General features: G+C 50.7%; 41 protein-coding genes and 1 pseudogene. 15 read left to right on the plus strand and 27 right to left on the minus strand.

Going from position 1 to position 44,080, the window contains the following annotated elements; genetic code table 11:
* Positions 1-117 precede the first annotated feature (117 nt).
* From ptsG to yceD, 14 genes are all read right to left on the minus strand, one after another.
* Positions 118-1,551, minus strand: a complete 1,434-nt coding sequence (gene ptsG, locus HGO41_RS22560) for a PTS glucose transporter subunit IIBC (RefSeq protein ID WP_013576238.1) — start codon at positions 1,549-1,551, stop codon at positions 118-120.
* A 332-nt stretch (positions 1,552-1,883) separates the two neighbouring features.
* Positions 1,884-2,684, minus strand: coding sequence for a metal-dependent hydrolase (locus HGO41_RS22565; RefSeq protein ID WP_015690189.1), 801 nt, complete (start codon positions 2,682-2,684; stop codon positions 1,884-1,886).
* A gap of 41 nt (positions 2,685-2,725) precedes the next feature.
* Complete coding sequence (gene holB / locus HGO41_RS22570) at positions 2,726-3,745, minus strand: DNA polymerase III subunit delta' (protein ID WP_119261811.1); 1,020 nt, start codon at positions 3,743-3,745, stop codon at positions 2,726-2,728.
* Complete coding sequence (gene tmk, locus HGO41_RS22575; RefSeq protein WP_013576241.1) at positions 3,742-4,392, minus strand: dTMP kinase; 651 nt, start codon at positions 4,390-4,392, stop codon at positions 3,742-3,744. The genes holB and tmk overlap by 4 nt, the downstream gene beginning before the upstream one ends.
* A complete protein-coding gene (gene mltG, locus HGO41_RS22580; protein WP_013576242.1) occupies positions 4,382-5,407 on the minus strand; it encodes an endolytic transglycosylase MltG in 1,026 nt (341 codons plus the stop codon). Before mltG ends, tmk begins: the two co-directional genes overlap by 11 nt.
* A gap of 17 nt (positions 5,408-5,424) precedes the next feature.
* Complete coding sequence (pabC, locus tag HGO41_RS22585) at positions 5,425-6,222, minus strand: aminodeoxychorismate lyase (protein ID WP_112151609.1); 798 nt, start codon at positions 6,220-6,222, stop codon at positions 5,425-5,427.
* Between the two features lie 226 nt (positions 6,223-6,448).
* Positions 6,449-7,690 carry a beta-ketoacyl-ACP synthase II gene (gene fabF / locus HGO41_RS22590; protein ID WP_013576244.1) on the minus strand — a complete coding sequence of 414 codons (1,242 nt, stop codon included), beginning with the start codon at positions 7,688-7,690 and terminating at the stop codon, positions 6,449-6,451.
* A 101-nt stretch (positions 7,691-7,791) separates the two neighbouring features.
* A complete protein-coding gene (gene acpP, locus HGO41_RS22595) occupies positions 7,792-8,028 on the minus strand; it encodes an acyl carrier protein (RefSeq protein ID WP_015690190.1) in 237 nt (78 codons plus the stop codon).
* A gap of 153 nt (positions 8,029-8,181) precedes the next feature.
* Positions 8,182-8,916: a 3-oxoacyl-ACP reductase FabG gene (gene fabG, locus HGO41_RS22600; protein ID WP_013576245.1), complete on the minus strand. Its 735-nt coding sequence runs from the start codon at positions 8,914-8,916 to the stop codon at positions 8,182-8,184.
* A gap of 13 nt (positions 8,917-8,929) precedes the next feature.
* Positions 8,930-9,859, minus strand: coding sequence for an ACP S-malonyltransferase (gene fabD / locus HGO41_RS22605; RefSeq protein ID WP_013576246.1), 930 nt, complete (start codon positions 9,857-9,859; stop codon positions 8,930-8,932).
* Positions 9,860-9,877: 18 nt separating this feature from the next.
* Positions 9,878-10,831 carry a beta-ketoacyl-ACP synthase III gene (locus tag HGO41_RS22610; protein ID WP_013576247.1) on the minus strand — a complete coding sequence of 318 codons (954 nt, stop codon included), beginning with the start codon at positions 10,829-10,831 and terminating at the stop codon, positions 9,878-9,880.
* A gap of 6 nt (positions 10,832-10,837) precedes the next feature.
* A complete protein-coding gene (gene plsX / locus HGO41_RS22615; RefSeq protein WP_013576248.1) occupies positions 10,838-11,872 on the minus strand; it encodes a phosphate acyltransferase PlsX in 1,035 nt (344 codons plus the stop codon).
* A gap of 48 nt (positions 11,873-11,920) precedes the next feature.
* Complete coding sequence (rpmF, locus tag HGO41_RS22620; protein WP_013576249.1) at positions 11,921-12,088, minus strand: 50S ribosomal protein L32; 168 nt, start codon at positions 12,086-12,088, stop codon at positions 11,921-11,923.
* Positions 12,089-12,100: 12 nt separating this feature from the next.
* A complete protein-coding gene (yceD, locus tag HGO41_RS22625; RefSeq protein ID WP_013576250.1) occupies positions 12,101-12,625 on the minus strand; it encodes a 23S rRNA accumulation protein YceD in 525 nt (174 codons plus the stop codon).
* Between the two features lie 142 nt (positions 12,626-12,767).
* On the opposite strand from yceD, the gene HGO41_RS22630 reads away from it, so the two are divergent.
* Positions 12,768-13,361 (plus strand): Maf family protein, encoded by a 594-nt coding sequence (locus HGO41_RS22630; protein WP_013576251.1) that lies wholly within the window; start codon positions 12,768-12,770, stop codon positions 13,359-13,361.
* 49 nt (positions 13,362-13,410) lie between these two features.
* Here the strand turns inward: HGO41_RS22630 and rluC are convergent, their stop codons facing one another.
* The gene (gene rluC / locus HGO41_RS22635; RefSeq protein WP_013576252.1) at positions 13,411-14,373 is read right to left on the minus strand and encodes a 23S rRNA pseudouridine(955/2504/2580) synthase RluC; all 963 of its coding nucleotides are present in this window, start codon (positions 14,371-14,373) and stop codon (positions 13,411-13,413) included.
* Between the two features lie 600 nt (positions 14,374-14,973).
* Here rluC and rne point away from each other — a divergent pair.
* Positions 14,974-18,258 (plus strand): ribonuclease E, encoded by a 3,285-nt coding sequence (rne, locus tag HGO41_RS22640; RefSeq protein WP_250981481.1) that lies wholly within the window; start codon positions 14,974-14,976, stop codon positions 18,256-18,258.
* Positions 18,259-18,331: 73 nt separating this feature from the next.
* Here rne and HGO41_RS22645 read toward each other — a convergent pair whose 3' ends face one another.
* On the minus strand, positions 18,332-18,619 hold the full coding sequence (locus tag HGO41_RS22645) for a putative quinol monooxygenase (RefSeq protein ID WP_013576254.1): 288 nt from the start codon (positions 18,617-18,619) through the stop codon (positions 18,332-18,334).
* 223 nt (positions 18,620-18,842) lie between these two features.
* On the opposite strand from HGO41_RS22645, the gene pyrC reads away from it, so the two are divergent.
* The 5 genes from pyrC (at position 18,843) to HGO41_RS22670 (ending at position 22,958) form a co-directional block, all read left to right on the plus strand.
* Positions 18,843-19,892: a dihydroorotase gene (pyrC, locus tag HGO41_RS22650; RefSeq protein WP_013576256.1), complete on the plus strand. Its 1,050-nt coding sequence runs from the start codon at positions 18,843-18,845 to the stop codon at positions 19,890-19,892.
* Positions 19,893-19,973: 81 nt separating this feature from the next.
* Positions 19,974-20,228 carry a DNA damage-inducible protein I gene (gene dinI, locus HGO41_RS22655; protein WP_013576257.1) on the plus strand — a complete coding sequence of 85 codons (255 nt, stop codon included), beginning with the start codon at positions 19,974-19,976 and terminating at the stop codon, positions 20,226-20,228.
* A gap of 346 nt (positions 20,229-20,574) precedes the next feature.
* Complete coding sequence (gene bssS, locus HGO41_RS22660; RefSeq protein WP_013576258.1) at positions 20,575-20,829, plus strand: biofilm formation regulator BssS; 255 nt, start codon at positions 20,575-20,577, stop codon at positions 20,827-20,829.
* A 144-nt stretch (positions 20,830-20,973) separates the two neighbouring features.
* Positions 20,974-22,089, plus strand: a complete 1,116-nt coding sequence (solA, locus tag HGO41_RS22665; RefSeq protein ID WP_121020066.1) for an N-methyl-L-tryptophan oxidase — start codon at positions 20,974-20,976, stop codon at positions 22,087-22,089.
* Between the two features lie 200 nt (positions 22,090-22,289).
* Positions 22,290-22,958 carry a LuxR C-terminal-related transcriptional regulator gene (locus HGO41_RS22670; RefSeq protein ID WP_013576260.1) on the plus strand — a complete coding sequence of 223 codons (669 nt, stop codon included), beginning with the start codon at positions 22,290-22,292 and terminating at the stop codon, positions 22,956-22,958.
* Here the strand turns inward: HGO41_RS22670 and HGO41_RS22675 are convergent.
* From HGO41_RS22675 to HGO41_RS22690, 4 genes are all read right to left on the minus strand, one after another.
* A complete protein-coding gene (locus HGO41_RS22675; RefSeq protein ID WP_250981482.1) occupies positions 22,955-23,143 on the minus strand; it encodes a hypothetical protein in 189 nt (62 codons plus the stop codon). The two genes, HGO41_RS22670 and HGO41_RS22675, sit on opposite strands and share 4 nt — an antisense overlap.
* A gap of 107 nt (positions 23,144-23,250) precedes the next feature.
* Positions 23,251-24,294: an AI-2E family transporter gene (locus HGO41_RS22680; protein WP_037037317.1), complete on the minus strand. Its 1,044-nt coding sequence runs from the start codon at positions 24,292-24,294 to the stop codon at positions 23,251-23,253.
* A 29-nt stretch (positions 24,295-24,323) separates the two neighbouring features.
* A complete protein-coding gene (locus HGO41_RS22685; protein ID WP_250981483.1) occupies positions 24,324-27,419 on the minus strand; it encodes an efflux RND transporter permease subunit in 3,096 nt (1,031 codons plus the stop codon).
* A 9-nt stretch (positions 27,420-27,428) separates the two neighbouring features.
* The gene (locus HGO41_RS22690) at positions 27,429-28,571 is read right to left on the minus strand and encodes an efflux RND transporter periplasmic adaptor subunit (RefSeq protein ID WP_250981484.1); all 1,143 of its coding nucleotides are present in this window, start codon (positions 28,569-28,571) and stop codon (positions 27,429-27,431) included.
* A gap of 555 nt (positions 28,572-29,126) precedes the next feature.
* On the opposite strand from HGO41_RS22690, the gene HGO41_RS22695 reads away from it, so the two are divergent.
* Both HGO41_RS22695 and HGO41_RS22700 read left to right on the plus strand, forming a co-directional pair.
* Positions 29,127-29,672, plus strand: a complete 546-nt coding sequence (locus tag HGO41_RS22695) for a cytochrome b (protein ID WP_037037309.1) — start codon at positions 29,127-29,129, stop codon at positions 29,670-29,672.
* 64 nt (positions 29,673-29,736) lie between these two features.
* A complete protein-coding gene (locus tag HGO41_RS22700; RefSeq protein WP_015690191.1) occupies positions 29,737-30,312 on the plus strand; it encodes a YceI family protein in 576 nt (191 codons plus the stop codon).
* A gap of 67 nt (positions 30,313-30,379) precedes the next feature.
* On the opposite strand, the gene trhO is transcribed toward HGO41_RS22700, so the two are convergent.
* Positions 30,380-31,435, minus strand: coding sequence for an oxygen-dependent tRNA uridine(34) hydroxylase TrhO (gene trhO / locus HGO41_RS22705; RefSeq protein ID WP_013576267.1), 1,056 nt, complete (start codon positions 31,433-31,435; stop codon positions 30,380-30,382).
* Between the two features lie 228 nt (positions 31,436-31,663).
* On the opposite strand from trhO, the gene HGO41_RS22710 reads away from it, so the two are divergent.
* The 4 genes from HGO41_RS22710 to mdtG all read left to right on the plus strand — a co-directional run bounded on the left by HGO41_RS22710 (position 31,664) and on the right by mdtG (position 36,223).
* Positions 31,664-32,761 carry an NADH:flavin oxidoreductase/NADH oxidase gene (locus HGO41_RS22710; RefSeq protein ID WP_013576268.1) on the plus strand — a complete coding sequence of 366 codons (1,098 nt, stop codon included), beginning with the start codon at positions 31,664-31,666 and terminating at the stop codon, positions 32,759-32,761.
* A 376-nt stretch (positions 32,762-33,137) separates the two neighbouring features.
* Positions 33,138-34,073 (plus strand): Kdo(2)-lipid IV(A) acyltransferase, encoded by a 936-nt coding sequence (locus HGO41_RS22715; protein WP_013576269.1) that lies wholly within the window; start codon positions 33,138-33,140, stop codon positions 34,071-34,073.
* A 211-nt stretch (positions 34,074-34,284) separates the two neighbouring features.
* Positions 34,285-34,719, plus strand: a complete 435-nt coding sequence (locus HGO41_RS22720) for a DoxX family protein (RefSeq protein ID WP_013576270.1) — start codon at positions 34,285-34,287, stop codon at positions 34,717-34,719.
* A 265-nt stretch (positions 34,720-34,984) separates the two neighbouring features.
* Positions 34,985-36,223 (plus strand): multidrug efflux MFS transporter MdtG, encoded by a 1,239-nt coding sequence (mdtG, locus tag HGO41_RS22725; RefSeq protein ID WP_013576271.1) that lies wholly within the window; start codon positions 34,985-34,987, stop codon positions 36,221-36,223.
* 25 nt (positions 36,224-36,248) lie between these two features.
* Here mdtG and HGO41_RS22730 read toward each other — a convergent pair whose 3' ends face one another.
* Both HGO41_RS22730 and HGO41_RS22735 read right to left on the minus strand, forming a co-directional pair.
* A complete protein-coding gene (locus tag HGO41_RS22730) occupies positions 36,249-36,605 on the minus strand; it encodes a hypothetical protein (protein WP_153374691.1) in 357 nt (118 codons plus the stop codon).
* Between the two features lie 130 nt (positions 36,606-36,735).
* Positions 36,736-37,134: a VOC family protein gene (locus HGO41_RS22735; RefSeq protein ID WP_112151615.1), complete on the minus strand. Its 399-nt coding sequence runs from the start codon at positions 37,132-37,134 to the stop codon at positions 36,736-36,738.
* A 214-nt stretch (positions 37,135-37,348) separates the two neighbouring features.
* Here HGO41_RS22735 and HGO41_RS22740 point away from each other — a divergent pair, with 214 nt between their 5' ends.
* Positions 37,349-37,756 (plus strand): MysB family protein, encoded by a 408-nt coding sequence (locus HGO41_RS22740; protein WP_013576274.1) that lies wholly within the window; start codon positions 37,349-37,351, stop codon positions 37,754-37,756.
* A 6-nt stretch (positions 37,757-37,762) separates the two neighbouring features.
* On the opposite strand, the gene HGO41_RS22745 is transcribed toward HGO41_RS22740, so the two are convergent.
* From HGO41_RS22745 to HGO41_RS22755, 3 genes are all read right to left on the minus strand, one after another.
* Positions 37,763-38,008, minus strand: coding sequence for a YceK/YidQ family lipoprotein (locus HGO41_RS22745; protein ID WP_013576275.1), 246 nt, complete (start codon positions 38,006-38,008; stop codon positions 37,763-37,765).
* 207 nt (positions 38,009-38,215) lie between these two features.
* Entirely contained in the window at positions 38,216-40,798 is a 2,583-nt protein-coding gene (mdoH, locus tag HGO41_RS22750) for a glucans biosynthesis glucosyltransferase MdoH (protein ID WP_013576276.1), read from the minus strand.
* Positions 40,791-42,326 (minus strand): glucan biosynthesis protein G, encoded by a 1,536-nt coding sequence (locus HGO41_RS22755; RefSeq protein ID WP_013576277.1) that lies wholly within the window; start codon positions 42,324-42,326, stop codon positions 40,791-40,793. The genes mdoH and HGO41_RS22755 overlap by 8 nt, the downstream gene beginning before the upstream one ends.
* A gap of 332 nt (positions 42,327-42,658) precedes the next feature.
* Here HGO41_RS22755 and mdoC point away from each other — a divergent pair, with 332 nt between their 5' ends.
* Entirely contained in the window at positions 42,659-43,843 is a 1,185-nt protein-coding gene (gene mdoC, locus HGO41_RS22760) for a glucans biosynthesis protein MdoC (RefSeq protein ID WP_013576278.1), read from the plus strand.
* A 66-nt stretch (positions 43,844-43,909) separates the two neighbouring features.
* Here the strand turns inward: mdoC and HGO41_RS22765 are convergent.
* A pseudogene (locus HGO41_RS22765) lies at positions 43,910-44,080 on the minus strand (IS4 family transposase); the annotation flags it as partial.

Raw genomic sequence — 44,080 nt, forward strand, 5'->3', positions numbered from 1 at the left:
AAGGGTCCATGATGAGCATGAACCCTTTTTACACGAGCCACCGGATCGGTCAACTGATCCTTAAACGATCGGCATTAGGCCGAAGCCTCCTTTCTCAGAACCAGACATTGCTCACCATTAATGGCTACGCATGTACTCGTCCATATCGGTTTTCAGGTTGTCAGACTTGGTACCGAAAATGGCCTGAACACCAGAACCTGCAACCACCACACCTGCCGCACCCAGTTTTTTCAGGCCAGCCTGATCGACTTTGGAGACATCCGCTACGCTGACGCGCAGACGGGTAATACAGGCATCAAGGTTAGTGATGTTGTCTTTGCCGCCGAAAGCCTGAACCAGAGAGGCGGACATTTCAGAACCGCCCTGCGCGGTGGTTTCGCTGGTAGAGTCTTCACGACCAGGTGTTTTCAGATCCAGCTTCGCAATCAGGAAACGGAAGATGCTGTAGTAAACAACCGCATACACCGCACCTACGATTGGGAACAGCCAGATTTTGCTGCTGTTACCACTCAGAACGATGAAGTCGATCAGACCGTGCGAGAAGCTGGTGCCGTCACGCATACCCAACAGGATACAGATTGGGAATGCCAGACCGGCCAGAATCGCGTGGATCACGTACAGGATCGGCGCAACGAACATGAAGGAGAATTCGATTGGCTCAGTGATACCGGTCAGGAACGCAGTCAGGGCAGCGGAAATCATGATGCCGCCGACTTTTGCACGATTTTCAGGTTTCGCTGAATGCCAGATAGCAACCGCAGCGGCTGGCAGACCGTACATTTTGAACAGGAAGCCACCTGACAGTTTACCTGCAGTTGGGTCACCGGCCATATAACGTGGGATATCGCCGTGGAACACCTGACCTGCAGAGTTCACGTACTCACCGATTTGCATCTGGAATGGAACGTTCCAGATATGGTGCAGACCAAACGGAACAAGTGCACGTTCTACCACACCGTAGATACCGAATGCCACGACCGGGTTCTGGTAAGCCGCCCATTGTGAGAAGGTCTGGATACCTGTACCGATTGGCGGCCAGATGAAGGACAGAACCACACCCAGGATAATCGCAGCCAGACCAGAGATGATCGGAACAAAACGTTTACCGGCGAAGAAGCCCAGATATTCTGGCAACTTGATACGATAGAAACGGTTGAACATGTAAGCCGCAATCGCACCGGAGATGATACCGCCCAGTACGCCGGTATCGGCCAGATGCTTGGCTGCAATTTCTTCAGCGGGCAAATGCAGAACCAGTGGAGCCACAACCGCCATGGTTTTCACCATGATGCCATATGCCACAACGGACGCCAGTGCAGAAACACCGTCGTTGTTAGTGAAGCCTAAGGCAACACCAATAGCAAAGATCAAAGGCATATTAGCGAAGACTGAACCACCGGCTTCGGCCATAACATGAGAAACGATCAGTGGCAGCCAGCTAAAGTTTGCAGAACCGACACCAAGCAGGATACCTGCGATTGGCAGTACGGATACTGGCAGCATTAGCGATTTACCGACCTTTTGAAGGTTTGCAAACGCGTTCTTAAACATAATTGATTGTGCTCCTGAGTAATGATTCTTTTTGATACTTATTGCGGTTTAGCCTGATAACTAACCGCTTTGCAAAAGTGTTGCGAACCTTTTGCTGTCGGGTGTCTGAGCACCCCTTTTAATTTTTACGCAGGGTAAAATAATTCCCTTTGTTAATGTTTGATGGCAGTCACGTTTTTCTGAAAAATGCAGTAAGAGCGTCTTAAAAGACACCATTTATCAACATAAAATCCGAATAAAAGCCCCCTGACACCGCCTAAAACGGTGCCAAAATACCTCATTCAGAGGATTAATTACGAGGTGAAAAATAAATACAGAGAATATGACCTGGCCTAAAGTGACATCAGGGAAGAAGAATCGATGTGAAATAATCGTGAAAAGTTGGCTGTCGTGGCTTCGGCAAGTTGTTCCACGCTCACGCCTTTGAGCACTGCCATGTAGTCGGCAACGTCACGCACATAAGCAGGCTGGTTTTCCTTTCCGCGATGCGGAACCGGTGCCAGGTATGGCGAATCAGTTTCTACCAGCAGACGATCCAGCGGGACGTAACGTGCCACTTCACGCAGCGCATCGGCATTACGGAAAGTCACAATTCCGGAGAAAGAGATATAAAAACCCAGATCGAGCAGGAATTTTGCGGTCGGCAAATCCTCGGTAAAGCAATGGAGTACACCACCGCACTCCCCTGCTTTCTCTTCTTTGAGAATATCCAGTGTATCCTGGCGGGCATCACGGGTATGGACGATCACCGGTTTGTTCAGCTCGCGGCCAATACGGATGTGCTCGCGGAAAGAGTCCTGCTGCAGTTTCAGCTGATGCGCTTCTTTCTGATAAAAATAATCCAGACCGGTTTCCCCCATCGCCACCACTTTCGGGCTGGCGGCAAGCTCACGCAGCTCGTTGAAATCGTAACCATCGTCGATATTCAGCGGATGAACACCGCAGGAAAATGCCACGTCCGGGCGATCACCAATCAGCTGCGTCATTGCCCGATAGCCCGGCAGGGTTGTTGCGACGGCCAGCATAAATTTCACATCACGTTCGCGGGCTTTTTCCAGCACACTGTCCACGCCTGAATGCAGCTCGTTGTAATCCAGGCTGTCGAGGTGGCAGTGGGAATCGACTAAAAACATAATAATTAACTCGTTGCGGTATGTTGAAGATAAAGAGTATATCAGCGCGATAGCGCGGAACTGAAAACTGACGAGGAAACCGCCCCCTGAAGCATTTGTTCCCATTCCAGCAGCTGTTCTGTCAGCAGCAGTTCGCGGTTTACCCCCACGATGGAAATCAATTGCTGACGGCAGTGCATCCACGCCGTAACCGACTGTTGCAGAGATGCGTTAGACTGCGCGCCTGCCAGCAAAGCAATCAGCGGCTGCTGATCGTGATTAATGATGAACTGCCCGGCATGTTGCTGCCATTTGACAGCATCCAGCAGTAACGTCGCCAGCCAGTACAGGCGTTCAGCGGCATCCTCATGATTAAGCTGAGACAACAGAGAAAGCATATCCTGCTGCTGGCACTGAACGTAAAGCTGCTGGCAAAGCGCCACGCGTTGTTTCCAGCGCTCCGGCTGCAACAGTTCAATGGCCGATAATGGCCCGCCGTTGGCCAAACGCAGGGCGGTTTTAATCGCGACCGGATCCGCGCTGAGCTGGCGGTTTATCCAGTGCACCGCCAGCGTTTCTTCAGGCACCGGCAGATGCCAGTAGAAGCAGCGACTGCGGATCGTCGCCAGTAAAGCCGAAGGCTCCCGGCAACCGAGCAGGAAATAAGTGCCAGCAGGCGGCTCTTCCAGCGTTTTCAGCAAGGCATTGGCCGCTGCTTCGGTCAGCATCTCTGTCTGAGGGATCCATACAACTTTTGCGCCGCCCTGTTGCGAATAGTTGTACAGCGTTTCAATAAGCTGACGCACCGGGTCGATGCCCAGAGAGTTTTTGCCCTTTTCAGGCTGGAGAATATGCCAGTCAGGATGGTTTCCGGCAATCATCAGCTGGCAGCTGTGGCAGGTTCCGCAGCTTTTTTCCCCGTCCTTATGCCGGCACAGCAACCATCGACTCAGACCATACACCAGCGCCTCATCACCCATCCCCGCAGCCGCATGCATCAGCAAAGCGTGGTGGCCACGCCCCGTCAGATATTGCCCGACCAGTTGTCTGTACGGGCCACTGAGCCACGGATACCAGTTCATGATGCGTTGCCTTGTAAAACCTGCTCATCGAACCAGTTTTTCAACGTCAGCTCGATGGAAGCGGTGACCTGCTCAATGGATTGGGAGGCATCGATGGTTTTGATGCGGCTGTCTCCGGCAGCAAGTTCGAGATAACGCGTACGCGTACGCTCAAAGAAAGGCAACGCTTCCTGCTCAATACGATCCAGTTCCCCACGGGCACGGGCGCGTTGCAATCCGATGGCCGGAGGCAGATCAAGATACAGCGTCAAATCAGGACGGAAATCACCCAGGACGGTATCACGCAAGGAGGTCATCAGTTTGGCATCAATCCCGCGACCACCGCCCTGGTAGGCCTGTGAAGAAAGATCATGCCGGTCCCCGACAACCCACGCGCCACGCGCCAGTGCAGGCAAAATTACCGTTTCGACCAGCTGAACACGGGCGGCATAAAGCATCAGTACTTCTGCTTTCACGGTAGGTTTTTCGCCATCGACGCCGCGTTTGAATAAATCGCGTAATTTCTCAGCAAGCGGCGTTCCACCCGGTTCACGGGTGAAGACGATTTCGCCCACGCCGTGCTGACGCAGAGCATTGACGACCACGTCATGAGCAGTAGTTTTCCCTGCCCCTTCAAGGCCTTCAATCACAATGAAGTTACTTTTCATTCTTATTCTTAAGCGCCTCTATGTACACACGAACCGCCTTGTTATGGTTCTCAAGGTTGGTGCTGAAAGTATGCCCGCCTTTGCCGTCTGCGACAAAGTATAGATACGGGGTTTTCGCCGGATGCGCGGCGGCCTGCAGTGAGGCTTCGCTCGGCATCGCAATTGGCGACGGCGGCAGGCCGGTGATCACGTAGGTATTGTACGGAGTCGGCGTTTCCAGATCTTTCTTGGTGATGTTGCCAGTGTATTTATCACCCATCCCGTAAATCACCGTCGGATCGGTTTGCAATCGCATACCAATACGCAGGCGGTTAATAAATACTGAAGCGACTTCAGGGCGCTCATCTTTAACTGCAGTTTCTTTTTCAATGATCGACGCCATGGTGACCATATCAGCAGGTGTTTTATACGGCAGAGAATCCATGCGGCCTTTCCAGATATCCGCCACCGTTTTTTCCATCCTTACGTGAGCACGTTTGAGCAGAGATAAATCGGTCATGCCCGCAGTGTAATGGTAAGTATCCGGATACAGCCAGCCTTCGAGATTTTTGGTGTCCGTTGCGCCCAGCGCGGCGGCAATGTCTTCGCCACTTTTACCACTGAGTTCATGCTTCAGATACTCTGATTTATCCAGAACTTTCATCCAGTCGCTGAGCTTAAAGCCCTCTACAAAACGAACGCTGAATTGGGCCTCTTTACCGCTTTTCAGCAGCTCAAGCATCTGACGTACTGTCATGCCTTTTTCAAAACGGTAAGTACCAGCTTTAAACTCGCTCAGTTCAGGTTCTAAACGTAATAACCACGGAAACCACGGATTGGGCTTCATCAGTTTTTTGTCAATTAGCAGTGTTTCCAGCACCACGCGTCCCGTGCCTGCGGGCAGGGTAAAGATAGTTTCGCTGCTGACATTGATCGGGCGATCCGCAAACTGTTTTACTTTTTGATAGGCAAACGTCGCCAGCCCTAACAGAATCAGGGCAATGAGGGCGAAGATTTTGGTCTTTTTGTTTGTCATTGTTTAATCACTTTTTCTTAACAGCTCTGGAGCAGGAAATCGCACAAACGCCGTGAAATGTAATATTTGTCATCGACCTGATTCACCGGCAGAACGGGCATCAGGGCGTTACAAATCAGGATTTCGTCAGCATCTGATAATGTTTCCGCAGATTCACTGACGATGTTCACAACCCAGGGGGATGTCGCTTCAAGTACGCGGATGACGTGCTGACGCATAAGACCATCAACGCCGGACTGCGATAAATCCGGAGTAAACACCTGATTTCCCTTACGCCAGAATAAATTTGCCGCACAGCATTCCACCAGGCAGCCCGAGGTGTCAACCACCAGCGCTTCATTGGCATCTGTCTGGTCAAGATGCATGCGGATCATTACCTGTTCCAGCCGGTTAAGATGTTTTATTCCGGCCAGCAACGGGTTCTTACTCAGTGTGACCGGGCTCAGCGCGAGTTTCACGCCCTGTTGCCGCCACGCGTGATAATGCACCGGATAATCAGACGCAGAAACAATACGCGTCGGCGCAGAGCAACCTGCGGCGCTGTAACCTCGGCCGCCCTGCCCGCGCGTCACGACGGCTTTAACCACTGCCTCTTTCTGCTGTCCGGCAGCCAGAACCATTTCCTGTTCCAGAGCCGTCCAGTCCACACCTTCAATCCGCAGTACCGACGCAGCACGTTGCAGACGCTGAATATGCCCGGCCAGAAACACAATCACACCGTCTGACACCCTGGCTGTGGTAAAGCAACCGTCGCCAAACTGCACTGAACGGTCACTTGCCGACAACATCGCGGCCGCCACACCATTAATCCACATGGTTACTTCCTCCGGTTCTGGAGCTTATGGTCACGATTCTCTGACAGCAGAGCCTGCGTGAGCCGGTCTGTCGCATCAAGGAGAGCATTCTTACTTTATCGTATTGACACGCGCTGCCAGCAGGAACACGCATCCCGTTTACGCATTGTTGTATTCAGTCTTCGCTTTAATTCAGACAACAAAAAGGCCCGATTAACGGGCCTTCACAAACACAGCTTGTGCGGGATCAGATCTTACGGAATACCAGCGAACCATTGGTACCGCCGAAACCGAACGAGTTGCACAAGGAATACTGCATATCTTTAACCTGGCGCGCTTCGTGAGGGACGAAATCCAGATCACAACCTTCATCCGGATTATCCAGATTGATGGTCGGCGGAACCGCCTGGTCGCGTAATGCCAGCAAGGTGAAAATGGACTCCACCGCACCCGCTGCGCCTAAGAGATGGCCGGTCATCGACTTTGTCGAGCTGACCATAACTTTATGCGCATCAGCACCAAAGACGGATTTAACCGCCTGGGCTTCGGCTTTATCACCCGCCGCAGTCGAGGTGCCGTGTGCGTTGATGTAACCAATCTGAGCCGCAGAAACACCCGCGTCACGCAGTGCGTTCTCCATCGCCAATGCCGCACCCGCGCCATCTTCCGGCGGTGATGTCATATGGTAAGCATCGCTGCTCATGCCAAAACCGACAATTTCAGCATAAATTTTTGCACCGCGTTTACGGGCATGTTCGTACTCTTCCAGCACCATAATACCTGCGCCGTCACCCAGTACGAAACCATCACGATCTTTATCCCACGGACGACTCGCCGCCTGAGGATTGTCATTGCGCGTTGAAAGCGCGCGTGCTGCACCGAATCCACCGACGCCCAACGGGGTACTGGCTTTTTCCGCGCCGCCTGCCAGCATCACGTCGGCATCGTTATAAGCGATGATACGTGCTGCATGACCAATATTATGCACCCCAGAAGTACAGGCTGTTGCAATAGAAATACTCGGCCCACGCAACCCGAACATGATACTCAAATGACCTGCAATCATGTTGACGATAGTGGATGGAACGAAGAAAGGACTAATTTTGCGGGGTCCGCCGTTAACCAATGAGGAATGGTTTTCTTCAATCAGACCAAGCCCACCGATACCGGAACCGATCGCCGCACCAATGCGTGGCGCGTTCTCAGCAGTTACCTCAAGCCCGGAGTCTTGCATCGCCTGAATACCGGCAGTAATACCATACTGAATAAAGGCATCCATCTTGCGGGCATCTTTGCGCGGGATGAAGTCTTCACAGTTAAAATCTTTTACTAAGCCAGCAAAACGCGTTGCGTAGGCACTAGTATCAAAATGGTCGATCAGGCTGATGCCACTCTGACCGGCAAGGAGAGCGTTCCAAGTGGACTCTACAGTATTGCCGACAGGAGACAGCATGCCCAGTCCAGTCACTACAACTCGACGCTTAGACACGTATGTCCTCCAGGGAGGGAAAAAAGTAGTAATACCGTGGGATAAAAAAAACTTAGGCGGTCAAATGACCGCCTAACTATCTAAACTTAAAGCATGTACGCTTACTGTTGGCTAGCGTTGATAAAATCAATTGCTGCCTGAACAGTAGTGATTTTTTCAGCTTCTTCGTCAGGGATCTCGGTATCAAACTCTTCTTCCAGAGCCATAACCAGCTCAACGGTGTCGAGAGAATCAGCGCCAAGGTCGTCTACGAAAGATGCAGCATTCACTACTTCTTCCTGTTTAACACCCAGCTGTTCAACGATGATTTTCTTAACGCGTTCTTCGATAGTGCTCATACTCTTAAATTTCCTATCAAAACTCGCTTTCGCGATGGTTTTCGTAGTGTATAAAATGTTGAAAAAGATGCAACTAAATCCAGGCTGTTCAAACCACGAATTTGCTCTATTTTGCGGTTTTTACCGCAAAAAACGCAAATAATTTCGTAATTTTTAAATCATGTACATGCCGCCATTGACATGTAATGTTTCACCCGTGATGTAGCTGGCCTCGTCAGAGGCTAAAAAAGCAACGGCGCTGGCAATTTCTTTGGCATCGCCCAACCGGTTGGCTGGAACTGATGACAAAATGCCTGCGCGTTGATCATCTGTCAACGCCCTTGTCATATCCGTCTCAATAAAGCCAGGAGCGACGACGTTGACAGTAATGCCACGTGAAGCGACCTCACGTGCCAAAGACTTACTAAAACCAATCAAGCCAGCTTTAGCCGCCGCGTAATTCGCCTGCCCTGCGTTACCCATGGTGCCAACAACGGAACCAATTGTAATAATCCGTCCACACCGTTTCTTCATCATAGCCCGCATGACAGCTTTTGACAGCCGAAACACTGAAGTCAGGTTCGTATCCAGGATATCCTGCCACTCATCATCCTTCATACGCATGAGAAGGTTATCACGGGTAATGCCGGCATTATTAACTAAAATATCAATTTCGCCAAATTCAGCTCGAATCGTCGCCAATACTTGCTCAATAGATGCAGAATCAACCACATTGAGCATGATACCTTTGCCATTCTCGCCTAAATATTCGCCGATCGCTTCTGCGCCTTTCTCGCTGGTCGCAGTGCCGATCACTTTCGCGCCACCAGCAACCAGTTTTTCTGCGATTGCGCGGCCAATACCACGGCTGGCACCGGTAACCAGTGCAATTTTGCCTTCGAAGCTCATACTCATCCTCTTATTACTGTTCAAGCGCCGCTGCCAGACTTGCCGTGTCATTCACAGCGGCAGCCGTCAGGGTGTCAACAATACGTTTGGTCAGACCGGTCAGCACTTTACCTGGTCCCACTTCTAATAACTGTTCTACGCCTTGTGCAGCGATGTATTCGACAGACTCAGTCCAGCGAACCGGGCTGTACAACTGACGTACCAGCGCACTGCGGATCGCTTCAGGAGACGTTTCGACTTTCACGTCAACGTTATTCACGACAGAGTACTGTGGCGCATTGAAAGTGACATTTTCGAGCGCAATCGCCATCTTTTCAGCGGCTGGCTTCATCAGTGCACAATGTGAAGGTACGCTGACAGGCAGAGGCAGAGCACGTTTTGCACCGGCTTCTTTACATGCTGCACCAGCGCGTTCTACGGCTTCTTTGTTACCCGCGATCACAACCTGACCAGGCGAGTTAAAGTTCACCGGAGAAACAACCTGACCCTGTGCAGATTCTTCACAAGCTTTGGCAATGGCATCATTATCCAGACCAATGATCGCATACATCGCGCCAGTTCCGGCCGGAACGGCTTCCTGCATCAGCTTACCGCGCAGTTCAACCAGAGAAATCGCCTGTTTAAAATCCAGTACACCAGCACAAACCAAAGCGGAATACTCACCCAGACTGTGGCCAGCCATCAGAACAGGCTGAGTGCCATTCTGTTGCTGCCATACGCGCCATATGGCGACAGAAGCGGCCAGCAATGCCGGTTGCGTCTGCCAGGTTTTGTTCAGTTCTTCAGCCGGCCCCTGCTGCACCAACTGCCATAAATCGTACCCCAGTGCCGAAGAAGCCTCGGCAAATGTTTCTTCAACCACCGGATGCGCAGCGGCTAAATCAGCCAGCATACCGAGTGTCTGAGAACCCTGACCAGGGAAAACCACCGCTATTTTTGTCATTTTTATCATCCTGTTAAATCAAAAACGTACCAGCGCCGAGCCCCAGGTAAAGCCACCGCCAAATGCTTCGAGCAACACTAATTGCCCGCGCTGAATTCTGCCGTCACGGACAGCTTCGTCAAGTGCTGCAGGCACCGAAGCCGCCGACGTATTGCCATGACGATCGAGCGTAACAACGACTTTATCCATGCCCATACCCAGCTTTTTCGCTGTTGCGCTGATGATGCGCAGGTTCGCCTGATGTGGCACCAGCCAGTCAAGAGCGGAGCGGTCGAGATTATTTGCCGTCAGGGTTTCATCAACAATGTGCGCCAACTCAGTCACCGCGACTTTGAAGACTTCATTACCTGCCATAGTGACATAAGCAGGTTTTTCTGGTTCTGACTGGCTAGGGTACGCCAACGTCAACAGATTACCGTAATGACCATCGGCATGCATGTGAGTGGAGATGATGCCTTGCTCTTCGGAAGCTCCCAGCAATACTGCGCCAGCGCCATCTCCAAAGAGGATCACCGTGCCACGATCTTCAGGATCGAGTTTACGGGATAGCACATCAGATCCAATCACCAGCGCGTATTTTACAGCACCGTTTTTAATGTATTGATCGGCAACGCTCAGCGCATAGGTGAAACCTGCACATGCCGCCGCCAGATCGAACGCTGCGCAATCCCTGATGCCGAGCATATTCTGCACCTGGCAGGCTGAACTCGGGAATGCATGTGAAGATGAGGTTGTTGCAACAATGATCAAACCTACGTCGCTTGCGCTGACGCTGGCCATTTCAAGTGCTTTTTCAGCAGCGTGCAGGCCCATTGTGGCCACAGTCTCATCCGGTGCAGCGATACGACGTTCACGAATACCCGTACGTGTGACGATCCACTCGTCGGAGGTATCCACCATTTTTTCTAAGTCGGCATTAGTCCGAACTTGCACGGGCAAATAGCTCCCCGTACCGAGAATCTTTGTATACATGTACGATCAGTCACTCTTGGGTAATACAGCTTCAAGGCGCGCGGCAATCCGCTGAGGGACTTGCCGCTGCACCGCCTGCACAGCCTGTTCGATAGCAACAGCAAACGCACGCTGGTTTGCTCCGCCGTGGCTTTTAATAACGATGCCCCGTAATCCTAACAAACATGCGCCATTATACTGGTCGGGATTGAGATGGCTAAAACGCTTTAGCAATTTTTTCTGCAGAATCCGACCTAACCATTTCAACCACCAGGCCTTCTTGCCACCCTCTCCCGAGGATTTTAACAGTGACAAAAACATCCTTATTACACCTTCCATGGTCTTGAGCGTAACGTTACCCACAAAGCCGTCACACACCATCACATCTGTTTTACCGGTCAGAAGGTCGTTACCTTCAAGATAACCGATATAGTTGATTAGTGCGGTATTTTTTAAAATCGCGGCGGCTTCACGGATATTATCCAGCCCTTTGCTTTCCTCTTCGCCGATATTGAGCAAGGCAACGCGGGGATTCGTGATCCCCACCACCTGTTCGGCCATCACAGCCCCCATCACGGCAAACTGGACCAACATCGTGCTGTCGCACTCAACGTTGGCGCCCAGATCCAGCACCACAGTTTTACTACGTTGCTGGTTAGGTAGCACGCTCATCAACGCCGGGCGCTCAATGCCATCCAGCGGCTTGACAACCAGCTTGGCTAATCCCATCAGTGCGCCGGTATTCCCGGCACTGACACACGCCAGTGCATCACCACTCTTGATCAGTTCCAACGCCACACGCATCGAGCTTCCTTTACTGGCCCGTATAGCTTGCGACGCGCGTAAATCGCTGGCTATAACTGATTCAGCAGGAATTATCCGAATTCGCTCTGTTAAAGAAGGATCGGCTTTGGCTAAGAAAGGTGTGATTGCGTCGGGATCGCCGACCAGAAGGAGGTCTAATTCAGAATTAGAGATCAGTGCCTGCAATGAAGCAGGCACTGTGACGGAAGGACCGAAATCTCCGCCCATTACATCTAACGCGATGGTTAGACGAGTCAAGGTATCGCCTTGCCAGCACTTATCACGTGAATAAGTTGCAGACAAATATCAGCCGATTACCTTGCGACCGCGGTAGAAACCGTCGGCAGTGATGTGGTGACGCAGGTGAGTTTCACCAGAAGTCTTGTCCACAGACAGAGTGGAAGTGGTCAGAGCATCATGTGAACGACGCATGCCACGTTTAGAACGGGTTGGTTTATTCTGTTGTACGGCCATGGACCTTACTCCTTAAGTACTTTTCTTTAAACTCGCTAATACGGCAAATGGATTTGGTTTCTCCGCCTCTTCAGGCAGTTTACCGAATACCATGTCCGCTTCGGACACTTCACAGTGTTCAGATTCATGTACCGGCACGACAGGCAGTGAAAGAATAATTTCGTCTTCAATCATTGCCAGCAAATCAACTTCGCCAAAATCATCGACTTCGATCGGCTCGTACGCTTCCGGTAATGCCTCAGCCTGTTCATCATTCTGGACAGGACTAAAACAATATGTTGTGTGAACCTGATGTTCAAACGTCTTACCGCATCTCTGGCATTCCAGAGTGACAGCAACATCGGAGTGGCCGGTAATCACAGCCAGACGCTGGTTGTCGATATTAAACGACAAAGAGGTTTGTATATCAGAATCCACACTGACCACTGATTGGGCAACACGCGTAACCTGATCAGCAGTATAGACACCTGTATAGTCTAAACGCTTCTGGGCAGTGCGAACCGCATCAAGGGTCAGGGGTAATTTTACTTTTTGCATAGGGCGCGCATATTAACTTTGTAACGACAGAGAGTCAAAGAAAAAGGCCTTAAAACCGCACCTTTCACCAATATTCGCTTCCGCAGCGGCCGACAGTTTAAAATGTGCGATTCAATAACGCTACGCTTTGTGAAAAAAAATTATGTCAGCACATCAAAAAAAATTACTTCTGGCTTCAACATCGGTTTACCGCAAGGCCCTTCTCGATAAAGCCGGCCTGGTATTTTCCTGCGCCTCACCCGCCATTGATGAGACGCCGGGTCGGGACGAAAAACCCGCCGAACTGGTGCAGCGTCTGGCTTACAGCAAAGCCAGCGTGCTTGCAGCTTTGTATCCTGAACACCTGATAATCGGTTCTGATCAGGTCTGCGTGATTGACAGAAAAATAACCGGCAAGCCGCACACGTTTGATAACGCATTCCACCAGTTGCGTGCTGCCAGTGGCAAGACAGTGACGTTTTACACCGGCCTGAGCCTGTATAACGGCGAAACACAAACGGCGCAGACTTTATGTGAAACATTTGACGTGACCTTCCGGTCATTAACTGATGAAGAAATTACCGGTTATTTGCATCGCGAACAACCTTATGACTGTGCCGGGAGCTTTAAATGCGAAGGACTGGGGATCACACTTTTCGACAGTCTGGCAGGACGCGACCCGAACACGCTGATTGGGTTGCCTCTTATTGCCCTGCTCGCCTTGTTGCGTCAGGAAGGCATCAATCCGTTGCTATAAAAGGAATAAAAAAGGCGCACTCTGTGCGCCTCTGTTTACTATTCGCACTTTAACGTGCTGTCGTTTTACCCCGTAAAACTTTCAGGCAGTTACGCAGTTTGGCATCCATCGGTGCTTCAATACGCATCGTCTCACCCGTGTTCGGATGCTCAAAACGCAACGCCGCCGCATGCAGGAATAAACGATTGAGGCCTGTTCCGGACAGTTTTGCATCGAAATCACGCTCACCATAGCGGTCATCAAACGCAATCGGATGTCCGGCATGCAATGCGTGTACGCGGATCTGATGGGTTCTGCCGGTCACCGGGCTGGCTTTAACCAGAGTTGCAAACTCATAACGTTCTTCAATTTTGAAGCGCGTTTCTGAAGGCTTGCCTTCGGCATTAACCCTGACAATACGTTCGCCGCTTTGCAGAATATTTTTCAGTAAAGGGGCCTGCACGACTTTGCAGTGTGACGGCCATTCACCCCGGACCAACGCCAGATAATCCTTTTGCATGCTTTTCACACGCAGTTGCTCATGTAAGGAACGCAGTGCAGAGCGTTTCTTGGCGACCAGCAAAACACCGGAAGTATCACGGTCCAGACGGTGAACCAGTTCCAGAAAACGAGCATCCGGACGCAGCGCACGCAGGCCTTCAATCACGCCGAAACTTAAACCACTGCCGCCGTGTACGGCAGTGCCGGAAGGTTTATTAAGGATCAGCAAATGATCGTCTTCATATAAGATGCAATCCGCCAGCGCGGCGACTTTATCCAGCTTTGCAGAAACAGGCGCTTCATCACGTTCAGCAACACGAACGGGCGGGACACGCACTTCATCACCGGCAATTAATTTATATTCCGGCTTAATTCTTTTCTTATTTACCCGCACTTCACCCTTACGCACGATGCGATAGATCATGCTCTTCGGCACGCCCTTAAGGATTTTAAGTAAGAAGTTGTCGATACGCTGACCAGCTTCGTCGTCAGAAATGGGGATTAATTGTACAGTTGGATTCTCAGTTTTCATGGCTCGCGATTCTAAATATCCGGCACGGTTCGCGCCACTGATTTTTATGTGCTTAACTTTTACTTTACCAGTAACAGCACAGGAAAACCTTCTCACTCCCCCTGTTTTTTAAGAAAGCTCAGGTTCTGACAATGCGGCGCATCTCTCATTGAGGTAAATATCTTACCTGCTTGGGAAAAGTCACCTTGCTATCACAGTGCCTGCAATGGAATAATGAAGTCACTTTCGGCGTTGTTTCTCTTAAGTTAGGGAAAACGCAGGAATTATAGATTTGCCTGATCGCACAAAAACGCAGCAATGGCGTAAGACGTAATGTGAAATCAAGCAATTAGCGGGCTGCGGGTTGCAGCTTGGCCGGCGAATGGAATGAGATCTGTTAACGCAAATTCAGAAGCTATTCCCCTAATAAAAGTGCTGCTTTCACAACGCTGGTGTCTTTAATACAGCAAAAGCAGACTTACCGAAATAATGCGCCCCTATGCAAGCGACAGCCGTGAGGTTGACGATTTGCGAGAAGACTCGGGGCCAACGGTTTATCCGGTCATGAGGTCATTTTGCCCGCAGCTCTGTCAATAATGGAATAATAATGAGTAAGTTAAGATGAAAAGAATGTTGATTAACGCAACTCAGCAAGAAGAGTTGCGCGTTGCCCTCGTAGATGGACAGCGGCTGTATGATTTGGATATTGAAAGTCCGGGCCATGAGCAGAAAAAAGCGAATATTTACAAAGGTAAAATCACCCGCATTGAGCCAAGTCTGGAAGCAGCATTCGTAGATTACGGCGCGGAACGACATGGTTTCCTCCCTCTGAAAGAAATTTCCCGCGAATATTTCCCAAGCAATTATTCTTCCCATGGCCGCCCGAACATCAAAGATGTGTTGCGCGAAGGCCAGGAAGTCATTGTTCAGGTAGATAAAGAAGAGCGTGGAAATAAAGGCGCAGCACTGACGACGTTTATCAGTCTGGCCGGTAGTTATCTGGTTCTGATGCCAAACAATCCACGCGCAGGGGGTATTTCCCGCCGTATTGAAGGCGATGACCGTACTGAACTGAAAGAAGCCTTGTCTTCCCTGCAACTGCCTGATGGCATGGGACTGATTGTGCGTACTGCCGGTGTCGGTAAATCCGCAGAAGCTCTGCAGTGGGACCTGACTTTCCGTCTTAAGCATTGGGATGCGATCAAGAAAGCCGCTGAAGGCCGCCCTGCGCCATTCCTGATCCATCAGGAAAGCAACGTTATCGTTCGTGCGTTTCGTGATTACCTGCGCCCGGACATCGGTGAGATCCTCATCGATAACCCGAAAGTCCTCGAGCTGGCAAAAGAACATATTGCTGCTCTGGGTCGTCCTGATTTCAGCAGCAAAATTAAGCCGTATGTTGGCGAAATTCCGCTGTTCAGTCATTACCAAATCGAATCGCAGATTGAATCCGCTTTCCAGCGCGAAGTCCGTCTGCCTTCCGGTGGCTCTATTGTTATCGACAGCACCGAAGCGCTGACCGCTATCGACATCAACTCCGCGCGTGCAACCCGCGGCGGCGATATCGAAGAAACCGCATTCAACACCAACCTTGAAGCTGCAGATGAAATTGCCCGTCAGTTACGCCTGCGTGACCTCGGTGGTCTGATTGTTATCGACTTCATCGACATGACACCTGTTCGCCATCAGCGCGAAGTAGAAAACCGTCTGCGTGATGCCGTTCGTCAGGACCGCGCCCGTATTCAAATCGGTCGCATTTCCCGTTTCGGTTTGCTGGAAATGTCCCGTCAGCGCCTCAGCCCGTCATTGGGTGAATCAACGCACCATATCTGCCCGCGTTGTGCAGGTACTGGTACCGTCCGTGACAACGAATCTCTGTCACTGTCGATTCTGCGCTTGATCGAAGAAGAAGCACTGAAAGAAAATACTAAAGAAGTGCATGCCATCGTTCCGGTGCCAATCGCTTCTTACTTGCTGAACGAAAAACGTGAATCGGTGAATGCCATCGAGAAACGTCAGGGTGGTGTGCGTGCAGTGATCGTGCCTAACGATCAGATGCAAACTCCGCACTACCATGTTCTTCGCGTTCGTAAAGGCGAAGAAATTTCTGCACTGAGCTATTTGCTGCCACAGATTCATGAAGCGGAAATGCTGCAACCTTCAGAAGAGTTGCCGACTGAACGTCGTCGTCCTGAGCAACCGGCACTGGCTGCGTTTGCGCTGCAAAGCGAAGCGCCTCCATCCAGCTTTGAGCAGGCAGCAGTGACCGAAGAACCGGTTAAAACCAGAACGGCAACAGTTAATGCGCCTGCGACACCTGTTGCTGAGAAATCAGGGTTTGTCAGCCGCCTTCTGAGTGGTTTGAAAAGCTTGTTCGCACCGGAGCCACAGCAGGAAGTTAAACCTGTTGAAGCACCGCAAGAGACGCCGGAAGCTACTGAAACGGAAAACCGTCGTAACAACGAACGCCGTAATCAACGCCGCCAGGGCGGACGTCGTGATCGCAACGGAGAACGCGGTGAGCGCAATGACCGCGGTAATCGTGGTGAACGTGGCGAAGGTCGTGACAACAATCGTGATAATCGTGGTGAAAGCCGTGATACCCGCGAAAATAATCGCGAACAGCGTGATGATCAGCAGCGCCGTGGCCGCCGTAATCAGGAACAGGTTGTTACCGAAACCCGTAGCGAAGAAGTTGAAACTGTCGCTCGTGAAGAACAGCAGCAACAGCCTCGCCGTGAACGTTCGCGTCGCCGTTCTGAAGACAAGCGTAAACCACAAACTGAAGAGAAAGTTCAGGATGTCGCAGTTGTCGAACAAGTTGCTGCTCCGGTGGTTGCCGATGACACTGAGCAGGAAGATCGTCAGCCAACTCAGCGCCGTCAGCGTCGTCAGTTGTCGCATAAAATCCGTTTCGAATCTGAAGCAGAAGTAGATCATGAAGAAGAAGCTGCAGCTCAGTTATTGATCACCGGCACTCGCCCTGCGGCGCCAGCGATTGCTGAGCAGGAACCTTCTGATGCTGAAACCGCAAACGTTGCTGATAGCGAAGATAATCAGAATGACAACGCCCGTGAAAATGGCATGCCACGTCGTTCACGTCGTTCTCCACGCCATCTGCGTGTAAGCGGCCAACGTCGTCGTCGTTATCGTGATGAGCGTTATCCGACCCAGTCACCAATGCCACTTGCAGGTGCGTTCGTTTCTCCGGAAATGGCTTCGGGTAAAGTCTGGGTCACTTATCCGGTTGCTCAGTCCTCTGAACAACAGGTTACTGAAACAGAAACTCCTGAAGTGCTGACTGAGCAGGTCGAGATTGCACAGGCGAATACACCGGTCATATCTGACATCACTGAAGTTACGCAACAGCCAGTCGCAGAGCCTGTCAATGATGTTGTTGACGCTGCACCACAAGAGGTGCCGGCCGAAATCGCAGCAGCAGACGTTGCACAGCCTGTAGCCGACGAGCCAGTGCTGGTCGAACCGGTAACAGCTGAACCTGTTGCAGAAACACCTGTGGTTGATGTTGCGCCAGAAGCGCTCGAGCCTGCGATCGTTGAACCCACAGATGTTCTCGCTGCATCTGAAGTTCAGGCACCTGCGCCAGTCGCCGAACCCGAAGTGAAAGCTGAACCTGTTGCTGAAGTTAAACCTGCTGTGGAAACTGCGCCAGTCGCAGCCGCTCCGGCAAGTACTGAAGCTGCGGTTGTTGCACCTCGCTTCAAGCACCTCGCAACCGCGCCAATGACGAAGGCGCCAGCACCTGCCTATGTGCCAGAGCCACCTCGTCACAGTGACTGGATTCGTCCTGAGTTCAACTTTGAGGGTAAGGGCTCTGCAGGCGGCCATGCGGCAGCCACCACTGCAACAGCCCCGGCCACCAAACCTGAGATGCCAGCCGAGTAATCGCTGACCACTCAGTCTAAAAAAACCCGCCTCGGCGGGTTTTTTTATAGAAACTGTTGAAGATTCAATCTCATCAGGCCAGACTTTTCAACCGGCGAATCGTGAGTTCCTCCAGTTTACCTTCCAGGCTTTTTGCAAAATGCTGGAAATGTTCAGTTTTGTTGTGTTGATTCAGCGCTTCTTCAGAGGCCCATCGCTCGTAGAAAACAAAAGTCCCTTCTGTATCGAGATCCTGATGCAACTCATATTGCAGGCACCCTACTTCCTGTCGGCTTGGTTCAATTACGTCAAGCAACGCTTCTGTCACTTTTGCCGTAAACTCTTTTTTAGCGACAATAGTGGCAACAACTCTGATTTCCATAATGGTTCTCCTGTTTTTTTGGTCATGCTTAGCGGCGAACCGGTAAGCACTCTGACTAAAATCTGTCCCCACTATGAACCTTTCGACACATTGATTTCAATACGAACTTTATTTAACAGATGCAACACATCGCTTTTACGCTTATTCTTGTTCCCCGCCGTTAATGCTCCCATTACCGCACCTGATCCCAATATCTTGTCTCTCAATGCCGGAGTTTTGCCTGATGACCGCAACACCGCAAGTTTTGAAAATCCGCCGTCCAGATGACTGGCATATTCACCTTCGTGACGACCAAATGCTCAGCACGGTGTTACCTTTCACCAGTGAAGTATTTGGTCGTGCGATTGTCATGCCAAACCTGAGTCCTCCCGTAACCACCGTGGCGGCTGCGATAGCATATCGTGAACGGATTATGGCCGCGTTGCCTGTCGGACATAATTTTACCCCTCTGATGACCTGCTATCTGACCGATTCTCTGGATCCGGAAGAAATTGCCCGCGGTTTCGAGCAAGGCGTGTTCACAGCAGCAAAACTGTATCCGGCCAACGCGACAACAAATTCCCAGCATGGCGTTTCTGATACCAAAATGATTTACCCTGTTTTGGAACGTATGCAGAAAATCGGTATGCCTTTGCTGATCCACGGTGAAGTCACTCACAACCATGTCGATATTTTTGATCGTGAAGCCCGTTTCATTGATGAAGTGATGGATCCGGTGCGTCGTCAGTTCCCTGAATTGAAAATTGTCTTCGAGCACATCACCACCAAAGAAGCCGCGCAGTATGTTCTTTCCGGCAATCAGTATCTGGGTGCAACCATTACGCCGCAGCATCTGATGTTCAACCGCAATCACATGCTGGTTGGCGGCGTGCGCCCTCACCTGTTCTGTCTCCCCATTCTCAAACGCAACGTTCATCAGGAAGCATTGCGTGAGGTCATCGCCAGCGGCGCGGATCGCTTCTTCCTCGGTACCGACTCTGCGCCGCACACCAAAGACCGTAAAGAATCGAGCTGCGGATGTGCAGGTTGCTTCAATGCCCCACTGGCGTTATCGGCTTATGCGACCGTCTTTGAAGAAATGAATGCACTGCAACACTTTGAGGCGTTTTGCTCCCTTAACGGCCCGCGTTTCTATGGCCTGCCGCTCAATGAAGACTTCATCGAAATGTCTCGTATACCGGTGACGCAGCCGGAAGAAATTGCGTTGGGCGATGAATCTGTTGTGCCATTCCTCGCAGGTCAGACACTGAACTGGAAAGTGACGTCGAACTAAATACAAATTCTCACAAGCGTGTATTGCACTGATCATGATTTGACTGTATAAATATACAGTCAAATCTATTCAGGAGGTCCTATGCGTGTTGAAGTCACAATCGATAAAACCAAGCCTCTGCCTGCTGGCGCGCTGGACGCGTTATCAGGTGAATTGAGTAAAAGAATTAACAAACAGTTTTCTGACCGCGAAAATAAAATTCAGGTCCGCTATGCGGGGGCAAATAGCCTGTCCGTTTTGGGTGGCGCAAAAACTGACCGTGACCTTATCGAGGAAATTCTTCAGGAAACCTGGGAAAGCGCTGATGACTGGTTCTCAAATCAGAACGATGAGTAACCCGATGAAATCCCTGAAAAGCCATTCACTTTTTACTCCCTATCTATAATAATCAGGTTTATTAAAACCACGCCGCAAGGCTATTGGTGTATTTCACCGGGCGTCGCAGTCCGGTTTTTTATTCTTTTTTACTGCATAAAACAGACTCTTCTGAAAAATAAAATTTAAGTTAATCTCAGATTATTCCGCTGAATAAATAATCAACACAAATTATTTACAATTTAATACGCTTAAATCACTCCATAAATCGGTTTATCTGTTTATACTGAAATTGCTCACATGATAATGAGCCGCCTTGATCCTCAGATAGTCACTCACGTCAGTCACTACAATATAAGGGGTCTATATGGACAGAAATGATGAAGTTATTCAGACACACCCGCTTGTTGGTTGGGATATCAGTACCGTCGACTCTTATGATGCCATGATGATACGCCTTCATTACCTGTCTTCAAAAGACCAGACACCCGAGGATGCTCAGGTAGACAGAACCTTGTGGTTAACTACCGACGTTGCACGGCAACTCATTAACATTCTTGAAGCCGGCATCGAAAAGATAGAATCTAACGAGTACGAATACAGTGATCACCGAAAACACTAATCTTTACCTGCCAGTCTGAGGCACCAGCGATTTATCCTGGTGCCTTTTTCTTTGCCTCCGCGCTGCTTGCCTTCTTCGCCTTAAACTCTCTATCATGCCAGTAGCCAGTTTGTTAAAAATTCTCACCACAGGAACGTTTGAATTATGGATTACGATCTCATTATCGTAGGCAGCGGTTCGGTCGGTTCAGCCGCGGGCTACTACGCCACCCGTTCCGGCTTGAAAGTGCTGATGATAGATAGCGCAATGCCACCCCATCAGGCGGGCAGTCACCATGGCGAAACGCGCCTTATCCGCCACGCTTACGGCGAAGGTTCCCGTTATGTGCCAATGCTGCTGAGAGCTCAAACGCTTTGGGATGAGCTGGCAGAACTGAGCAGCGATAAGATTTTCCATCGTAGCGGCGTCCTGAATATTGGTCCTGAAAACTCTGAATTTATCGGTAACGTTAAGAACAGCGCAGAAACCTACAATCTCGTCATACAATCCCTCAGTGCGGCTGAAATTCGCGAAAAGTGGCCTCTGTTCACGTTGCAGGACGGCTATTGCGGTGTATACGAACCCAACTCGGGTTTTCTGCAAAGTGAAATGGCGGTTGCGGCATACATTCGTCTCGCACGGGAAGCAGGCTGTGCGCAATTATTCAACTGTCCCGTTGAAAGTATTAACTGGCTGGATGATGGCATTGAAGTATCAACGATTGACGGAGTCTACCGCGGGGCCAAACTGGTGGTAACGGCGGGAACCTGGGTCACGAAAATCCTCCCGGAATTACCCGTGAAACCTCTGCGTAAGGTGTTTGCCTGGTTCCATGCAGATGGCCGCTACAGTGAAGAAAACCATTTTCCAGCCTTTACGCTCGAAACTCTGCAAGGCGATCAGTACTACGGATTCCCCTCTGTGAAGGATGAACTTAAGTTAGGTAAACATAACGGTGGTCAATGGATAACGGAACCCGAGCAGCGTAAACCTTACGGCAGCGTCAGTCAGGATGGCACAGAGTCCTTCAATTTCTTCCGCCATTTCCTGCCGGGTGTAGGTGTCAGTTTGCGTGGTGCGTCATGCACTTATGACATGACGACTGATGAAGATTTCATTATTGATACCCTGCCGGGCAGAGAAAATACCTTAGTGATTTCGGGATTAAGTGGTCACGGTTTTAAATTCGCCAGCGTATTAGGGGAAATAGTTACTCACTTCGGTAACAATCATCCTATTCCTTTTGATCTCACCCCCTTTTCTCTTACGCGGTTCAATTAACGTAAAATAATTTCAACCCTCGTGAATATTTATCGAGGGTTATCATTTTATTAACGATACGATTTTTTCAATTTCAGTTTGAACAAGATCAATAGACTGGAATTTACGAATTGACAGCATTATAGAAAAGAATCTATGCTGGATACAGAAATCACAGGAGTGGTTTCGGCGCGTAATGTTACGCATGACAAGGACGTGGTATGAAAATTTGTATAATTGAACCCTGTGGTTTTACGCGTTTAGGAATTTTCTCTTATCTTATTGAAAATAACAGCCTCGATATTATCGACACTGTGAATATTTCTCACTCCCTCAATCTAATTCCTGAATTTCAGCCTGATATTATTCTTGTGAATATGACAAACCATTGCCATAACGCAGAAGTATCTGAGGAATTAAAAGCTTTTTTTGAATTTCGTCAAAGCGCCCGAATATACTGCTACGTTGACGCCAGTTACCCGGATTCCGAAACACCGATTGCCGTTACCCGCGAAGTCTCTATTCTCAACAAGCAGGCACTCACCTCCCTCTTGCAGCAGATTGCAGCAGATCCCGAAGCATTTATGCCGATAAATAACTTCGGTTTGCCAAAAATGTTACTTAGCGATCAGGAAATTCTGGTAATGAGCTACTGGATGTCTGAGATGCCGAACTACCGCATTGCCAGAAAATTAAACATCAGCAGCCGTACGGTATATGTCCATAAACGACATCTGGCGCAGAAAATCAAAGTCCGTAACCGGCTGGAATTTTGTTTCATTTACAATCTGATTAAGTATTTATTCTGGCCCATTGATGATATTTCTGCCACGCCAATCAGCCGACAAATTAAAGACGACTTGCAGATGATTTACAAAACTTATAGCTAAACCTGCAAAAATCCTAAATGCCCTGATAATTCAGGGCATTTTATATCATGATATTCTTCACCCATCTTTTTAAATATCTTGTTTTTATCCCTTCTCTCTCGCCAGGTTGCACTATGACGACAGAAGCCGACGATGGACTTAATGTTAGCAGACTCATCTTGAGCAGCCTCACCAATGACAAGCATAATTTCTCGTCACGCGACTCCCACAAAAATCACAAACATCCTGCTTTCAGTGATTCGCTTAATGCATAAAAAATTGAAATGTTTGCTCATCATTTTGAAGAGAAAAGCTAACTTTTATGTTCTGGCGGACCATCGCCCAGAAGCACGGCAATTTTGTGACCTGCCGCCGTAGGTTCAAGGGCTATTTTGAGCACAATCGTCAGCGGCACCGAAAGCAACATGCCGACCGGCCCCATCAGCCATCCCCAGAATATCAGCGACATAAAGACCACAAGCGTCGATAACCCCAATCCGCGCCCCAGAATTTTCGGATCAATAATGCTGCCGAAAATCAGATTGATGAGGATATAGCCCCCTGCCAGGATCAGCCCTTCACTGAAACCGTTAAACAAAAATGCCTGAATGATCGGCGGAATAGCCGCGATAAAAGAACCAATATTGGGAATGTAATTCAGGGCGAAAGCCAGCATCCCCCACAGGAACGCAAAACGGATGCCGGTAACTGCCAGCAAGGCCCAAACTGCCAGCCCCGTCACCACACTTATCAGCGTTTTGATCACCAGATAGCGTGTCACGCTGTCCAGGGCACGCTGAATATTAGCCATTCCTTTGCCCGGGTCCTCAGACATCTGCTCCACTTTGTAGGGCAGTTGCGGGACTTCAAGCAGCATGAATGCCACGGTCATCAGCAGTAAGAACAGACCGGCCATGGCGTTGGACAAATAGCTGATTAACTTACTGACCATATTCAGCGTCGCCGCCGGATCGATGTAACTGGCCAGTTGCTCGGGAGATAACGTCAGTTCGCTTTGCGGAAACCAGGCCTCAATATCACTGAGTTTGTCGACAATAAGCCCGCGATATTGTGGCAATGTGCGGGCAAATTCATTGAGCGTCACCAGCAGTTTGGTGGTCAGAAAAACCATCATGCAAATAACCAGCGTTGCCACCAGCAAAACAGCGAGTGCCCGGGGCACCCGCCATTTTTCCAGTAAGACAATCAGCGGGTTCAATACGAAAGCCAGAAACAGCGCCAGAATAAAGGGCACGATGATATCTGCAGCAGATTTAATCCCCGCGAAGATCACTACCAGCATCGCCATCATTACAACAATTTTCAGACCCTGAGTTGTCACGATCGTTTTACGCAAGCCTTTCTCTCCTGAAGCTGGCCGGATCCTTAGCGAGATTTCACCCACTCACGCAGACGCTGGATATGCAGATACAGCGCCGGAATAAACAGGATCCCCACCGTCGTGGATAGCAACATACCACTGAACACCGTAACGCCGATGATATGCCGACTCATGGCACCTGCACCGGATGCCATGACCAGCGGTAACACCCCGAGAATGAACGAGATTGCCGTCATCATTACCGCACGGAAACGCTGTTTCGCGCCGTCCTGCGCCGCTTCGCTAACGGATGCCCCCTCTTCTCTTCTGGCTTTTGAGAATTCAACAATCAGAATGGCATTTTTCGCCGCGAGGCCGATTAACAAGACCATACCAATCTGAGCATATACGTCGTTGCTCAGCCCCGCCATGTGCAGGCCGCCGATTGCACCAAACACCGCGAAAATCACAGAAATCATCACAACAAGAGGAATGCTCCAGCTTTCGTATTGCGCCACCAGAAACAGATACGCAAACAGCAGTGCCGCGGCATAGATAAGGATGGCCTGGCCACCAGCCTGAATTTCCTGCAATGACATGCCGGTCCATTCATAGCCGTAACCCGCAGGCAGCTTCTCGCTCAGGATATGTTCCATCTGCGCCATCGCCTCACCGGAACTGATGCCGGGTGCCGCCGAGCCGCTGATAGCCAGTGAAGGGAACTGATTATATTGCGTGATAAACGGTGCACCCAGCGACGGTGTCAGTTCAACCATCTTCGCCAGGCTAACCAGTGAGCCGTTGTCGCTGCGTACCGTGAGTGTGGATATCTGGTCTGCGCGCTGACGATCTTCCATTTCGTTTTGCATCTGCACATTGAACAGACGGTTATTGATGATGAAATCGCTGACGTTCACGCCACCAAGTGATGTCTGCAACGTACCGAAAATACGGCTGACCGGTACCTGTAACAGCGCCGCACGGTCACGATCCACACTCAGGGCGATTTCCGGCACGGATGCACTAAAGGTAGTAAACACACGGCTCAGATTAGGATCCTGGTTAGCGGCCTGGATCAGCGCCTGTCCGGTGAGAGCCAGTTCCTGTGGCGATTGCCCCTGTAACGCCTGCAAACGTAAATCCAGCCCTGAGGCCGTACCTAATCCGGAAATCGCGGGCGGATTTATTGCCATAATCATTGCAGATGGAATACCCGCCATCGCCGGTTGCAGGCGACCAATCACCTGATCCACACTGTCGCGTTCACCCCACGGCTTGAGCAACACGATACCAAAGGCGGCGTTTGGCGAACTCCCGCCACTCAGCAGGCTGAAGCCACTGATGGCGATCACATCCTCGACCGCCGGGTCTTTTTGCATAATCTGCTGCATCTGCCCGAGCACGGCATCGGTGCGGTTTAATGACGCCCCGTCGGGTAACTGCACATTCACGAAGAAGTAGCCCTGATCTTCATCCGGCAGGAAGGATTTTGGCAAACTGCTGTAGCCCCATACACAGGCTCCGCCGATCACCAGAACCGTTACAACGCTGGTGAACACATTTTTACTGATGCCCCGTGCGGCTTTCACATAGACATCGCGAACAGCGTCCAGCCCCTGATTAAACCAGTGGAAAACACGGGCCGGCTTCGCAGGTCGCGGCTTGAGAAGGGTTGCGCACAGCGCTGGGGTCAGGGTCAGCGCGTTGATACTTGAAAGAACAACGGCCGCCGACAGAGTGACAGCAAACTGACGATACAGCGCACCGGTAATACCCGGCAGAACCGCAATGGGCACAAATACCGCCAGCAGAACCACAGTAGTGGCGATGACCGGCCCGGCAATTTGCTTCAGAGCTTTGCGGGTTGCGGCCACACGCCCGAGCGACGGATCCTCCATCATCAGGCGCTCAACGTTTTCCACCACCACGATGGCGTCATCGACCACTACCGTCAGCGCCAAAATAATGGCAAACAAGCTGAGGGTATTGGCGGAATAGCCAAAGGCATAAAGCACGGCAAACGTTCCCAGTAAAGACACCGGAATGGTCAGTGCGACGATGAATGTCGCCCGCATACTTTGCAGGAACAGATAAACAATCGACAGGACGACGACGAAGGTCAGTACCAGTGAAACGGCAATCTCATCAAGCGTAGCACTGACAAAACGAGTCGAGTCGAATTTGATTTCATAGGTAAGATCATCCGGGAAATTGCGTGCCTGACGCGACATTTCCTCCCGCACAGCATTCGCCACATTCAGCGCATTTGCCCCCGGTGCGGGATAGACTGACAGGAAGGCAGACGGCGTCTGATTCAGTGTCGCATTCACCTGATAATCCTGCGCACCCAGTTCAATACGCGCGACATCGCGCAAACGCACCGTACCGCCATGAGCATTTTTACGCACAATAATATTGCCGAACGCTTCCGGCGAACTCAGACGCCCCGCGCCGCTGATGGTCAGGGTTTGCTGCTGCATTGACGGACTCGGTGACGCGCCAATCTGCCCGGCCGCCGCCTGCACATTCTGATTCTGAATAGCGGCGCTGATTTCCATACTGCTGACATCCAGCGCTTCCATTTTGCGCGGGTCCAGCCAGATACGCATGCTGTAATCACGGGAACCGAAAACCCGGACATCACCTACACCATCCACACGCGCCAGCGCATCACGCAACTGAATGCTGGCAAAGTTGCTGATAAACAGCATGTCATGGGTATTTTCCGGTGAAAGGAGGCTGATGCCCATCAGAATATTAGAAGCCTGTTTGCGCACCGACACGCCCGTGTTCAGCACTTCCGGCGGAAGACGTGAGCTGACCTGTGAAATACGGTTTTGTACTTCAACAGCCGCCGTATCCGGATCCGTACCGCTGGCGAACGTAATAGTCAGCGTGTAGCTGCCGTTATTGCCGCTGTTCGACGACATATACAGCATGTTACTGACACCGTTAACCTGCGCCTCAGTCGGCGCGGCAACGGATTCCGCTACGTCCCGTGCACTCGCACCGGGATAAATAGCACTGACTGACACCACGGGTGGCGTGATATCCGGATATTGCTCAACCGGAATGACCTTCAGGGCGACGGCACCAATCAGCGCCGTCACCAGCGCGATGACAACCGCAAAGCGGGGTCTTTTAATAAATTGCTGGAGCATCGTTATTCCTTAACGTTTCTTCGCGGCCATATCCGGGGCATCCGTAGCAGCCCGTGCATTCACTTCCATACCTGGCCGGATCCATTGCAGGCCTTCTGTCACAACTTTTTCTCCGCCCTGCAAACCCTCAATGACGAAATAGCCGTGTCCCGTTTGTGCACCAAGACGCACCGGGCGTGCTTCCACGCGCTGTCCGTCATTCACCAGCAAGACAAAGTGCCCTGCCGCATTTTGCTGCAAAGCCTGCGCAGGCAGTACCGGCAGAGAATGTCCGGAACGCGGCTCTGCGGCCACATTCACGGTGCCCCCCGGCAGCAAACGATGGTCTGGATTTGCCACGGTCAGCCTGACCGGCAAGGTCCCTGTTTGCGCATCAATACGATTGCCGAGGGATTCCAGCACGGGCGCTTTCATATAAGGTGAACCGTCCGATAAGCGCAGAGAAAGCGTCATGTTATCGGCAGAGAAAGCGTCTTCCAGCGTGCCACTGCTGTGGCTGGCACTGAGAACATCACGTTCATTCACTGAAATCACCACACGTACCGGATCGAGTTGCACGATTTCCGTGAGTGCACCGCTGGCCGGATTCACCAGACTGCCGGTATGAAAATGGCTCACGCCGATGCGCCCTGCAATGGGCGCCGTAATGCGGGTATAGCTTAGTTGCAGTTCCTGCATTTTTAACGCCGCCTGCGCCTGCGCGACAGCCGCACGGGCGGTATCACGGGCAGCCAGCGCGGTATCGACATCAGACTGGCTGACGGTACGCGCATCACCGAGACGCTGTATGCGGTTCAGATGGGTTTGTGCATGGCGTGCGGTAGCATTGGCGCTGTCGAGCTGGGCTTTGGCCTGAGCGACAGCCGCCTGATGCAAGGCGGGATCGATTTCATACAAGACGTCGCCGGCATTCACAAACTGCCCCTCCTCAAAGGCCCGGCGGGCGATAAATCCTTCCGTCCGGCTGGTCACATTGACGGCCTGAACAGCTTCAAGACGCCCGAGATAGGTCCGGCTGACGCCATCAGGTTGAGTGGTGATGGTCGCAGTGGTCACCGTCGGCAAAGGCTGCGCCGCCACGCGGGTCAGGGGGAATAATAATGTTGTCAGCAGCACTGGCACTGCCATAAAACGGCTCATTGCAGGAAACATATGTCACTCTCCATGTGATGTCGGATGGTGCTCTTTTAATTCAGCTAAAGCGCCCACACCGGCAAACATCAAATATTAATCTATAAAAAAATTCCTAATCAGGATTATTGAGAATTATAAATATTGTCTGATATCACAAACTGATCTCGATCACCTCGAGAATCAACCTTTAACATATTTACGTTTTATTTAAGAAACATTTAGATTGATAGCCTGAATAACAAAACTTCATGTTCACATCAAAATGACCGGCTAATGAAAAGCATCAACAAGGATTAATCACTCCTGAAATCATTATTTTTACTCAAATTTTTAGTATCAGGATTAACTTTACCTTCGATGACAAAACCTTACAGACCCCTGTCATCACTGAAACCGATATAATCAAAACTGCCATAAGATAACAAAAGCAAAAGCACTGAAGGAAACCTTCCTGATACCATCAAAAATAATGAACAAGTTAAATTAATCGGTTAATTTGAAAATAATAGTTTGCCAATATGTTTCCAAATGTTTATTTTCCACAAACACCCTCTTCACTGAGAACATCATCTTATGCTGTGGAAAAATACACCTGCACGCTTTGGCCATATTTCAGTGTTAATTCACTGGCTCATCGCTTTGGCCGTTTATGGTTTATTTGCACTGGGATTATGGATGGTCGGATTGGGCTATTACGACACCTGGTATCACCGTGCACCGGAAATACATAAAAGTATCGGCATCCTGATTTTTGCTGCGATGGTATTTCGTCTTGCTTGGCGGTTTATTTCTCCGCCACCTAAGCCGCTGGCAAGCTACAGCGTGAAAACGCGTATTGGCGCCTGGCTGGCTCATGTTCTGCTGTTCATCGGCCTGTTCGGCATTCTGATCAGCGGTTATCTGATTTCGACGGCTGAAGGTCAGCCTGTCAGTGTCTTCGGCTGGTTTGAGATCCCTGCCACACTGTCTGGACTGGAACAACAGGCCGATATCGCGGGCACGCTGCATCTGTGGATGGCGTGGGGCATTGTGATCATCTCAGGTTTTCACGCCCTTGCCGCGCTTAAACATCATTTCATCGATCGTGACAGCACCCTGACCCGCATGCTGGGGCGCTGATCCGGCTCACGGTCAGCTCTTTACTTATGTTGTTCATATTATGGATAAACGGAGAATAACCATGTTGAAAAAGACCACTCTGGGTTTAACCCTGGCGTCGCTGTTACTGGCGGCGGGTTCGGCAACGGCAGCCAGCTACAAGATCGACAAAGAAGGTCAGCACGCTTTTATTGAATTCCGTATCAAGCATTTAGGTTACAGCTGGCTGTACGGCAGCTTTAATGATTTCGATGGCGGATTCACTTTTGATGAGAAAGATCCCGCTGCGGATAAAGTGAATGTCACGATTAACACCACCAGCGTATTCACCAATCACGCCGAACGTGACAAACATTTGCGCAGCGCTGAATTCCTGAATGTTGGCAAACATCCGCAGGCCACATTCAAATCAACGTCAGTGAAGAAAGAAGGTGAAAATCTGGCAGTGACTGGCGATTTCACGCTGAACGGCGTCACCAAACCTTTAACGTTACAGGCTAAGTTGCTCGGTCAGGGCAAGGATCCATGGGGCGGTTATCGTGCAGGTTTTGAAGCGGCAGGGTCCATCGCGCTGAAGGATTATGGAATTACTACCGATCTCGGTCCGGCATCGCAGAATGTCGAGCTGATTATTTCGGTCGAGGGTGTGCAGGAGAAGTAATCCCCTTCCCTCAACGTATAAAGCCCTGAATCGCTGCCGCCATTCAGGGCTTTTTTATACACGCCGGTCAGTCGTTTTCAGGTGCCGGAATATGCATGGTGGTTTGCAATAAGCCTTTGGACTTATTGAATATTTTTATGCCATTCTCACGACCCGCGCGCAATGCACGTTGTTCTTCTACTGGCAGCTTCAGCTCTGTCATACAGATTTCGCTGCAACAGCCGTCAAATTTCGCCGCACACGTCGGGCACTGAATAAACAGCAGATGGCAGCCGTCGTTTTTGCAGTTGGTATGGTTATCGCAGGCCACACCGCACTGGTGACAGTGTGCAATCACGTCATCGGAAATACGCTCGCCCATACGTTCATCAAAGACAAAGTTTTTGCCTTTAAATTTTACCGGTAACCCCTGCTCTTTGGCACGGCGTGCATATTCGATAATACCGCCTTCCACGTGATAGACGTTTTTAAAACCGTTATGCAACATGTATGCGCTGGCTTTCTCACAGCGAATGCCGCCAGTGCAATACATCACGATTTTCTTGTCTTTGTCTTCTTTAAGCATATCAACGGCCATAGGCAGTTGATCGCGGAAAGTGTCAGACGGGACTTCAATCGCATTATCAAAATGCCCCACTTCGTATTCGTAGTGGTTGCGCATATCGACAAACAATGTGTCCGGATCGTCAATCATGGCGTTGACCTGTTCGGCTTTCAGGTACTCACCCACATTTGACGGGTCGAAAGAATCATCATCAATCCCGTCCGCGACAATGCGGTCACGCACTTTGAGACGCAATACCCAGAAGGATTTACCATCATCTTCCAGCGCGACATTCAGGCGGATCTGATCCAGCGCCGGATGGCTGGAAAACAGCACGGTTTTGAACGCTTCAAACTGGCTTTGCGGCACGCTGATTTGTGCGTTAATCCCTTCTTTTGCCACGTAAATACGGCCAAATACGTTAAGGCGTGTCAGGCTGACGTACAGGGCGTCACGAAAGGCTTTTGGATCTTCGAGCTGGAAATACTTATAAAAAGAAACCGTAGTGCGGGGCTCAGTTTCAGCCAACATGCGCGCACGCAGTTCCTCATTAGAAATACGGTTATGTAACACTGGCATGGTGTACGTTCCTGTCTTTCAGGGGAATTTAACTATTGATACCGAATAGCTACTTTTGAAGCGGCAAGATTATACATTAAAGCAACAATGAGGACATCTCCCGTTGCAAATTCGTCAGGAGAAAAACACCTGCTGTACATTGCCCATTTTTGAAATGCGATAACCTATTCTTAGTTGTTATCTATTCTTGTAGTCCATCACCACGCTGAATTTTAAGGGGCATGAAACATGAGTAAGCTTTTTGAACCGATTTCCTTAGGGAAGCTGACACTCGCTAACCGCATCGTGATCGCGCCAATGTGCCAGTATTCATCCGACGAAGGGAAAGCCACGTCCTGGCATCACGCGCATCTCGGGCAGTTATCCTTTTCAGGTGCGGGTTTGCTGATCCTTGAAGCGACCGCTGTCGAGGCCGTGGGGCGTATCTCGGCTCAGGATCTGGGCTTGTGGGACGATGCAACCGAAGCGGCCATGAAGGATTTAGTGACCGGCTTACGTGAAAACAGCGATATGCCACTTGGCCTGCAACTCGGACATGCGGGACGTAAAGCGTCGTGTGCTGCGCCGTGGCAAGGCGGAGCACAAATCGCCCAGTCAGCGGGTGGCTGGCAGACGATTGCGCCTTCCGCCGTTGCCTTCACCGAAGGCACTGAGGCCCCGCAGGCAATGTCGCTGGAGCGAATCGCTGAGCTGAAAAAAGCCTATGTCGATACAGTTCGTCGCGCCGACCGTCTGGGCTTTGATCTGCTGGAACTGCATGGCGCTCACGGTTATCTGCTGCACCAGTTCCTGTCGCCACTTTCAAACCAGCGCACCGACCAGTACGGCGGCTCACTGGAAAACCGTATGCGCCTGCTGCTGGAGATCTTCGGGGAAATCCGTGCGGCATTCCCGGCAGAAAAACCGATTGGTGTGCGTATTTCCGCCACCGACTGGGTGGAGGGAGGCTGGGATCTGGAGCAATCCATTGAACTCGCCAAAGCGCTTGATGAACTGGGTTGCAGCTACATTCACGTCTCCAGCGGCGGTCTGAGTCCGCATCAGAAAATCACCGTCGGCCCGAACTATCAGGTGCCATTTGCTGATGGCATTAAGCGTTATGTGAAAATGCCGGTGATCGCTGTGGGTCTGATCACTGAACCGGAACAGGCGGAAGCCATTATCGGCACCGGACAGGCAGACATGATTGCTCTGGCACGCGGTATTTTGTATAACCCCCGCTGGCCCTGGCATGCAGCGGCAAAACTGGGGGAAAAAGTGGCCGCGCCGAAACAGTACTGGCGCAGCGAACCGCATAGCGTCAAAGGCCTTTTCCTGCCGGAATAATAACCAGATTTAAGATTAACGCGAAAGTCGCCAGAAAGGGGATTTTGCAAACGTGATCACGGGCGGCCCGACAGCCGCCCGTTTCATTGACAAAAAGACATTCTCTATTGATATTTGAATTGATGGTGAATGAATATGCCGGGACATTAATGAGAATTCGTTTTGTTTTTCATTCACTCAACCTATAAATAAATGAGGTATTAGTGCCGTGAATTTTCACCTCACATCAAAAAAATGCCACAATATGTCACTTTGCTGCAGAAGATAACGGACAACACATATTCCGGATGAATATGTGTGCGTGTTTCTGTGGCAGGCTGCTGCATTAGACAGAGCTTATAAACTTTCTACTTCGACTCACTGACGCAGAGATTCTATGACTCAGGTACCAACCTTTAATCGTTCGTTACTGCACCCTCGTTACTGGATCACCTGGATGGGTCTGGGACTGCTTTATGCACTGGTGTTACTGCCTTATCCGGTTATTTATCGCATCGGTACCGGGCTAGGTCGCTTCTCAATGCGCTTCCTGAAACGTCGCTATAAAATCGCCAGACGCAATATCGAATTGTGTTTCCCGGATATGCGTCCGGAACAGCGCGAAGATATGATTGTGAAAAATTTCGAATCCGTCGGCATGGGGTTGTTTGAAACCGGCATGGCGTGGTTCTGGCCAGACTGGCGCATCGAGCGCTGGTTTAAAGTCAGCGGTCTGGAACATATCCAGCATGCGCGTGATAACAAGCAAGGCGTTCTGCTGATCGGTGTACATTTCCTGACGCTGGAACTGGGTGCACGTATCTTTGGTATCCATAATCCTGGCGTGGGGGTTTACCGTCCTCACGATAACAAGCTGATGGATTGGATCCAGACCAAAGGCCGAATGCGCTCGAATAAAGGGATGCTGGATCGCAAAGATCTCAAAGGGATGATCCGCAGCCTCAAGCAAGGCGACATCATCTGGTACGCGCCTGATCATGACTACGGCCCGCGCGCCAGCGTATTTGTACCGTTCTTCGCGGTCGATAAAGCCGCCACCACCACCGGGACATATCTGCTGGCACGCATGGGCAAACCGGCAATTATTCCCTTCACTCCGCGCCGTCTGCCGAAAGGGGAAGGTTATGAGATGATTATTCACCCTCAGGTCGCTGACTTCCCGCTGGATGATGAAGTGGTTGCCGCCACGTATATGAATAAAGTGGTGGAAAACGAGATCTGTCAGGCGCCGGAGCAATATATGTGGCTGCACCGTCGCTTTAAAACACGCCCGCAAGGTGAGCCTTCGCTCTATAAAGCCCTTAGCGATTAATCACCCGGAACCGGTCCGGCAGCCGCAGGTCCGGTTTTTTTGATTTTCTTCATCAGTTTTTTTCACAGACTTCTTCAAACTTATCAGATTTGATCCCACCCGATTTAGGCCAATACTCTCTCCATAATTTCTGCATGTGATTACTCCGCTGATTTTGGAGCCGCGTGCCTCCCGCCTCTTAAAGGCATGTTACCTTTGCAAGGAACACATTATGTTGGCAAAACTGAACTCCGCTTTTACCCGTGCTGTTGATCATCAGAACTTTGGTAAGCTTTTGTTGCGTCTGACTTTTGGTATTTTAGTTTTATTCCACGGTGTAGCAAAAATGGAAAATGGCGTGGGCTGGATTGCACAGATGTTACAGGCTGATGGCCTGCCGGGCTTTATTGCTTACGGTGCGTACATCGGTGAAGTGATTGCGCCGGTTCTGATTATTCTGGGCATCTTGACCCGCCCTGCCGCTCTGGTGCTGGCATTCAACATTTTAGTGGCAGTTTTCCTGGTCGTGGGTGGCAAATTTTTCACCGTTACTGAAGTCGGTGCATGGGGGCTGGAAGGTGAAGCTCTGTACTTCTTTGGTGGTCTGGTCATCATGTTCCTGGGCAGCGGCCGCTACTCTGTCATGAAGAACGAAGCCCTGCGCTAAGATCCGGTTTTAGTATTGCGTTTTTAATTCTTTGTCTGTCGCGGTCAGCCTCCTTGCTGACCGTTTTTTTGGCTTTCATCTGCTCTCCCTCACTCCTCAAGACTTTTTGAACCTGTATTTCACTTCGCTTGTTACAGTTCGTTAACATCATTGAAGTGAATGATAATTAGGCGCATAATTATTAAGCCAATTGATTGTTACTTATGCTCTGCCTTGTTTCTTTGTGTCATTCCAGAGCGAATCTGACCTCTTTCTTCGGTATTTTATGACTTCGGCCTCTGAACCTGAAATCGCCCCAGATCCCATTAACTGGAAACGTAATCTGTTTGTCGCCTGGATCGGTTGCTTCCTGACCGGTGCCGCATTCAGTCTGATCATGCCCTTCCTGCCCCTTTACGTGGAAACCCTCGGCGTAACCGGTCATGAATCCCTGAATATGTGGTCGGGTCTGGTTTTCAGTATCACCTTCTTGTTTTCCGCCATCGCCTCCCCCTTCTGGGGCGGACTCGCGGACCGTAAAGGCCGCAAAATCATGCTGCTGCGATCCGCACTCGGCATGTCCATCGTCATGGTATTAATGGGCTTCGCGCAGAATATCTGGCAGTTCCTGATTCTTCGCGCGTTACTTGGCTTGCTGGGTGGATTTGTTCCCAATGCTAACGCGCTGATCGCCACACAAATCCCGCGCAATAAAAGCGGCTGGGCGCTGGGTACGTTATCAACTGGCGGTGTCAGCGGTGCGCTGCTCGGGCCACTGGTCGGAGGGTTGCTGGCGGACAGCTATGGTTTGCGTCCGGTGTTCTTTATCACCGCGTCGGTGCTGTTTTTGTGTTTCATCATGACGCTTTATTTTATCCGTGAGCAGTTTGTCCCGGTGAGCAAAAAAGACATGCTGAACCGTAAGCAGGTCTTTGCCTCGCTGAAAAATCCTAAACTGGTGCTGTGTTTGTTTGTCACCACCATGATTATTCAGGTGGCGACGGGTTCGATTGCGCCGATCCTGACGCTTTACGTACGGGAGCTGGCCGGTAATACACAAAACCTGGCGTTTATCAGCGGCATGATTGCTTCGGTACCTGGCGTGGCCGCGCTGATGAGTGCACCGCGTTTAGGCAAACTCGGCGACCGGATTGGCCCCGAGCGGATCCTGGTGGCGATGATGGCGTTATCTGTGTTGTTGCTGATCCCGATGGCCCTGGTACAAACACCCCTGCAACTGGGTATTTTGCGTTTTCTGCTGGGTGCCTGCGATGGCGCATTGCTGCCGGCCGTTCAGACCCTGCTCATCTATAACTGCACTAATCAGGTAGCAGGACGGGTATTCAGCTACAACCAGTCGTTCCGTGATGTCGGCAATGTCACCGGTCCGTTACTGGGTGCGGCGGTCTCAGCCAGTTACGGCTTCCGGACGGTATTTTTTGTTACGGCGATGGTGGTGTTATTCAACGCGGGATATTCGTACTGGTGTCTGCAACGCCGGCCTCATCAGGCCATGATTGACTAAATTCCAGCCGACGAAGCAGCGAGGCTTATTGAGATTTTTCTGCCAGCGGCGGCACTGACATGTAATCCGGCACCTCGACGACGGCCAGACGCACTTCGTAATGCTTGCCTGCCGTTGTAGCCGGAAGTACCGACGTCAGTTTCTGAATAGTTTCAGTCGGGTTATCACTGGCTACGCTGGCACAGAACAGTTGCCCCGGATGGCAAAAGCCGACCATCATTGGCGGCGGTGGCAGCATGCCCTCGCCGTGGAAGGGTGGCAACCCGTGCGGCTGTTCTATCGGTGATTGGGGATGTGTATTTTCAGCCGCGGTACTGGCCACGCTGAATAATACGCCAAGGCCACACAGCGGCATGAGCAAAACGCGGGAAAGAGTCTTCATAACATTCACCTTATCTTGAGAAGTCTGAATCACTTTATGCCTCAAACGCTGCCCGTGTAGCCGGTTTGCTAAACTTTTACCCTCTCCCCTCACAGCCTTTGCAAAGCTGAAATTCCGCTGACATTCGCGCCTATGCCGTCCAGTCCCGCAAAGCCAGCACCACCCGATAACCGTCAATATCCTCGAAGGTTTTACCGCATTCATCCCAGTAGGGATTAAACGAAGGCACGACGATAAAACCGGCCTGCAGCATCCGTTCGCACTGCGTCAGCCACTGCTGATTATCAGGAATATAGAACACCAGGAGATTATCTTCGGTGGGCGCACGCCCCACGGAGGAACCGAGATGATGGGTAAACTCGAGATGATAATGATGATGCGGATGCCCGACCAGCACGCCATCAAACCCCTGGTGGTCACTAAAACTGCCGATGATGTCGAAACCCAGCCCCTGCGAATACATGCGGGCTACCTGCTCAAGATTGTCCGTCGGGCGCGCCACCCGTAATACTGATTGTCGTGAAACCATGTGCACTCCCGTTTTTTAAACCGCCGCAAAGTCGCCAGCGAGAAATTGAGAATAGCAGAAATAAATCCGACTGATTTAGTCTGAAAACTTGCATCCTGTCAGTTATAGACAACAATCATTTAATCAGGTTTTCCCCTGTCAGATGGCCGTTACTTGTTCATTAATAACGCTATTTGCTGCACAACCATTAACAGTTTCAACTCAGGAGACAACAATGAGCATGTATGCAACGCTTGAAGAAGCTATTGATGCCGCCCGCGAAGAATTCCTTGAAGCCGCGCAGGATAGGATCCATGACGACGAAGAGCCAGTTCCGGACCAGTTTAATCTGCAGAAATACATCATGCAGGATGGCGATGTGATGTGGCAGGCGGAATTCCTCAGCGGCGAAGGTGATTCCATCGATGCGCTGACGTTCCGTAGCGGTGCGGCGGCGCAGGCTATCTTTGACGAGGATTATGATCAGATAGAACTCGAAGAAGAATGGCAGGAAGAAGCCACGTTGTATGAATGGGATGAAGGTGAATACCAGCATGAACCGCCGCTGGATACTGAAGAAGGTAAAGCGGCAGCTGAAGAATGGGACGATGAAGACGAGTATCCGGGTCGTGATATTGATTAAGTTATTTTATTCGTAAGGCCCGTGGCGGGCGTCAACCGGCAGCATGAAAGTGTCGACAATCATCGACAGCGGAACATCGATGACGGTGACATAACGCCACGGACTGTCCCGCAAATCCCACTGCACACCGGGATAATACTGGTTGCCATGCCCCTGTCCCGGCACAGTCCGGCTGATAATACTGCCGCATCCGGTCAGTACCGTCGCCACTAACGCCAGCACGCATCCGCGAAAAATAACCCGATTAATCACTCACCCAACCTGTCGATTCAATTCAAAAGAGGCACATTCAGAAGCGCTGAATAGCGCTGTCAGCTTATCATGCACAGCGCCTGCCTTATGTTAAGGCGAGGTAAAATTCCTGCATGACCTGCTAAAGAGTAACCCGTCTTTCATCACAAAGAAAACGGGCAGTATGTTTTCACATACTGCCCGTTTTTTATTCACTCCATGTCATTTTCAGGCGGGTTTAACTTCCAGCGTCTGAGTGACAGGGAATGCCTGCGCATTGCGAGGTAATTGCTGGTAGTAAGCACTCCAGGTCTGCTGATCAGGTTGCGTCCACACCGCAGAGTGTAAACGCGCCATCAGCACCGGATCGCTCAGCAGAATCAGACGATCCGCCTTGCCCAGATCCTTAGGACCGGTTTTCAGCGCATGCTCCAGGTGGGCACGACGGCCGTTTTCTACCGTTTCACGCAACAGGTGACGGGATGTTGCCATCGCCGTTGCCAGTGCGTTGAAGCCCGGATCGAAGACCGCATGCATAAAGCCATTTTGCAGCTTACGCGAACGGTTCAGCGCCAGATATTCCTCGGTAGCCACCAGTTCACGCGGAGGATCATATTCTTCCGGGATCAGGAACAGCTTGGCCTTCTTACTCTTAATCCCCAGCGTTGCACGGCTCGACAGTACAGAGACGATTGGCGACAGGATCAGGGAGAAGACGATTGGCGCAAGCCACCACAGGAAACGCAAGTCCAGCCACGCCATACCGGCAGCCCAGACCGCACCCAGCAACAACTGAGAACCATGGCGTTTAAAGGCTTCGCCCCACGGAGTATCGTCGTCATCACGCTGCGGTGAGTTCCAGACCACTTCCCAACCCAGGAACGCGCTGACCACGAAGACGGTGTGGAACAACATACGTACCGGCGCCAGTAATACTGAGAACAGCATTTCGAGGAACATGGAAATCAGCAGTCGGAATGCACCACCAAACTGTTTCGCCCCCTTCGCCCAAATCAGCACGATACTCAGCAGTTTTGGCAGGAACAGCAACACCATGGTGGTCGAGAACAAGGCTATCGCCAGTTCAGGACGCCACTGCGGCCACACAGGGAACAGCTGACGGGGTTGCAGGAAATACTGCGGTTCCATCAGTGTGTGCACGACCTGCAATGCGGTAGACAAAGCCAGGAACGTAAACCATAACGGCGCGGACAGATAAGACATCACGCCGGTCAGGAACACCGCACGGTGAACCGGATGCATCCCTTTCACCAGGAACAGGCGGAAGTTCATCAGGTTACCGTGGCACCAGCGACGGTCGCGTTTCAGCTCGTCGAGCAGGTTCGGTGGCAACTCTTCATAACTGCCCGGCAGATCATAAGCAATCCACACGCCCCAGCCCGCACGACGCATCAATGCCGCTTCCACAAAGTCATGAGACATGATGGAACCGGCGAAGGAACCTTCACCGGGCAATGGCGCAAGCGCACAATGCTCAATGAACGGTTTCACACGGATAATGGCGTTATGGCCCCAGTAGTGGGATTCGCCCAACTGCCAGAAATGCAGACCGGCGGTAAACAACGGACCGTAAACACGGGTCGCAAACTGCTGGCAACGTGCATACAGCGTATCCATACCTGACGCTTTTGGCGCAGACTGGATAATACCGGCGTTCGGGTTGGCATCCATCAGACGGGCCAGGCCGGTCAGACATTCGCCACTCATGACGCTGTCAGCATCGAGAATAACCATATAGGCATATTCCCCGCCCCAGCGACGGCACCAGTCATCAATGTTACCGCTTTTACGTTTCACACGACGACGACGACGGCGATAGAAAATACGTCCGTGACCTTCAACGTCGCGGCACACTTCCATCCAGGCTTTTTGTTCCGCTACGCAGATATCCGGATCGTAACTGTCGCTCAGCACGTAGATATCAAACTGATCCAAATCACCCGTCGCTTTAACAGATTCATACGTTGCACGCAGACCCGCGAAAACGCGCTCCACGTCTTCGTTACAAATCGGCATGATCAACGCGGTACGGTTGTTCGGATTCAGCGGCTCATTACCTTTCGTCGAGGCGGTAATGCTGTATTTGTCCCGACCGATGAGCAATTGTAAAAAGCCCATCAATGCCGTCCAGAAACCGGCCGACACCCAACAGAACAGAATGGCGAACAGCACCAGGATCCCGGTCTGTAAGACGTAAGGCAGCAGTTGCAGAACCGACTGTTGCCAGTCCTGATTGAGCATATCGCTTGGGTCGATGAGCGCCCAGCCCTGATACGGCAGAATGGTTTTCATGTACCAGGTCGCGATCGCCGTCTGCACCAGCATCAGAACCAGCAGGATATAGCGACGCACGGAACCGGCGTGACGCCAGCGCTTTTCTGACTCGGGCATATCTGATGTGGTGTGACGCGAAACCGCGCTGCGCCCCATCATATTGTCCCAGAAACGCCCGACCGGGTTGGTGCGCCAGACATCAGGGAACATGCTGGAACGTTTAACCGGTGGCATGGCGCTGGCAATCGTACGCCCTTCGTTATCGACTTCGTCTAACGAGCCCTTTTCAAGGGCATCAGGCCAGCTTGCGCCGACGCGGGCTTTCACTGACACCAATGGCGCATCAGGATCGGCCGCATCAGCTGTGGTCGAGGCATCACCGCCTAAACGGTGATGTACGGTAGCAAAAGCCTGCCCCGGCTCAGCGGGAAGCTGCTGAGAGAGCGCCGCTTTCTGTTCATCAGTAAGCGGCAAAGCTTCTACATAATCTTGAGTAGAGTGCATTGACTTATTCATTTGCAGGCAGCTGATAGCTCCAGGTTTCACTCAGAGTTTTGTCGCCATTGGCCAGAGAAGCGCGCATTTCGATCGCCTTCTTAGGATCCTTCACTTTCAGGCGCAGCGTCAGACGCCAGCCCTTCGTTACAGGATTATAGCGTACGGAGTTTTCAACCAGATCACCGTTGTCGCCCACGCTGACCTGAGACACGACTGGCGTGTCGCTCTTCAGCGCTTTCAGGTTTGGACCGACGAAGTCGACGAGGAAAGCAACGCTGCCATCTGGCTCACGGATCAGATTCGACTGTTTCACATCTCCGGTAGAGCGCATGGTGCGTTCAACCCACGCCAGATCAGGAGAATGCAATTTCTCTTCTTCACGGGTGAAATGTAAACGATAGTTCAGGCTGAGCGGTTTGCCTGCATCGGGTAACTGATCAGGGGTCCAGAAGGCGACGATATTATCGTTGGTTTCATCCGCCGTCGGGATTTCCACCAGTTCAACTTTCCCTTTACCCCAGTCACCTTTGGTCTCAACCCAACCGCTTGGACGCAGGTCATAACGATCGTCCAGGTCTTCGAAGTTAGAGAAACTGCGACCACGTTGCAGCAGCCCGAAGCCTTTCGGGTTCTCCATCGAGAACTGGCTGACGGCAAGGTGTTTCGGATTGTTCAGCGGACGCCAGATCCATTCACCGTTACCGGCGTGAATAGACAGTCCGTTGGAATCATGCAGCGCCGGACGGTAGTTCAGCACCGGCGAAGGCTGGTTTGCGCCAAACAGGAACATGCTGGTTAACGGAGCCACACCCAGTTTGCCGACTTTATCGCGCAGATAAACCTGAGACTGCACATCGACAGTGGCTTCTTTACCCGGATAAACGTCCAGACGATAAGCACCGGTCGCACGCGGAGAATCCAGCAAGGCGTAAATGACTAAATGCTTTTCATCCGGATTAGGACGTTCGATCCAGAACTCACGAAAACGTGGGAACTCTTCGCCGGAAGCCAGCGCGGTGTCGATCGCCAGACCACGGGCAGACAAGCCATAAACCTGGCCTTTACCGATGACGCGGAAGTAGCTGGCACCCAGCACACTCATAATCTCATCATCTTTGTCGGCTTTATTGATGGGATAAAGCACTTTGAAGCCGGCAAAACCGAGGTTTTTCACTGAGTCAGCGTCATGCTTGACGTTGCCAAAGTTGAAGTAGTCCGGGCTGTATTTGATTTCTTTGACTGAATCAGCCGTTACTTCGTTGATTTTCACCGGAGTGTCGAAGTACATACCCTGATGGTAAAACTCAAGCTTGAAAGGCGTATTCAGGTTTTTCCAGTACGCTTTGTCATGATTGAATTGAATTTGTTGGTAGTCTGCGAATTTGAGATCGCGGAACTGAGACGGAAGATTGCTTTTCGGCGCTTCGTAACCTTTATCGGCTAACGCCTTCGCTTGTTTGGCAACATCATCTATAGAAAAAGCCCAGGCAGATGAGGTGAACATGGTCATCAACACTGCGGCACTTAGCAAACGGACTTTGATCATACGTGACCCTATGGAAAAATTTTTATCCGACACCTTGTCTCCTTTACGCGCGCTTCATTCATTTACTGTAACTATTTTAAGGGAAGTGTCAGGTTTCCGACAACTTGAGCAGTCGATGGTTCATCCATTGATGAACCGTTTAAGCGCAACAGGGTACAAGGATATCAATTCGATGAAACTCCGGCTATGGAAACTTGTCCTATAACAAAGCATGTTTTAAGGTTAGAAACTAAACTAATGTCAACGATGGTCATTTTTGCTTACGTGCAAAATTAGCCTTAAAGACAAATTACGCTCTAAAATTAGGATGAGCTACTTACAACGGATACGTAATGACACAGCCAAAACCACAACGTGAGTTTTTCTTAGACTCCATCCGCGCATATTTGATGCTGCTGGGTATTCCTTTCCATATATCATTGATTTACTCCAGTCATATCTGGGCGGTAAACAGTGCAATACCCTCTGACGGCCTGACAATATTTAATGATGTTATTCACGCCTTCCGTATGCAGGTGTTCTTTGTTATCTCGGGCTATTTTTCTTATATGCTGTATGAGCGCTATGACCCGCAGCAGTGGCTGAAGGTGCGTCTGGAGCGGGTTGCCATCCCGCTGGCGGCGGCCTTCCCGCTGATCACGATTCCGCAGCTCTATTTCCTGATGAAATTCACCAGCAAGTTTTCTGACTGGAATAATATGGATTTTTATCAGAGAATTAATGTGACTGTATGGGAACTGGTCTCGCATTTATGGTTCCTGTTAACCCTGGTTATTCTCACCAGCATTTGCTTTTACCTCTTCAAATTTATTAAAGAAATTAAGAATAGTCGTATTCAAATAATAAAAAGCCGTACAAATAGCTTAGGAAAAATCTCAATTATATTTCTTTTTATCGGTTTAATTTACGCGGCATTTAACAGAAGCCTGTATCTTTTTGCACCAAATTTACTTTCCAACGGCGCGTTTAATTTCATCGTCATGCAAACGTTGTTTTATCTGCCGTTTTTCATCCTGGGTGCACTTGCTTATAAATTCTCCTGGCTGAAGGAACTGTTTCTGAAACCCTCCGCGACTGCCGGGGTAGTCAGCATTTTCCTGTTCGCCGCTTACATGTTCAATCAACATGTCAATACGCCACAGCTGTACTCAATGGAAATCGATGCCATCATCACTACCCTGCTCGGGTTCCTGATGGTCAATGTGGTGTTTTCATTCAGCCATTATTTACTGAATTTCCAGGCGCCATGGATCACCTATCTGGTGAACTCATCCTTGTTTATCTATCTGATCCACCATCCTTTAACGCTGATTTACGGTGCGTTCATTACACCGAAAATTCACAGCGACTGGCTGGGGTTCTGGCTGGGGCTGGTGTTTGTATTCGGTATCGCCTTTTTGCTGTATGAAGTGCATAAGCGCATCCCGATCCTGCGGTTCCTGTTCTCTGGCAAACCCCAGCATCCGGCTAAAAAGAATTCAACCGACGCGAATCCGCCGCAGAATCAGGCTTCCTGATACGCGGACATTGACCCCATACAAAGTCAGCGACATGAAAAAGGCGACCTCCGGAGTTAATGCCGGTCACTTAAGGTGACCGGCATTGTTTTTTAAGGGATATTTTGACCTTTTTTCTCTCACTTCCCTCGCATATTCACGCTCACGCCTCGAGGGCAGCTTTAGCATCGCTGCGTTGCTGTAAAAATGCTTCAGATGACCCGGGATGGCTCCCGCTGATGCCCACGGCAGCCCGAT

The organism is Rahnella sp. CG8, assembly GCF_023701875.1.
Taxonomy (GTDB): domain Bacteria; phylum Pseudomonadota; class Gammaproteobacteria; order Enterobacterales; family Enterobacteriaceae; genus Rahnella; species Rahnella aceris.

Coding starts and splice junctions, on each gene's coding strand:
- pabC (WP_112151609.1), bottom strand. CDS start 6,222: ATGTGGATTAATGGTGTGGCGGCCGCGATGTTGTCGGCAAGTGACCGT.
- mdoH (WP_013576276.1), bottom strand. CDS start 40,798: ATGAATAAGTCAATGCACTCTACTCAAGATTATGTAGAAGCTTTGCCG.
- rpmF (WP_013576249.1), bottom strand. CDS start 12,088: ATGGCCGTACAACAGAATAAACCAACCCGTTCTAAACGTGGCATGCGT.
- fabG (WP_013576245.1), bottom strand. CDS start 8,916: ATGAGCTTCGAAGGCAAAATTGCACTGGTTACCGGTGCCAGCCGTGGT.
- HGO41_RS22755 (WP_013576277.1), bottom strand. CDS start 42,326: ATGATCAAAGTCCGTTTGCTAAGTGCCGCAGTGTTGATGACCATGTTC.
- tmk (WP_013576241.1), bottom strand. CDS start 4,392: ATGAAAAGTAACTTCATTGTGATTGAAGGCCTTGAAGGGGCAGGGAAA.
- mltG (WP_013576242.1), bottom strand. CDS start 5,407: ATGACAAACAAAAAGACCAAAATCTTCGCCCTCATTGCCCTGATTCTG.
- solA (WP_121020066.1), top strand. CDS start 20,974: ATGGATTACGATCTCATTATCGTAGGCAGCGGTTCGGTCGGTTCAGCC.
- bssS (WP_013576258.1), top strand. CDS start 20,575: ATGGACAGAAATGATGAAGTTATTCAGACACACCCGCTTGTTGGTTGG.
- yceD (WP_013576250.1), bottom strand. CDS start 12,625: ATGCAAAAAGTAAAATTACCCCTGACCCTTGATGCGGTTCGCACTGCC.
- HGO41_RS22685 (WP_250981483.1), bottom strand. CDS start 27,419: ATGCTCCAGCAATTTATTAAAAGACCCCGCTTTGCGGTTGTCATCGCG.
- trhO (WP_013576267.1), bottom strand. CDS start 31,435: ATGCCAGTGTTACATAACCGTATTTCTAATGAGGAACTGCGTGCGCGC.
- rluC (WP_013576252.1), bottom strand. CDS start 14,373: ATGAAAACTGAGAATCCAACTGTACAATTAATCCCCATTTCTGACGAC.
- HGO41_RS22565 (WP_015690189.1), bottom strand. CDS start 2,684: ATGTTTTTAGTCGATTCCCACTGCCACCTCGACAGCCTGGATTACAAC.
- HGO41_RS22710 (WP_013576268.1), top strand. CDS start 31,664: ATGAGTAAGCTTTTTGAACCGATTTCCTTAGGGAAGCTGACACTCGCT.
- ptsG (WP_013576238.1), bottom strand. CDS start 1,551: ATGTTTAAGAACGCGTTTGCAAACCTTCAAAAGGTCGGTAAATCGCTA.
- HGO41_RS22645 (WP_013576254.1), bottom strand. CDS start 18,619: ATGGAAATCAGAGTTGTTGCCACTATTGTCGCTAAAAAAGAGTTTACG.
- HGO41_RS22690 (WP_250981484.1), bottom strand. CDS start 28,571: ATGTTTCCTGCAATGAGCCGTTTTATGGCAGTGCCAGTGCTGCTGACA.
- HGO41_RS22675 (WP_250981482.1), bottom strand. CDS start 23,143: ATGCTTGTCATTGGTGAGGCTGCTCAAGATGAGTCTGCTAACATTAAG.
- HGO41_RS22730 (WP_153374691.1), bottom strand. CDS start 36,605: ATGAAGACTCTTTCCCGCGTTTTGCTCATGCCGCTGTGTGGCCTTGGC.
- acpP (WP_015690190.1), bottom strand. CDS start 8,028: ATGAGCACTATCGAAGAACGCGTTAAGAAAATCATCGTTGAACAGCTG.
- dinI (WP_013576257.1), top strand. CDS start 19,974: ATGCGTGTTGAAGTCACAATCGATAAAACCAAGCCTCTGCCTGCTGGC.
- mdtG (WP_013576271.1), top strand. CDS start 34,985: ATGACTTCGGCCTCTGAACCTGAAATCGCCCCAGATCCCATTAACTGG.
- holB (WP_119261811.1), bottom strand. CDS start 3,745: ATGAACTGGTATCCGTGGCTCAGTGGCCCGTACAGACAACTGGTCGGG.
- pyrC (WP_013576256.1), top strand. CDS start 18,843: ATGACCGCAACACCGCAAGTTTTGAAAATCCGCCGTCCAGATGACTGG.
- HGO41_RS22695 (WP_037037309.1), top strand. CDS start 29,127: ATGCTGTGGAAAAATACACCTGCACGCTTTGGCCATATTTCAGTGTTA.
- HGO41_RS22610 (WP_013576247.1), bottom strand. CDS start 10,831: ATGTATACAAAGATTCTCGGTACGGGGAGCTATTTGCCCGTGCAAGTT.
- fabD (WP_013576246.1), bottom strand. CDS start 9,859: ATGACAAAAATAGCGGTGGTTTTCCCTGGTCAGGGTTCTCAGACACTC.
- HGO41_RS22630 (WP_013576251.1), top strand. CDS start 12,768: ATGTCAGCACATCAAAAAAAATTACTTCTGGCTTCAACATCGGTTTAC.
- HGO41_RS22735 (WP_112151615.1), bottom strand. CDS start 37,134: ATGGTTTCACGACAATCAGTATTACGGGTGGCGCGCCCGACGGACAAT.
- HGO41_RS22670 (WP_013576260.1), top strand. CDS start 22,290: ATGAAAATTTGTATAATTGAACCCTGTGGTTTTACGCGTTTAGGAATT.
- HGO41_RS22715 (WP_013576269.1), top strand. CDS start 33,138: ATGACTCAGGTACCAACCTTTAATCGTTCGTTACTGCACCCTCGTTAC.
- HGO41_RS22740 (WP_013576274.1), top strand. CDS start 37,349: ATGAGCATGTATGCAACGCTTGAAGAAGCTATTGATGCCGCCCGCGAA.
- mdoC (WP_013576278.1), top strand. CDS start 42,659: ATGACACAGCCAAAACCACAACGTGAGTTTTTCTTAGACTCCATCCGC.
- rne (WP_250981481.1), top strand. CDS start 14,974: ATGAAAAGAATGTTGATTAACGCAACTCAGCAAGAAGAGTTGCGCGTT.
- HGO41_RS22720 (WP_013576270.1), top strand. CDS start 34,285: ATGTTGGCAAAACTGAACTCCGCTTTTACCCGTGCTGTTGATCATCAG.